At 34.1% G+C, this 57,671-nt stretch carries 51 protein-coding genes, 2 pseudogenes and 2 riboswitches (1 of these 55 only partly in view); of the genes and pseudogenes, 14 read left to right on the top strand and 39 right to left on the bottom strand.

Annotation, left to right across the window (positions count from 1 at the left end; all coding sequences use genetic code 11):
• A protein-coding gene (gene xerS, locus C0966_RS17505) for a tyrosine recombinase XerS (RefSeq protein WP_274856900.1) crosses the window boundary here: on the top strand, positions 1-1,077 show its 3' portion. Its footprint begins 57 nt before the window's first position; the window shows 1,077 of its 1,134 coding nt (coding positions 58-1,134); its start codon lies beyond the left edge, outside the window; the stop codon is at positions 1,075-1,077.
• Positions 1,078-1,277: 200 nt separating this feature from the next.
• On the opposite strand, the pseudogene C0966_RS17500 reads toward xerS, so the two are convergent.
• The 3 genes and pseudogenes from C0966_RS17500 to C0966_RS17490 all read right to left on the bottom strand — a co-directional run.
• Positions 1,278-1,508: pseudogene (locus C0966_RS17500) on the bottom strand (YkvA family protein); the annotation flags it as partial.
• A gap of 469 nt (positions 1,509-1,977) precedes the next feature.
• Entirely contained in the window at positions 1,978-2,370 is a 393-nt protein-coding gene (locus tag C0966_RS17495; protein WP_274856899.1) for a hypothetical protein, read from the bottom strand.
• A 975-nt stretch (positions 2,371-3,345) separates the two neighbouring features.
• Complete coding sequence (locus C0966_RS17490; RefSeq protein WP_274856898.1) at positions 3,346-5,061, bottom strand: methyl-accepting chemotaxis protein; 1,716 nt, start codon at positions 5,059-5,061, stop codon at positions 3,346-3,348.
• A 657-nt stretch (positions 5,062-5,718) separates the two neighbouring features.
• Positions 5,719-5,801, top strand: a riboswitch (cyclic di-GMP riboswitch).
• 88 nt (positions 5,802-5,889) lie between these two features.
• Here C0966_RS17490 and C0966_RS17485 point away from each other — a divergent pair.
• Positions 5,890-6,594 (top strand): EAL domain-containing protein, encoded by a 705-nt coding sequence (locus C0966_RS17485; RefSeq protein WP_274856897.1) that lies wholly within the window; start codon positions 5,890-5,892, stop codon positions 6,592-6,594.
• Between the two features lie 1,279 nt (positions 6,595-7,873).
• Here the strand turns inward: C0966_RS17485 and C0966_RS17480 are convergent.
• The 11 genes from C0966_RS17480 to folE all read right to left on the bottom strand — a co-directional run bounded on the left by C0966_RS17480 (position 7,874) and on the right by folE (position 17,292).
• Positions 7,874-8,185: an STAS domain-containing protein gene (locus C0966_RS17480; protein WP_274856896.1), complete on the bottom strand. Its 312-nt coding sequence runs from the start codon at positions 8,183-8,185 to the stop codon at positions 7,874-7,876.
• Positions 8,186-8,202: 17 nt separating this feature from the next.
• The gene (locus C0966_RS17475) at positions 8,203-9,843 is read right to left on the bottom strand and encodes a DUF342 domain-containing protein (RefSeq protein WP_274856895.1); all 1,641 of its coding nucleotides are present in this window, start codon (positions 9,841-9,843) and stop codon (positions 8,203-8,205) included.
• A gap of 20 nt (positions 9,844-9,863) precedes the next feature.
• The gene (locus C0966_RS17470) at positions 9,864-10,292 is read right to left on the bottom strand and encodes a Jag N-terminal domain-containing protein (protein ID WP_274856894.1); all 429 of its coding nucleotides are present in this window, start codon (positions 10,290-10,292) and stop codon (positions 9,864-9,866) included.
• On the bottom strand, positions 10,292-11,149 hold the full coding sequence (locus C0966_RS17465) for a PP2C family protein-serine/threonine phosphatase (protein ID WP_274856893.1): 858 nt from the start codon (positions 11,147-11,149) through the stop codon (positions 10,292-10,294). Before C0966_RS17465 ends, C0966_RS17470 begins: the two co-directional genes overlap by 1 nt.
• Positions 11,149-11,469, bottom strand: coding sequence for an STAS domain-containing protein (locus tag C0966_RS17460; protein ID WP_274856892.1), 321 nt, complete (start codon positions 11,467-11,469; stop codon positions 11,149-11,151). Before C0966_RS17460 ends, C0966_RS17465 begins: the two co-directional genes overlap by 1 nt.
• Before the next feature lie 13 nt (positions 11,470-11,482).
• On the bottom strand, positions 11,483-13,054 hold the full coding sequence (locus C0966_RS17455) for a methyl-accepting chemotaxis protein (protein ID WP_274856891.1): 1,572 nt from the start codon (positions 13,052-13,054) through the stop codon (positions 11,483-11,485).
• 1 nt (position 13,055) lies between these two features.
• A complete protein-coding gene (locus C0966_RS17450) occupies positions 13,056-14,132 on the bottom strand; it encodes an alpha/beta hydrolase (RefSeq protein ID WP_274856890.1) in 1,077 nt (358 codons plus the stop codon).
• A 90-nt stretch (positions 14,133-14,222) separates the two neighbouring features.
• Positions 14,223-15,167 (bottom strand): ATP-binding protein, encoded by a 945-nt coding sequence (locus C0966_RS17445; protein WP_274856889.1) that lies wholly within the window; start codon positions 15,165-15,167, stop codon positions 14,223-14,225.
• A 14-nt stretch (positions 15,168-15,181) separates the two neighbouring features.
• Positions 15,182-15,883: an SDR family oxidoreductase gene (locus tag C0966_RS17440; RefSeq protein WP_274856888.1), complete on the bottom strand. Its 702-nt coding sequence runs from the start codon at positions 15,881-15,883 to the stop codon at positions 15,182-15,184.
• Between the two features lie 5 nt (positions 15,884-15,888).
• Positions 15,889-16,707: a 6-carboxytetrahydropterin synthase gene (locus C0966_RS17435; RefSeq protein ID WP_274856887.1), complete on the bottom strand. Its 819-nt coding sequence runs from the start codon at positions 16,705-16,707 to the stop codon at positions 15,889-15,891.
• A gap of 15 nt (positions 16,708-16,722) precedes the next feature.
• Positions 16,723-17,292, bottom strand: coding sequence for a GTP cyclohydrolase I FolE (folE, locus tag C0966_RS17430; protein ID WP_274856886.1), 570 nt, complete (start codon positions 17,290-17,292; stop codon positions 16,723-16,725).
• A gap of 136 nt (positions 17,293-17,428) precedes the next feature.
• Positions 17,429-17,514, bottom strand: a riboswitch (cyclic di-GMP riboswitch).
• 1,000 nt (positions 17,515-18,514) lie between these two features.
• Here folE and C0966_RS17425 point away from each other — a divergent pair.
• Complete coding sequence (locus C0966_RS17425) at positions 18,515-18,847, top strand: YolD-like family protein (protein ID WP_274856885.1); 333 nt, start codon at positions 18,515-18,517, stop codon at positions 18,845-18,847.
• Positions 18,848-19,064: 217 nt separating this feature from the next.
• Here the strand turns inward: C0966_RS17425 and C0966_RS17420 are convergent, their stop codons facing one another.
• The 3 genes from C0966_RS17420 to C0966_RS17410 all read right to left on the bottom strand — a co-directional run bounded on the left by C0966_RS17420 (position 19,065) and on the right by C0966_RS17410 (position 22,005).
• Complete coding sequence (locus tag C0966_RS17420; protein WP_274856884.1) at positions 19,065-19,691, bottom strand: hypothetical protein; 627 nt, start codon at positions 19,689-19,691, stop codon at positions 19,065-19,067.
• On the bottom strand, positions 19,675-20,145 hold the full coding sequence (locus C0966_RS17415; protein ID WP_274856883.1) for a hypothetical protein: 471 nt from the start codon (positions 20,143-20,145) through the stop codon (positions 19,675-19,677). The genes C0966_RS17420 and C0966_RS17415 overlap by 17 nt, the downstream gene beginning before the upstream one ends.
• 747 nt (positions 20,146-20,892) lie before the next feature.
• Positions 20,893-22,005, bottom strand: coding sequence for a hypothetical protein (locus C0966_RS17410; protein WP_274856882.1), 1,113 nt, complete (start codon positions 22,003-22,005; stop codon positions 20,893-20,895).
• 776 nt (positions 22,006-22,781) lie between these two features.
• Here C0966_RS17410 and C0966_RS17405 point away from each other — a divergent pair.
• The gene (locus C0966_RS17405; RefSeq protein WP_274856881.1) at positions 22,782-24,440 is read left to right on the top strand and encodes a helix-turn-helix domain-containing protein; all 1,659 of its coding nucleotides are present in this window, start codon (positions 22,782-22,784) and stop codon (positions 24,438-24,440) included.
• A gap of 49 nt (positions 24,441-24,489) precedes the next feature.
• On the opposite strand, the gene C0966_RS17400 is transcribed toward C0966_RS17405, so the two are convergent.
• Positions 24,490-25,392, bottom strand: coding sequence for a hypothetical protein (locus tag C0966_RS17400; protein ID WP_274856880.1), 903 nt, complete (start codon positions 25,390-25,392; stop codon positions 24,490-24,492).
• A gap of 165 nt (positions 25,393-25,557) precedes the next feature.
• Between C0966_RS17400 and C0966_RS17395 the strand changes: the two genes are divergently transcribed.
• The 3 genes from C0966_RS17395 to C0966_RS17385 all read left to right on the top strand — a co-directional run bounded on the left by C0966_RS17395 (position 25,558) and on the right by C0966_RS17385 (position 29,134).
• On the top strand, positions 25,558-26,541 hold the full coding sequence (locus C0966_RS17395) for a hypothetical protein (RefSeq protein ID WP_274856879.1): 984 nt from the start codon (positions 25,558-25,560) through the stop codon (positions 26,539-26,541).
• Between the two features lie 11 nt (positions 26,542-26,552).
• On the top strand, positions 26,553-27,296 hold the full coding sequence (locus C0966_RS17390) for a homing endonuclease associated repeat-containing protein (RefSeq protein WP_274856878.1): 744 nt from the start codon (positions 26,553-26,555) through the stop codon (positions 27,294-27,296).
• Positions 27,297-27,853: 557 nt separating this feature from the next.
• Positions 27,854-29,134, top strand: coding sequence for an IS110 family transposase (locus C0966_RS17385; RefSeq protein WP_274854009.1), 1,281 nt, complete (start codon positions 27,854-27,856; stop codon positions 29,132-29,134).
• A gap of 396 nt (positions 29,135-29,530) precedes the next feature.
• Here C0966_RS17385 and C0966_RS17380 read toward each other — a convergent pair whose 3' ends face one another.
• The 15 genes and pseudogenes from C0966_RS17380 to C0966_RS17310 form a co-directional block, all read right to left on the bottom strand.
• Complete coding sequence (locus C0966_RS17380; protein ID WP_274856877.1) at positions 29,531-29,875, bottom strand: hypothetical protein; 345 nt, start codon at positions 29,873-29,875, stop codon at positions 29,531-29,533.
• A gap of 360 nt (positions 29,876-30,235) precedes the next feature.
• Positions 30,236-30,874, bottom strand: coding sequence for a hypothetical protein (locus tag C0966_RS17375; RefSeq protein WP_274856876.1), 639 nt, complete (start codon positions 30,872-30,874; stop codon positions 30,236-30,238).
• Positions 30,874-31,410: a hypothetical protein gene (locus C0966_RS17370; RefSeq protein WP_274856875.1), complete on the bottom strand. Its 537-nt coding sequence runs from the start codon at positions 31,408-31,410 to the stop codon at positions 30,874-30,876. Before C0966_RS17370 ends, C0966_RS17375 begins: the two co-directional genes overlap by 1 nt.
• 43 nt (positions 31,411-31,453) lie before the next feature.
• Positions 31,454-33,352: a peptidoglycan DD-metalloendopeptidase family protein gene (locus C0966_RS17365; protein WP_274856874.1), complete on the bottom strand. Its 1,899-nt coding sequence runs from the start codon at positions 33,350-33,352 to the stop codon at positions 31,454-31,456.
• 6 nt (positions 33,353-33,358) lie between these two features.
• Entirely contained in the window at positions 33,359-36,640 is a 3,282-nt protein-coding gene (locus C0966_RS17360) for a type IV secretion system protein (RefSeq protein ID WP_274856873.1), read from the bottom strand.
• 21 nt (positions 36,641-36,661) lie between these two features.
• On the bottom strand, positions 36,662-38,755 hold the full coding sequence (locus tag C0966_RS17355; protein ID WP_425535963.1) for a VirB4 family type IV secretion system protein: 2,094 nt from the start codon (positions 38,753-38,755) through the stop codon (positions 36,662-36,664).
• Positions 38,715-39,614, bottom strand: a complete 900-nt coding sequence (locus tag C0966_RS17350; protein WP_274856872.1) for a hypothetical protein — start codon at positions 39,612-39,614, stop codon at positions 38,715-38,717. Before C0966_RS17350 ends, C0966_RS17355 begins: the two co-directional genes overlap by 41 nt.
• A complete protein-coding gene (locus C0966_RS17345; protein WP_274856871.1) occupies positions 39,614-39,955 on the bottom strand; it encodes a PrgI family mobile element protein in 342 nt (113 codons plus the stop codon). Before C0966_RS17345 ends, C0966_RS17350 begins: the two co-directional genes overlap by 1 nt.
• Before the next feature lie 105 nt (positions 39,956-40,060).
• Complete coding sequence (locus C0966_RS17340; protein ID WP_274856870.1) at positions 40,061-40,432, bottom strand: hypothetical protein; 372 nt, start codon at positions 40,430-40,432, stop codon at positions 40,061-40,063.
• A 198-nt stretch (positions 40,433-40,630) separates the two neighbouring features.
• Positions 40,631-41,047, bottom strand: coding sequence for a GNAT family N-acetyltransferase (locus tag C0966_RS17335; protein WP_274856869.1), 417 nt, complete (start codon positions 41,045-41,047; stop codon positions 40,631-40,633).
• A 247-nt stretch (positions 41,048-41,294) separates the two neighbouring features.
• Positions 41,295-41,634: pseudogene (locus tag C0966_RS17330) on the bottom strand (cupin domain-containing protein).
• Between the two features lie 278 nt (positions 41,635-41,912).
• Positions 41,913-43,169 carry a DUF3854 domain-containing protein gene (locus C0966_RS17325; protein ID WP_274856868.1) on the bottom strand — a complete coding sequence of 419 codons (1,257 nt, stop codon included), beginning with the start codon at positions 43,167-43,169 and terminating at the stop codon, positions 41,913-41,915.
• Positions 43,170-43,201: 32 nt separating this feature from the next.
• Positions 43,202-43,495, bottom strand: a complete 294-nt coding sequence (locus C0966_RS17320) for a DUF4258 domain-containing protein (RefSeq protein ID WP_274856867.1) — start codon at positions 43,493-43,495, stop codon at positions 43,202-43,204.
• Positions 43,496-43,675: 180 nt separating this feature from the next.
• Positions 43,676-45,100 (bottom strand): hypothetical protein, encoded by a 1,425-nt coding sequence (locus C0966_RS17315; RefSeq protein ID WP_274856866.1) that lies wholly within the window; start codon positions 45,098-45,100, stop codon positions 43,676-43,678.
• Positions 45,072-45,311, bottom strand: a complete 240-nt coding sequence (locus C0966_RS17310) for a helix-turn-helix domain-containing protein (protein WP_274856865.1) — start codon at positions 45,309-45,311, stop codon at positions 45,072-45,074. Before C0966_RS17310 ends, C0966_RS17315 begins: the two co-directional genes overlap by 29 nt.
• A 491-nt stretch (positions 45,312-45,802) precedes the next feature.
• On the opposite strand from C0966_RS17310, the gene C0966_RS17305 reads away from it, so the two are divergent.
• From C0966_RS17305 to C0966_RS17275, 7 genes are all read left to right on the top strand, one after another.
• Entirely contained in the window at positions 45,803-46,804 is a 1,002-nt protein-coding gene (locus C0966_RS17305) for a Rad52/Rad22 family DNA repair protein (protein WP_274856995.1), read from the top strand.
• A gap of 74 nt (positions 46,805-46,878) precedes the next feature.
• Entirely contained in the window at positions 46,879-48,006 is a 1,128-nt protein-coding gene (gene dnaN, locus C0966_RS17300; protein ID WP_274856994.1) for a DNA polymerase III subunit beta, read from the top strand.
• A 42-nt stretch (positions 48,007-48,048) separates the two neighbouring features.
• On the top strand, positions 48,049-48,381 hold the full coding sequence (locus tag C0966_RS17295; RefSeq protein ID WP_274856993.1) for a hypothetical protein: 333 nt from the start codon (positions 48,049-48,051) through the stop codon (positions 48,379-48,381).
• A gap of 11 nt (positions 48,382-48,392) precedes the next feature.
• On the top strand, positions 48,393-48,884 hold the full coding sequence (locus C0966_RS17290) for a hypothetical protein (protein WP_274856992.1): 492 nt from the start codon (positions 48,393-48,395) through the stop codon (positions 48,882-48,884).
• A 16-nt stretch (positions 48,885-48,900) separates the two neighbouring features.
• Positions 48,901-49,617: a hypothetical protein gene (locus tag C0966_RS17285; protein ID WP_274856991.1), complete on the top strand. Its 717-nt coding sequence runs from the start codon at positions 48,901-48,903 to the stop codon at positions 49,615-49,617.
• A 20-nt stretch (positions 49,618-49,637) separates the two neighbouring features.
• Complete coding sequence (locus tag C0966_RS17280; protein ID WP_274856990.1) at positions 49,638-50,597, top strand: hypothetical protein; 960 nt, start codon at positions 49,638-49,640, stop codon at positions 50,595-50,597.
• Positions 50,594-51,478: a ThiF family adenylyltransferase gene (locus tag C0966_RS17275; protein WP_274856989.1), complete on the top strand. Its 885-nt coding sequence runs from the start codon at positions 50,594-50,596 to the stop codon at positions 51,476-51,478. Before C0966_RS17280 ends, C0966_RS17275 begins: the two co-directional genes overlap by 4 nt.
• A 72-nt stretch (positions 51,479-51,550) precedes the next feature.
• Here C0966_RS17275 and C0966_RS17270 read toward each other — a convergent pair whose 3' ends face one another.
• From C0966_RS17270 to C0966_RS17245, 6 genes are all read right to left on the bottom strand, one after another.
• Entirely contained in the window at positions 51,551-52,414 is an 864-nt protein-coding gene (locus C0966_RS17270) for a hypothetical protein (protein ID WP_274856988.1), read from the bottom strand.
• 22 nt (positions 52,415-52,436) lie between these two features.
• A complete protein-coding gene (locus C0966_RS17265) occupies positions 52,437-53,114 on the bottom strand; it encodes a hypothetical protein (RefSeq protein ID WP_274856987.1) in 678 nt (225 codons plus the stop codon).
• Positions 53,111-53,695, bottom strand: coding sequence for a hypothetical protein (locus C0966_RS17260; protein WP_274856986.1), 585 nt, complete (start codon positions 53,693-53,695; stop codon positions 53,111-53,113). Before C0966_RS17260 ends, C0966_RS17265 begins: the two co-directional genes overlap by 4 nt.
• Before the next feature lie 127 nt (positions 53,696-53,822).
• Positions 53,823-54,683 carry a tyrosine-type recombinase/integrase gene (locus tag C0966_RS17255; RefSeq protein ID WP_274856985.1) on the bottom strand — a complete coding sequence of 287 codons (861 nt, stop codon included), beginning with the start codon at positions 54,681-54,683 and terminating at the stop codon, positions 53,823-53,825.
• Between the two features lie 479 nt (positions 54,684-55,162).
• On the bottom strand, positions 55,163-55,723 hold the full coding sequence (locus tag C0966_RS17250; RefSeq protein ID WP_274856984.1) for a hypothetical protein: 561 nt from the start codon (positions 55,721-55,723) through the stop codon (positions 55,163-55,165).
• Positions 55,724-56,472: 749 nt separating this feature from the next.
• Entirely contained in the window at positions 56,473-57,384 is a 912-nt protein-coding gene (locus tag C0966_RS17245) for a hypothetical protein (protein WP_274856983.1), read from the bottom strand.
• Positions 57,385-57,671 lie beyond the last annotated feature (287 nt).

The following is a 57,671-nucleotide window of genomic DNA, read 5'->3' as shown; positions in this document are numbered from 1 at the left end:
GACATGCCTCACTATGTTGCAGAATATGTGGATGATAAGCTTGATAGCCGCTCTCCCTCCACCCTTCTTAACTATGTACACGATTTTAAAATTTTTTTTGAATGGCTCATCGATCAAAAAATTGCTAATTGCCAGGAGATAAAAGATATCCCTTACTCTGTACTGGAAAACTTAAAATTAGAACAAGCAAAGAAATTTGTAAAGTACCTTCAAAGACGCGAGATAAAAGTAACGAAAGATGAGACAAAGAAACCTGAGAAAGTATCAGTAAACAGGAAAATATCCGCTCTCCGCTCCCTCTTTAAATATCTGACGACTCAGACTGAAAATGAAAATGGTGAGCCTTACTTTTACCGGAATGTCATGTTAAAAATAGAAGTAAACAAAGTAAAGGAAACATTAGGAGCTCGTGCATCCAAAATTTCAACACAAATCTTCCAAAACAACGAAGATACTTATTTCTTATATTGGGTCCAAAATGAATATGAAAACGAGCTGCCAAAGAACTCTCGAAAAAGGATCTACTTTAAAAGAGATCGTGAAAGAGATGTTGCGATCTTGTCCCTATTCTTGGGAAGTGGGATTCGAGTAAATGAGCTGGCTAACTTAAGATTAAAGGATTTGGATTTTGAAAAAAATCGTATTACTGTCATTAGAAAAGGTGGAAAAAAAGATACTATCTCGGTAATTCCAGAGTCCATGCTTGATGTGAAGAAGTATTTAGAGGTACGGCCTCAGAGGTATAATGCTTCCAATGAAGATAATGAGTATGTATTTGTAACAAAAACCAATAACGTCCCTACTCCCCTTTCCAATCGTTCAATTGAGACCATTGTAAAGAAATATACAAAAGCCTATAAAACCAATAAAGCTATGTCACCACATAAATTAAGACATACCTATGCAACAAATTTAATGGAAGAAACGGGTGATATCCACCTGCTAATGAGACAGTTGGGACATTCTTCTACGACTACAGCAGCATTGTATTCTAACCCAGAAGAACAAAAGGCAGCAGAAGCAGCTGAACAACTGGGTAAGCGGAGAAAACAAGCTATTGCGGAATATAAAAGATGATTCAAATATCGTAACACAAAAAACCCATCTTTGGATTCTATCTAGAGATGGGCTTTCATAATTATTGGTTTTAAATAAAGTTTAATCAAAAATATCCTATGAACCTGCTTTTTACTGAAAATGATACAAAGAAAAATGTGATTTGAGGAAATTAAAAATTTGTGAGAGCCAGTCTTGTAATTAAAAATCTACTTCTTAATTTAACCAATTTTCGCATCGATATCTGATGTATCTACGCTTTCTCCGAACCAATCTTTTAGCTTTTCTTTTGCTTTCTTTTTAATATCTTCATCGATATAAATAGCCACTTGTAATAAGGCAATTCCTAAAGATCCGAGATCGTCGGTATATCCTACTCCAACCATTATGTCAGGGATTAAGTCTGCAAGCAAAATGAAATACCCTAATGCACCGATATTGGTAGCTTTCGCCGTAAGTAGCTTATTCTTTCCCGGAACAATTTAACTGTCCTTTGTTTGGTGTGGATTACGCTAAACAGATTGAGAATCCAGAAACCGTAGATGGATTTATGCGATATATGGAGCGGGCAATTGAGTATGTAGGTAAGAAAGTAGTCGATGAAGGATTATATTAAACTTAAGAAAGTGTAGGGAAATATCTTTCCTCTACACTTTTTGTTTTTTAGTTTGCTGGAATATCCTCTGATAAAACTGTTTTATAATTATCTAGCATTTGTTGATGGAAAGTCATCATTTAAAAAGAACCGTGTTTGTGCTGCAAAGTCTGTTGCCGGTAAATATAAGCCATGTGTTTATTCAAGAATAGGGCGTGATCATTTAAGAGCAACGAAAGGCTGCTTGACATATTTAGTTATGTGTTATATGTCAAACAGCCCTATGTTTTTAATTTTTCAAATTTAGTTTTTGATAAGGTGCATCCTTATACTTGATAAAATCGATATTCTTCTTTATTTCGAATGAAGTGAGAAACCAATAAATAACCAGCTCCCAGCGAAAACATCATATTAGAAACAAATGAGTTTTCTACAAAGTAGTTCAGGTTTACAAGTGATGCAACAATAAGAGTTTCCATCAAAGAATACACATAGTTCTCGATTTTCTGAGCATGTTTAAATTCCTTGAAATGCCTTAGCCCCAATTGATTTGCTCTCGTGTAATTTATTCGAGAAGTCAAAATATGTGAGATATATCCTCCTGAGATCATACACATCATAGCAAATCCCACAAAATTAAGTTGGAGTTGCTGCAAAGCAAAATGGGTCGTAAGAAAAATGACGCTTCCTCCTACTCGTCGAAAATACATATACATCAACGGAAAACTCTCCTTCGGTGTCACTTTTTAATGAACGACTTTTACATGCTCCAGGAATGGAGAAATATCGACAGGTTTATCTTTGTTTCCTATTCGGCAACTTAAAGATAGACTTTGTTCCCCCGTCAAAATATTAACTTGAGGAATCCCCACCAGAAATCCTATCACCTTAAAGGTAGATGGAACTCCTAATAAAAAACGTATTACTCTTTGAGGTGCGACCACCAATAAAGACCCCTTTCATTTTAACTTATCTATGCAACACTAGATATCCCTCTTAATCATAAAAAAGCCAATATCCCTTAAAGGATATTGGCGGTTCTTCCGACGCAATAATTGTAAAGATATTTGATTTATCTTTATCGTATCATTTTTTTTCCACTACCTCAATTGTTTTCTCGAATTTCTCCATTTTTTGTATAATACAGAAAAACTGAAAAACCTTTTTCTTATATTACACAAAAGGACAACACACTAGCTGTAACTGGCCATTCTCCCTAAAATTTGCTGTATGATCAATTTATTTTTTGGAAAAACTTTATCAGAGCAAGGCAACTATCCCATGTCAAAATTACTTCCATGTCATTGCCTTGCTCGCCCATGAAACTTATTTACTCTTGTATTTCTTTAATTTTTTTTAAGATTCTCCATTCAAAGTGTCGAATTTTTGTAAATTGAATTGGGGAGAATCAATGAAAGAACTTTTTACGAATAGAATACTGCCTTGGGCAGGAATTTTTTATCTGTCTATCTTGTTTACTATGCAGCAATCTTTAGAGAAACAGCTATAAAATGTTTATCTGCCTATGTTTGTTAAATTGGAACCATATCTATATAAAAAGATAGACCTTGAGTCAGCCCTTTTTTTCTAAACCATGCCATGTGGAAGGTAATTTTCTTTAGACAAAAGCAGCGCATAAATGCTCAAAATTGACAAATTAAGCAGTTTAATATTGGAAGGAATACCATCTTATGTCACTCGATTTTAAATTGGCTGACAAGGGATTCCAGTTCTTCTGCCATTTGGGCAAGGGATTTTGCCGAAGCATGAATTTCCTCCATGGAAGCAAGCTGTTCCTCTGTTGACGATGCAATTTCTTCAAAACTAGCAGAATTTTTTTGGACAAGTAATGCAATTTCAGAGGCGGATGTGGATACTTCTTCCACACTCGCTGAAATTTGCTGAACGGTTGCCGTTATTTCTTCAATTTGCGGAGTGATATTTCGGGTTTTGTCTAAAATCTGCATAAACTTATTCGATGTTTCAACCGAGATTTTAACACCTTTCTCTGCATTATTCATAATTTCACTCATCGTCTGAACAGATTCTTCTGTATCTTCTTGAATACTGTTAATTAAATCTGCAATCAATTTCGTTGAAGTTTGCGATTGTTCAGCTAATTTTCTTACTTCGTCAGCGACTACTGCAAACCCTTTTCCGTGCTCCCCTGCTCTAGCTGCTTCGATAGCTGCATTTAAAGCTAAAAGATTGGTTTGATCAGCAATCCCGCTAATGACATCCAGTATTTTCCCTATTTCTTGAGAGCGGTGTGAAAGGGATTGAATAACTTCATTGGATTTACGAATGGATTCATGGATCGACCTCATTTGAGTTAAGTTGTTTTCTACAAATTGGCCTCCTTCTTCTGCTTCTTTTTCGCTTTCTCTCGCTAATTCTGAAACAATCGTTGATTTTTCTGCTATTCGTAAAACTCCTTCAAGAGCTTCCTTCAGCGCATCTGCATTTTGCTCGAGTTTGGTTTTTGAATTTTCGGATGCGCTTGCTATTTCTTGAATGGCAGATGCTACATGTTTTGAAGCTGTTGTTGTTTGATCAGCACTTGCAGTCAGCTCTTCTGATGCCGTTGCCACTTGATGTGAGTTTTCATTTACAGTAAGAAGAATTCCTCGCAAACTATTGATCATGTTATTAAAAGAAGCTGTCAGTGCACCAATTTCATCCTTTGATTGATATGTCCCTTTTACGGTAAGGTCTCCTTTCTCCGCTTTAGAGAGCAAGTTATTCAGTTCTTCCGTTGGTTTTACAATCATTTTTGTAATCAGAATCCCAACTACAATTGAAAAGATAAGGGCTGCTGCAATGACTGTACATAAAATGATGGTTGCATTTCTAAAATCTTGCTTATTTTGAGAATTCGTTTGTCCGGCGATCTTTTCATTTAGCTCCCCTAATTCAGCAAGAGTATTATTTGCAAGAGTGCGTTGTGGTGCAACTTTTTCTAAATAAAGCTTGTAGGCTTCATCATTTCGATTTTGTGAAGCCAATTGAATGACTTCTTCTCTCGACTTCCGAAGCTGTTTCATGATTTGTTTATAGTAGTCGAACTTTTTTATAGCTTCAGCCGGCATATGTGTATTCTCGTATTTCTTAATCATTGAATCAATTTCTTCAATCTTAGAGTCAATCATTTCTTTCAGTTCAAATTTCCGTGTAGAATCCGTGGTAATCAAAAGCTCTAAAGTATAAGAATCGAGAGTGCGGTTATTAATTCTAATTTGGCCTAACCATTGAATTGGCATTAAGTTTTCTTTATATGTATATTCTGATTTCTGAGCCATTTCTCTTACATAATTTAATCCAACTGCCCCTACTGCTCCTAATGAAAGGGCGGTAATGATTAGCAAGATTAACAATTTTTGATAGATTCTTAGATTTCGCAACATCTTCATATAAAATATTTCTCCTTTCATTTTTCAATGATTATTATCTGGCTACATCAAATTCGATTGGAATTTACTGTATGAAAATGCGGAAATTGTCATATATTGTTGAATTATACCATAATAGGGCGAAACCAGGGACACCGGGAACATATCTCTTGCACAGCGAAAGATGTTGGGGTTGTTTATGATTTGAAAAAACAACAAAGAAAGCGCCGTTAAAAAAATAATGATTACGAAGAAGAATTGCCAGTTTGGTTAGGAGATCATTTGTTCGTGACGATCTATCTAGATAGCAGCTAGCCTATCAAGTTACTCTTGCATTACGAAAAATCAACGTTCTCTACACTGATTAAGAGCCAAAAGTACCGACTCCATTATTTCTAGGAACTTTTTGATACGGTTGTCATCGAGGATGTAACAACGACAGACAAAAAAACTCATTGAACACTTTATACGTATTGCTATAGATGGAGCTCACCACACTAATATTTAACCAAGTCTCGCCCTTAAAAAAATCGATTAAAAATCATAAATATCTATAAATTTATTTCTATATATAAAAAATTGTCAAATTTTGTTTGAATTTGTTATACTTTTATCATGTTATATGTTATAAATATTGTTATAAATAATTTAAGATAATCTCATCAATAACTCACTTAAAAACGATAAAGGCAAACTTATCGAAAGGTAAGGACGCAAAGCTACAGACCTAAAGCAAAAGCTATGGTGGCTGAGCTACCGAAGGAAGTGGGGGCTTTTAAACAAAGCGCATAATCCCATTTTCTGGTATTGTGCGCTTTTTATTTTTACACAAGGAGGTAGGATAGATATTTGTTTATCGACAGTATAATTAGTAATGATGAATTTTTTCATCATTATCAGCCAATTTATGATATTCAAAATTGGAAAGTAGTAGGGTATGAGAGTCTTTTTCGAACAAAGACACTCCCTACACCTGAAATTCCGTTTGATATTGCCAAAAAGAAAAAGAAGCTTTATGAATTAGATTCGCGGTCTATCCATAAAGCTTCCCTAACCTACATAAAAGCAGGTTATTCAGAAAGGTATCGGTATTTGTTTTTAAATGTCTTCCCATCGACAATTATAAACCCAAAATTCCGTACCTTTATAAATCAAATTATTAATATGAACGGAATCAAAAGTCAACAACTAATATTTGAAATTAACGAAAATGAAGACGTTAATCTTAACATGTTAAAAAAATCAATTTCTTATCTTAAGAATCTTGGTTTCCTAATTGCCATCGATGATTTTGGAGAAGGGTCATCTTCCATAAAATCAATGATTGAATTACAACCTGATTTCATAAAGCTGGACAGATATTTTATGGAAGATTTGAGAAACTCTGAGCAAAAAAAAGATCTTATACGCTACCTTCTCCACTTTTGTCGCGAATTCAACTCCGAATTAATTGTTGAAGGGGTTGAAGACAACGATAGTTTAGCTGATTTAAAAAGTCTTGGCGTTCAGTATGCACAAGGTTACTTTCTTGGGAGACCTACATTACTCTCTTAAGCGGGTAAAGTTGGATAGTATCTTAATCGAATCATTAATACATGGTATAAGTTTGACTTCTCCTCCGGCTTTATCTTTCTAAATAAGAAAAAAAGAAAAAAGCAGAAAAAGTTTCAATGAAAATTAATAAAGTGACGGTTGATCCAGTTGTTAACGAGATTGAAAGTTGAAAAAGCCAAAGGTGGAAATAACCTACTAAGAGATACCACAATACTAGAAAAGGTTCTGTCTAATGATACCTACTCCAAACTTTGAAAAGCTATTTTCTTATGGGCAACAAAAGAATTAAAAAACAGCTTATCGTTAAGACCTTGTTGAAATAAAGCTCAATAATTGAAGCATATTTGGAAGATAAAGAGGCTACTTACTTGAATACTTTTATAAAACTGTTTTTAAAGGAAATGAATATGTACAACCATGCCGCATGGAGATGAATATAGTGGTCTGATTCAAGTAAAATCTATCCTTCATTATCTAAGGGCTATAACCTTAAAATTATTTACCAGTGAATATCAACCATTAACGTTAATAATATCCATTAGTAGGACTATTGTATAAGATCTTTACTTAAGAAAATATCCTATTCAACAGATTGCGAAGGATCTTGGTATAGAGGAAAATTCATGCTTCTAATACTTGAAGTATATAACCAAAGATACATTAGTCCGAAAAACACTTGAAGGGAAAATATTGGACAATATATAATTTGATTTAGCCAATTAATAACTTATGGGAAAAATCCAGGACAAACATATCTTTAAATAGGTATGTTTGTCTTAGTTTTTTCGTAAAGGAGGAGTCGGAATGTAGAGGATAAAAAAGTATCCAAAAACCAAAATAATTTGACCATTGCTTCGCTCATTAGTGAAGCCAAATTTGATATTTTTTTGTTAAAGACTATAACGAAAGTACCATTTGACCTGAAAATTATTAACTTTCACACTAGATATACTTTTATCTCCGTAATTACTTCTTTTTTAATATCCCAAGCATTGGTATACCCATATAGTGACTTAAGTTATTCGATAGTTTCTACAATCAGACTATATTCCTTTACGATTTCTACAATCTCTTTTGAATGTTTCTTCTTTCCACTGAAATAAAAAACAGCCCACAAATAGGATAGCATGAAAACATCCATACTTTGGGCTGTCCAGTTAAATTAAGCTATGCTATTACCCACATCTCATGAAACCATTATATAAACAGCTTTTAACTATTTAATAAAGGTAACTGTCATCCCCTTACAAAAAATAGTGAAGGAGAGATTACAAATAAATTAAACAAAAACACCTTCTCCAACTATTTCAGGAATTTCAAGAAGCTCAAAAATATCAAATATCTCTTGTCTTACGTTAGAAATTGTGACCTTTACTCCCTTTTCATTAAGAGATTGTATAACATTTAATAATAAACCCACTCCAGTCGAATCTACAAACGGAACATTTGCAAAATTAATATTTACAGCTTTATATTTTTCCATAGTGGGAATCAGTTGTTCTTCTATTACTTCTGTTCCGTCTATATCTAAATCGCCCTCTAATTTTACGTCAAGATTCCCATCAACTTCATTCAGTGAAAAACTAATCATTTTATTTCCCCCATTCATTATTCAAAAACAATTCGTTCATCTTCATTAAGGCGTGCAATGACATGATATCTAGTTTCTTTGAAGGTATGTTTTACATTACCTATCTTTATCGTAGTACCTTCCATTGCTTTATTAATTTGGATCTTTTGATCATTTGGAACGGCAATCATGGTTAAAGTTCCACTTTCCGAACCTGCCTCATTTATTTCAACACCTAATCTTCCGTATACTTCTCCACCACGTAATATGCCGCTAACTTTTAAAGTACCGCCAGAGTGAATTTTGGTATTTATGCAGCCTTGTCCTAAAATCAGTATATTCCCACTACAATAAAGGCGACTATTTATAGCACTTGATATTGTTATATAAGAATCTGGTTCGACAGGTGTTTTACTCATTTCATGAAGCTCTTTCATTTTTTGAGATAATTGAATAATCCGTTCTAGCGAAGTAACTTCGTTTGATAAAGATAAAAACAGGTGTGTTAAAGAAACTGCTACTTCTCTCCATCCATCATCAGATAAATATTCTTCTCCTCTTCTTACAACCTCTACATACTTTTTAGCTAAAGGAGAAAAATTTTTGAATTTCTTCTCTAGCAATATACGAATTAATGGTCTAAATCCACCACGGGAAAAATCATCCGATTTAAATCCAGGAGATACAGTAAGCTGTTTGATTAATTCAATTATTTTTTCTACGTCTTGATTAATGATCCCCAATAAATGACCTAATTCAGTAACTAGCATATTATTTTTTCCTGCTGAAATCTCTGAACCAATTATGTTTCCAAAAGTGACAATTGCTCCTGAAGCTATAAGTTTGGCCATATTTACTGTTTTATGAACGATAATATCCCCTTCAGCTTCAACTATCATTCTTTCCTCAACTTCACCTAATATCTCAACATCTCCTTTAAAACGAATATTTCCTGAAGACAAATCTACATTTCCTGGATGAGTAAGCTTTGGCATGATAGAGACTTTTACGAGCTGTCCTCTTTGCTCAAGTTGAGGACGACCCGATTCAATCGCAACAATTTTGTCATCTACAACCATAACCCCGTTTCCTCCTTTGACTACGATTGGGAATGTCTGTTTCGGAGCAATAGGCTCATTCGTTACGGTATACCCTATTTGACCAGGAGTTGGCGGGTGTATAACTGCAATAACCTTTCCTTTTTCAACTGTTGGTATAGTTCTGATTTCCCGATAGTCTATACGGCCATCCTTTGTAACTTTTGGACCTATATTAGTTTCCATATTAACTTTTAATTCTAACCAACCATCCTTACCTGGCTTCGGTTCTATTCCAGTTGCAATTTCAAATGTACTTGGTTCAGTTGCTTCCATTGCTCTAATAATCTCATCTTGGTTAAAACCATGTTTCACCCTTAATGATTCCAACTTTTGCATGATTTCGTTATAGCTAAGGGTATTATGAATTTCTTTCTTTTCTTCAACTTTTAATTCAATGTGGTGGTCCGGATCAATATCCGGGATTGTACGAATAATTTTATATCCAGGCTCAACATGTAATTGAACTTTTAATTTGTGTTGATCCATTGTGACTTTCCATCTTGTCTCTTTTTCTTCGTTTTCTACTTTGATCTCATACAAATCTTTCTCAGATATAATTGTTGTTTTTTCTTTAATCAATTGATTGTTTCTATAGAACTTTATACTATCAGGAATAGATACCATTGGAAAATGGGTAGGGAAGATTTGCAATAAATTTGTCCATTCTTTACCCAGACCTTCCCTGTAAGAGAGTCTGATTCTTTATTAATCAAGTCAGCGTCATTTATGATGCCTTTAGTATAAGCAGTCTCTAATTGTTTTTGTTCTAGTTGTTCGTCTGGTTTTTGGGAAACAAGTTGTTCAACTAATTCAAATGGGTCTGCCTTATTTTCCTTTTCAAATTGAGAAGATCTAGCTTCACGTTTGGTAAGTTCCACAATAGCGTCTTTACTCCCAATTCCCAAAAAGCCTTTTGTTTCATGCTGAATAATTTTAATATTTACTTCTTCTTTTGTAGTTTCCAATAATTCCAATCCTACTTTTATTGCTTCTTTTATATTTTTCCCTTTAGAGACAATACTTTGCATTACAACATTCCCCCTAACTTTACCAGAGAATTTAAACTGGTATTATCTACTTTTTGTTTGTACACCTTTAACAAAACCATTGTTATATCGTCTTTTTGAGGAACACCTTCTGTAAAATTGATTATTGATTCCATCACACTCTTCTTAATCTCTCCAACGTCTTTTTCAACATTATCTAATAACGCCTGAATAAGCCGTTCCAATTTATATTGTTCACAGTCTTTATTTTGAGCCTCTATAATTCCATCTGTATAAAAGAATATGGTGTCCAGTTCATTTAAATAAATACTATTCTCTTTATACACTTGATTTGGAAGTCCACCTATCATGATACCACTTACTTTCGGCAGTTCCTCTACCACTTTCTCTTTACCTTTGATATAAAGCGGCAGGTTATGCCCTGCATTTGCATAAGTAAGAATCCTTGTTTTTGGGTCCCAATCAGCGCAAAAAAGAGTTACAAATGATTTCAATGTTCGTAAGTCTTCATAAAGTGCTTGATTAATAGAATATAAAGTTTCTCCTGGACTTTTTGTATTTTCAGCTGCACTACGAAATGCGCCTCTTGTTAAAATCATTAACATAGCGGCAGGAATACCTTTACCCATTACATCACCAATAACAATGCGAATCTTCCCATTTACTAAAGGGTAAAAATCGTAATAATCTCCACCAATTAATCTAGCAGGAAGGGAAAAACCGGATACTTCCCCACCTTCGAAAGCAGGAGTTTTTCCATTTAAGAGTTGGATTTGGATATTTCTGGCTAAGTCAATTTCTCGTTGTAATGTTTTATCCATCATTTTTTGTTCATTAGAGGAGTCTTCATGGGCATAAATTTGATTGTCTTTATACATTAATGAATCTCCCCTTGTATTGTTTCTAGAATCTGATATAGCCCAACTGTCTCAAAAACATGGTGAGTTAATTCATTAACACCTTGAAGTTTAAGTTGAATATTTTTCTCCTGTGATAAATAGATGGCATTCATAATGGATCCAATACCAGTAGAATCAATAAACTCTAATTCAGTTAAATCCAGTATTAATATCTTGATATCATTATCAATTTTTTCTAAGTAAGGCTCTATTACATGGGAAGTTGTAATATCTAAAACACCTTTTATTTTAAGGATTATGGTTGACGCTTGTTCTTCTTGTTTAACAGTTAAAGACATAATACTCTCTCCCTTAAAGTTTAAATTTGCTCATGTATGTAAGTAAGGTGTTGGATATGTCAGATAACTCTCTAGATTGTCCATGTAATGAATGAAGTAAATCTGAAAGGGTGATAGTCATGTCTGTCGTTGCAGCTGTGCGTTCATTCGCAACTTGTCTTATTACCTCTACTTTATCCATGATTTTAGCAACATTATCATTTTCTTTATATGGATTTAACACTTCAATAATTTCATCTAAAAACTCTGTAATTTCATATAAATAATCTCTAGATTTAATCGTATTTTCCGTTGATAACTCATACATCTTCTCAACAGATTGAGAGGCTTCCGCTTCTAAAAGCAATGAAAGTCGTTGTGTTTTAACAGCTTGTTCTTGTATATCCTTTACAAGTTTATTTAATTTATCTACCATTCGGTTTGTACTTTGAGATAATTTTTCTAGCTCACTACCATCCATAATTTCACTTTTTCCAGTTAATTTTCCCTCTTCCAGTAACTGAATCTGACTTTTGATTTTTTGAATATTTTCATAGATTCTGTTAAAGAACCTTGCAGTTAACAGGAATAATGCAATAAGGGAAATAAGTCCGGATATGATTAATATGATTGAATGACGGTAGAGAGGCCCGCTCATTTTTCCATAATCTAACGCCAAATATATAACTTTATTTTCATCTAGTGGTAGAAACATTTTATATACTTTTTTTCCATTTACTCGTTCTATATATGATCTTTTTTTAATATTAGATTTAGTCAGAAACTCATTGTCTTTCTTCGTTTGCAATTTAAAGCTTCCAGCTTCAACCTTTTTTAGTGGTGGATATAACTGCTTTTCAAGTGAAGGATCGGCAAACACTTTAGGGTTTAGAACAGCAATTTCTTGGACAATTTTATTTTTTTGAACTAATTCTTGTATCGTTGCGTTTGGTCCTACTGCTTTAATATAGTTGTGTACTTCATTTGCTTCGATATAAGGATTGATAATGTATTTAGTATCGGGAACATGATAATAAGCATACTTAAAAAAAGTTGGTTTATCTTTATGTGAGGCAGATTGTGCTGTTGGTAAAACAACAATATTTTTGTCCGTAAATGTAGCACCTGAAAGAGTAGGTTTTTCTTTATGGAGTAAAACTTGTCCAATCTCAAAGAAACCTGCTTCCTTGAAACTAAATCCCACTTCTTCTTTTTCTGTTGCTGCAAAACCCACAATATCATCCTTAGATTCTGTTTCTGAAAAAATAGTAATTCCTGCTAATCCTAACTGATCTCGAATTTTTATAAGTTCCGTATTTGTAATTTCATTTTTTTCTTTATCTTTAATTAAGTCGGCAATATGTTTGGAATAAGAAACTAATTTTAAATCAATTTGATGTTCAATCGTGGTTGTTGCTAATTCTGTTCCTTGTATTGCTCTTAGCACATTATTTGCTATTGCTTCTGCTTGGTTATTGGTTTGATTAACAATCTGTCCTTTCATTAAATAAATTTGAACTGTGCCAGACACAAGAGCGATCATGAGTAAAATTGAAAGGATTCTTATTAGAAATTGCCTGCGTAGAGTTAAATTTTTACCTTGCATATCAATTTACCTCACTTAAACACTTATCAGAAAACCACATCAATGATAATTTACGAATCTCATCTAACTTGTTATTACAACAATGTCCCTCATCTTTATATTCTATTAATTGTTTTCCAGTTGGAAGTTTTTCAAATAATTTATACATTTCCTCATTAGGTACCATCATATCTTTATTTCCATGGAACACTAGAATAGGACATTGATAATTGATCTCGCTAAAGTTTGGTATCGTCTTTTGATCTGGAGCTAAATTGCACGCAATGTTCATTCTTTCCTGAAAATAACTAGGCATATTCATTTTTTCTAGTTCCACCGCAGGACTGACCGCTACCGATTTTCTAACTTCAGGATGACTGCTTCCAAGCAATACCCAAGTTGCCCCTAAGCTGGTTCCGAATAAATAAATAGGAAGATTAGGAAAAATGTTTCGGGCATAATTAATCAAATTGGTTGTGAAAAGCTCCCATCTTGTTCCAGAACCAATTAATCCATTCATGGTGAAAGTCTCTCCTTGTCCTGGTCCATCAAAACTTACCGTAGCATATCCATTTTCCAAAAATTCCATTTCATATTTAAACAATTCTTCTTTAGATGAATCAATCGGATTAATGATGACAATACATCCTTTTGGGGTAGAAGGAATCCGAATTCTTCCAGAGCATGGAATACCATCTGTGTAAATAGATGTATATTTTACTTTAAACTCAGATAGTGAATCCGCCTTATATGTGTAGGCTAAACATTTGTTATACCAAAATTGTTTTTCCTTTGTTCGTTCCGGATAAATCCAATAATTCAGGTTAAAACAAAGAGCTGCTTGGCGATACAAATATTCAGATTCATAATAAAGACTGTTTTTCTCTAGAATGGAAGCTTTTTTTATTTTTTCTTCAGCTAGTTCTTCCCAGGATTGAATCCATCCTTTGAGAGTTTTTATGTGTGGCTTAACTCGATTTAAATCATCAGAGTCAATTCCATGAACTAGCCACCTTTCCCAAAATGGATCAATCAGTTGAGCTGTTCTCAATGTTCTTTCAATCGTTTTGGAGATTGTATTTTTCATATGTAATTGCAATTTTGTCATCTCCATTCATAGTTAATTTACAATGTTAGAGGAATTCCTATTCTTTGTGCTAATGCTATACAAATTTTTAGTATTTGCATTTCATTTCGTTGTATTCTCTTTTTTTAAATCAAAAATTAAAATAATGATGGACCCTTCTGAAGAAGTAAACAGAGAAATCGTTTTAGCCATCTTCATCATTAAAGTAAATCCTTGACCTAAAGAATTTTTTGTTGAATATCCAGCTAAAAGAGTCATTTTAGGCAAATTTTTTAAAGCGAATCCAGGACCTTTATCCTCGATAACAAATCTTATTTCCTGGTTCTTTTCATCTTTTATTAATGTCATTTTTCCTTCTTCAGCATGCTTAACGATATTCGTAATAGCTTCTGACAAAACCAATAACCAACTCATTATAGTTGTTTTATTAAAACCCTCTAACTCTAGACTTTCTCTTGCAAGGGTACGGCAAATTGGAATATCAGAGCGGTTTTTTATCGTTCCTTCACATAATACGATTCCTTCTTTATATTTGTTCACTTCTTCTTTCTTAATCAGCAAAAACTTTCCTTGAGTTACTGCGAAAATGACATCTCGATAAACTTCCCATTTATCGTTACTTGTTAGGTTAGTTGAAACTGTTTTCTCTTTCTCTGCTGGTATGTTAAATAAGTCGCTTTTGTATATTTCGTAAGCCTTTAACATAGCATTTTGAATGTCGACTCTAATATCTAAACTTTTTATTTGTTGTGGAACATCTTGATTTTGATCGCTCCATTTCAATAGTTGTTCACTTAAATAGAGAATAAATTCACTTTGATTTTCTTTATTTGGATTCGCAAAAGAAGATTTAGATAATGAGAGAAAAAACAATGAATCCCCTTCATCTGTATGTAAGCCAAGATAGTGACCTAGCTTTTTCGCAAGAAAACCCCTCTTAGTCATATAGGCTAGTTCCGTAAAAGTTAAATTAGAAGGGAGAGACGGAGTTCCAATTTGAGTTTCTTTAGAAGAAGGTTTCAAAATTTTATCTAATAACCGCCTCAAGAAAGTAACCCCCTCTATAAGATTCCTAGAGGTGGCATAATTGTTATCTCATCAACAAATGCCCCAGACGGTTGAGTAATTAAATATAGTAAATGCTTTGCAACTGTAACTGCAGGAATCATTTTCGATATATCTGGTTTTGGTTCAATATTTTCCCAAAAGCTACTGCTAACCGCTCCAGGAATAACCCCTGTGACTTGGACTCCTTTTTGTCGAAGTTCTAGTTGTAACACTTTGGTTAAGCCTAGAACACCAAATTTTGATGCGGAATAGCCTCCACATCCTGGCAGTGCAGTTGTTCCAGCGATTGATACTAAGTTTATAATTTGCCCTATCCCTTGTTCAGCCATATGTTTGCCAAAATATTTACATGTAAGGTATGTTCCTCGTAAATTAACAGAAATCATTTGGTCAAAATCATCTGTTGATAAATCAATGGTGTTTGCAAACATACCTACACCTGCACAATTAATCAAAACATCAATAGTTCCAAAATGTTTAACAGCTCGTTCATAAAACTCTTTTACTGATTGTTCGCTTTTCACATCTAATGGTAATTCGAGAAGGTTTTCACTAACTTTTTCTATATTGCTGCGGCTGCCTAATACAAGGTTTGCACCTCTGTCTTTTAGTAATAACGCAGTTTCTTTTCCTATACCTTTACTGGAACCAGTAATAACAATTGTTTTTCCTTTTAGCTGTTCCTTATTTTCCATAGTCTCTACTCCTTATTAGGCCCATAATATTCAAAGTAATTTTTTTCCGTTTCATATAAGCCTATTTTGTAGAGATTTGAAAGCTTCTTCGATAGTAAATCCCAAACTACAATCGCTAAATTTTCAGAAGTAGGATTTAAATTCTTGAATTCCTCTGTATCTAAATTGAGATTTTTATGGTCAAATTTCTGTAGAATGACCTCGTCTACAATATGGTCCATATTAGCAATGTCAACAATCATTCCAGTAACAGGGTCAGGCTTTCCACTTACTGTAACTTCTAAATAATAATTATGTCCATGCCCGTATGGATTATTGCATTTCCCGAAGAGAGCCATATTCTCTTCCTCACTTAATAATTCACTATGTAATCGGTGGGCTGTGCAAAAATGATATTTTCGTGTTAATCGAACCATTTGTTCTTTCTCCTTCTCTGAATATAAGAAATCATTCTCACGTAATCGGATTTTATGAAGAATACAGTTCTCAATTTTTCCATCTAATGAATTCCACAAATAGGTCACTATATTTTCTGTGGTTGGAATATTTTCTTTAAAATAAGGAATTTCTTTATTCAAAAATTTCCCATCTAATTCAGTTTGAACAAATGATTTAACAACTCTATCAATATCGGCAATATTTACAACAATGCCAGATTTATTGTTCAACTCTCCTTTAACCATAACTTCTAAAGTATAATCATGTCCGTGACCGTTTGGATTACTGCATGGACCGAAAACCTTTTTATTATCCTCTTCACTCCATTCCTCAATACGATAAGAATGAGCGGCAGAGAAATACAATTTTCTTGAAAGGTAGAGCAATTAAATCACCCCCTATTAATCTTTTAAAAGAACCCGTTCAAACTCTTCTGCTAACGAGACATTCTCTTTAAATACACCCTTTTTTATGGTCGTAACAGTTGAGCTGCCAGGTTTTTTGACTCCTCTAGCGCACATACAAAGATGTTGTCCTTCAACATTTACAATAACTCCTTCAGGTTGGAGTACATTCATAACAGCATCGGCAATTTGTTGTGTCATTCTTTCTTGAACTTGTGGCCGTTTTGAAACAAGGTCAACTAGACGAGCAAATTTACTTAAACCAACAACCTTACCGTTCGGAATATATCCAATGTGAACTCTACCAAAAAAAGGAATTAGGTGATGTTCGCAGAAAGTGTAATAATTAATATCCTTTACAACAACTAACCCTTCATAAACCTCTTCAAAAGTAGTTGTTAAAGCTGTTTCGGGATTAACGCCTATTCCGGCAAATACTTCTTCGAACATGTTAGCTACACGTTTTGGTGTATCTAACAAGCCTTCACGATTTGGATCTTCGCCAATTAATTCTAAAATTGCACGAATATGTCCCTCTAATAATTCCTTTTGTAAATCATTTCTCATATGTGTTCCTCCAGTTAGTAGATTTATAGTAAAACAAAAAAGTCCACCAAAAAGGATGGTGGACAATTAATGAGACAGTGCAATGTTTCTAAAAACATTTACACATGACATATTAACTATGCTTGCTCCAATCCTTTTCGGTAACCCGGCGACCATAGATAAATTTTCCTTAGGCCCGTAGCTTTGCGTCTCCACCTTTCGATGGATTTGCCATTATCGAAGGAATTATCCATTTGTTATTAAATTTACATTGACAATATTCACCTGATTCAAATGGTTTTTATTTCTATTTTAGGTATATAAAATAACTTCTTTCTTACACATTAGTATTTTCGTTTACTTTTTTACAACCTTTATGCTTGCCTATTTATCCTGGAGCATTCTTGTCTTTTTCCAAAAAACTTCTATATTTATATTTCGATAGATCCTTCATCAAACTTTTTTACCTTTTTAGTCTCAACTCATCAAATAGTAATATATTCCTATTACAAATGTAATGAATTCATCTAGATTATACCAATTCATATAATTTTTTCAACTTTATTCGACTTTATTAAACAAAAACTTTATTTTGTGTTTTAACCCTTTTCAATATTTAGATAATTAAATAGTAAAATATACCCAATAAATAATGTTTTCTTATGATATATTATTTGTTTAAATAAACGAGAAAGAATGAGAGGAAAAAAGTACATTAAGAGGTATGACTCTATAGAAGCATGCATTATTAACGAAAGACACCTCATAAGCGAACGAGAAGGCGTTGAAAAGAAGCGTTCAAATGAGACTGTATTAAGGATATAAATGCTTTAAAATCTTTATTTAACTACTTGACACAAGAGACAGAAAACGATGATGGTGAGTACTATTTTTATCGGAATGTTTTCAGCAAGATAAAGGTAAGTAAAACTAAAGAAATGGCCAATCGCCGGGCCAAAAAAATTATTTCCGTTATTTATTCTGATCAAGAGGAGATAAATGAATTTCTAGATTTTTTAAATTTTGAATATGAAAAGCATTTTAACAATCGACAAAAGGCAGCTTTTTTAAGGGATAAGGAATCGGTAGCGATTTTGTAAAGGGTTAGCCATTTCGTATCTTATTAGATTAATTTGCATTTTTTCTTTTCAAATATTCAAGAAATATCACAAGGTATTCCTTGTGATTTATGAATCAAGAGGGTAAAATAAGAACAAACGTTCTTTTAAAGAAGGGATTAAAAATGACACTTCGAGACAGAGGACTCAAAAAATTTCCTACAGTAGCACTACAACCAGAATTCGTTTCAAGCCTTAGACAGTTACATAAAGAACAAGAATATATAGAAAAACCTTTTTTAGATGAACAGCTGTTAGAATATTTTAACCAAATTATCTCCGATAGCATGGAATTTCCAAAAGAACTTACGGTTACATATTATAATAATCACCGGTATGAAATTATTATCGGGAGAATACATTATTTCGATGAAAAAAAGAGAGTTATTCGGATTGTTGATAAATTTGGCGACTGGCAAGAAATAAGAATCGATTGTATTATTGATATTCAAGAATAAGAACCCCACTTTTGTGGGGTATCGATTTAATTCTTATAAGAGTTACTTTAATTGTTGCTTTATGTCTTTATTTCTCATTTGATCTCTTCCCTTCAAAATAGGTTAAGGAATTATTTTCAACCATATAAACGTTTGAAGGGGAGAATTCCAGCAAAAAAATTTAGCGAAACCGCTTTTACAATAAAATACAACAAATAAAAGCTGGTTATTAAAAACATTAAAATCTCTTTAAATGAGCTAGGATTGACTTTTGTACTTTTAGTGAATTCCCTTCACTTTTTACATTTTCGATAAAATCTAAATAAACAATGCTAATTAGCTGTTCAATAGTTACATTTATGCCTTTCATAAAGGGCTCCAAATCATAAATTAGGACTTCCCCTCTCAATACCTCTGACTCACGTATTCTAAGCTCTAAGTAAGCTATTTTACTTTCTTGCGACTCAAAATATTCATCTTCCTCTTCTACTGTTTCAAACTCAAATATATGTTTTGTGAGAGCCTTCATAACCCGCTTCTGCTTTTTCTTCTTAAAATGCTTCTCTTTTCCTCTTATTAAGTATAGAGCAATTTCTTCATTTTTTGCTCCTTTTTTGATTTGGGCAAGAAAATCATCGTAAAGCATGTGAAGCAAAACCCCCATATCAAAGTTATAAGGAACATCTTCTCCAAAGTTGTCACGTAGATCCTCTATAAAGATTTTCCCTCTTATATAATCGTAGTATGGCATTGTAATTGTTAGATATTTCCTATTAGATAGTAATGATTTGAACAGACCTTTTGTCTCCGTTAATCCTAATAAACGCTCTTGGAGAAGATTTAAACTACTATAAGATTTTCTCAAGAGTTCCCCCACCTTCCAGCCATTGCAATACAGAAAGCATTATTTGGTAAACAACTTTTCGGTCTGATAAGTTTTTCCGTATGGCTAAACCATGAGGACCACCTATCTCTGTATATTCCGTTTCTAAAATGTTTGTATGCATGTACACTTTTGTATCGTTATAATCATGCGTCCATTTAAGAATTTCTTCATGTTGCAGCCCAAATCGAAGTAAAAGCGTGTTAAATTTTGTTTGGCTAAGCGGTTCTTTCCCTTGTTTTTTATAAATCCTTCCAGCTTGTTTACAATAGCTTTTTAATTTCATTTGAATTATTGGTGACACAGGAAACTTTATGTTATGAGTTTTGTCTTTTCGAACTGCGCGATTTTTAACAGCTTTTGTTAATGTTTTTTCTTTCAGTTTTATTTCGTTTATTATTGTAGGTTTATTAAATAAAGGATTAATGTACCCCACTCTCTTCCCTTCTTTCCTTATTTTTTTTCTTAAACACATGGTCATTTTTCCACTTTTCCATTCTTTAATAGATGTATAGATGGAAAGGACAAGATTTAGAACTTATATTTGTATATTTTTAGTTTTATCTGTCAATACTTTGGATAGTAAAAAGCGGTTAGTAAGGAAAGGGGTGTAATAAAGATGTTAAATATAAAGCGGAATGACAAACAATTAATAAAGAAGCTCCAAAAGGCTACAAAAAAAGCTGAAAAAGCAGGGGTTAAATTAGTTAGTGTTAAAGTTAAATAAGCTTTATTTAAAGGTGCCTCTTTTTATAAAGAGCACTATTTTTTTGATAAAAAACATATAAAGATAAAGAAAACATAAAATATTAAAAGTAAAGATTTATTAAAAAAAACAAAATTAATAAGCCTCTTTTCACAGGAGACACCCTTCCCTTTTCTGACAAGGGATTGAACGTTTGTCCAAGAATCTTGTTATCAAATTTTTAAGAAATTAACAGAAAACCTAAAGATGGTTTCACATTTCAACAAGAATGTTATTTATAAACTCATATATTCATAGGTATATAAATGAAATTACCACAAATCCACAAGTATACATTCGTAATCGTTTTTAACATAAAAATGAGGACATGATGATCATGTCCTTTTTTTTATGTCCTTTTTTATGTATGGTCTGGGAACAATAAACTTAAACCAATGCAAATAGCCTTGTAAATTCTTAATTTTTTTACAAGGCTGCTTAGATATTAAATTTTGCAAAATCTGGAATGGTTCCAGTTTTTACATACTGTTCTACCTTTGCATCGTGAATTAATTCGTATGGGATTTTCTTAAGGAAAGTAACAAAGTTGTTCCGAAACGCTTTCCTAAAAAGAGCTCCGAGAGAATAAATTCTAAAGGTTTTATTTTGTTTTCTTTTTTGGTAAATATAGGCGCCTATATCATCCATACATTGGAGAAAATATCTTTTTACAGCACGTTCTAAATTAAAGTTTTCGTTGTCTTTAATGAATTTGACCTTATCATAGACTTCTTGTTTAAAGGAAATCATTATATCAAACTGATCCCGCGGTTTGTACTTCAATTTATTACCATCTAAGAAATAGGTTAATTCATGAGATAAAATTGCAGTAAGATGATCTACCTTAAATTCTTCAGAGTTTTGTTCCTTCACACAATTCTCTTTTAAAGTAATCCATACTTTTCTCACCCATATCTGATGTCCACGATATTCCAAGCCATCATATTCTATAGTAAATAATGGTTCAAGAAGGCTTAGGATTTCCCGTACCTTTTTAGCGTTTTTATTCAACTGTTTTTTTAATGTTGACATATTTCTTGATTGGCGCAGCTTATGTAATTCGATAACTTCTTTTTTAGACATAGCTGTACGGAATTGATTAAATAAGGACAAAATCAATTCAATACCCTCTGGGTTAGAAGTTCGAACCAATTCAGCTAATATATTTGTTTCAAAAAGAGCATGAGGAATTAGAAGGTAGTTTAACTTCCCTTCTTCCAGTCCAGGATTATTTAATTTTTCAATATCTTTTAAAACTAAGACCGGCAAACCATTATGTATTTCCTCTCTAACAAAATGATATTTCTCTAAGTACAATTTACCGGAGTATAAAGAAGAATAAGGGATTTTAAGTTTTTTTGCCCAATAGGCAAGATTATACTCCTTTAAGATTCCTCTCTGGTTTTTCTCACGGTCTAATTGCTTTAGCATCGTTAAATAAACCACATAGGCAGAAGCAGGAGGGCGTTCGAATGATTGATCTCGAATGGTATGAAATTCTTTTAAAATAGCATGGTGCATTCTAAATCCGTCTATTTTGATTTTTTTCATATTCCCTCACTCCTTTCTTACCTAGTAATTCTGTTATGGATTATAACAAAAGCCATTTTTAGCAAAATAATTCCTTTAATTAAAGAACTTGCACTTTTGTGCATAGCCCTCTACCCCTTGTCCCATAAGGGTTAGAAAAAACATTAAAATTTTTTATGTGATAGCAAGCGTCATAAAAAATAACTAAATTTACCCTATTGTGAGAGCAAACGTCAAAGCAGATAAGATTTGTGCGTAGAGAAAACTAATGAAAAATCAAGCTTTCTAGCGTTTTTCTAGGTTTTAATATTGTATATTTTATATCTGGATGCACAAAAGTTTGTGCATGTGCTTGTGAAGGGAAACGTCAATTTTTTAGTAGATTTGTGGAATCTATACTTTTTTGTGCATGTCTGTGAAAGCAAACGTCAAAAAATGTACATTATGTGCATGGATAAAATCTTACAAATTTAAGGTAGAGAAACTCTTTATTTTTGTGCATATCAAAAAAGTAATGTTATTTTGTGCATGTCTGTGAAGGCAAGCGTCTTGAAAGATATACATGCACAAAAAAATTTTGTGCATCATTGTGAAGGGAAACGTCAATATTGTTTATTTTTGTGCATCTATAAAGCCTAACCAATAAAGGCATTCCACTACTTTCTGTGATAGGAAACGTCATATTATTTTATAAATCGAGTATTTTGTGCATCGTGAGCTTGTTGACAACAGGTATAGTTCGTATAAATATTGTTATATAGTAGATTGATATGTATGAAGGCTTAGGGGGATCATTAATGATCGAACAAAATGATATTCAAAAAAAGTTCATTCAGTTTGCAAATGATACCTTCCCGGAATATCCAGAGATAATTGCAAAATGGAAAACAGATTTGAGGAAATTAGCAGAATATAATAATGAGGACTTTCAGCCATGTCAGTCTCTTAAAGCATTTTTGGCTATTATCAATCGGTTATCTAGTGAACATGTATTAAATATGCAAGAAATTGAAGATTGGATACATAACTACAAAAATCAAATCCGGGAATTTGTAATTCCCTATATTAATATCGAAAAAAAAACTTCGTCTACAGTAAGCCCTAATCAGGACATTGTGACGCAATTATTAGATCAAAGATTTATTGAATCGGGCTCCGCTCTTTTATTTCATAAATTAAGGGAAACCATCAGTAAAAATGAATTTCAGATTAATAAAGATAATAAAGATTTTCCAACTGCTCTCATTAACGAGAAAACCATACAAGCAACAGCCCAATTAAGAGCTAATGAAAATGCACCACAATTATCAGCTGAAGAAATTGAGCAATGGAAAAATTTAACCGCCCAGGCTATAACCTCTATGGATGATCTAACAGCTGATATTTTTGATATTATTTCAATTTTATGGATGAAACAGGCTACCCATAAGGAGCAAATGATCAATTTCCATACAGATGATGCCCTTAATTTAAGACAAGTACAGGGAAGATCTGAAATTGATGGATACCAAACTGGTTATCGAAAAAAAGAACGTGATGAGATAATGAAACGGCTTGCCGCCTTAACAACGATATGGATACGAATAGAGCGCGACAATTTGAGATTTGTCGATGCAGATAGCAATGAAATTGAGGAGCTAGAACAGGTGCAGTTTAATCCTCTCTTCATATTGGACAGTGTGACGGTTGCGTATCGAAATTCACAGCCAGTAGGAATTTATGAGTGTAAAATACGGCCTGGGGAATTATTGGCCAACTTCTTGTATGGATCGAAACGTAGCAGCGGTTTACTAGCCTTGAAAACACTACAATATAATCCGGTGAAACAAAAATACCATAAACGTCTTGCGCGCTATTTATCTTGGCAATGGAGAATCCGTCAGAAAGGTGCGGATTACTTAAGGCCATATAGTATAGGCGGTGAAAAAGGACTTTTAAATGTTATGGGTATTCAGGAAAATGCCCGCTATGGTTCCAGAATAAAAGACCAATTTGAAAGTATCATGGATACGCTGCAGCAGGACGGAATTATCAAAGAATGGAACTACTTTAATGAATTTGATGAAACTCTTATAGAAAAGGATAGGAATTGGTTTCGGGACCATTGGATAAATGCTAAGGTTCAAATTGTCCCACCTAAAGAAATTATTGACCAATATAGAGAAAAAGAGCTGTTAGGACTTGAAGTGGTAGAACAAACGTATGAACAAATGAGCTTCGCGGCATTGTTAAAAAATATGACTGAAAGCGAAACAGCCAGTACCAATGAAACAGAGTTAGAAGTCACTCCGGAAAATATGAAAAAAGTCCGGCTTATGCGGAAGAAAAAATTAGCTGAGGCTGCAAAGGAAATCGGTATTTCTCATACTACCCTTTCACGATATGAAAATGGAAAGATACAAACTCCTACAAAAGAAAACATGATTAAAATGAAAAATTGGTTGAATCAGAAATAAAAGTAAGCCGGGCCTGCTTACTTTTATTTATTTAAGTATCCTATAAGAACTATAAGATAAAATCAACAAAGATGGGTGTAATTAGGTATCCATTATCCGAAAATCCACGCCCTTTTAATTTACAACGAATTACCGGTTCAAGATAAACAAAATTTTTATCTTCACCAATTATTAGTTGCGTACTAACCCTGTAAAATGCCTTTTTTTGCTCAGGAGACATACCAAATTCAACAATTCCAAGGGGGCGTGCTTCCCCACTCCATTCATCTATTCTAGATGTTAGCAATCCAAACTTTTTTTTTCGATAGCCCATAATATATGCTTCATCTACAATCGTCCAATTGATAATTTTTAACCATTCCCTATTAGAAGCTCTTTTTGCAACTAAATAAGGCGAATTTAGGCGTTTAGATACTATACCTTCCCTTTCATACTCTTTAACCTTTTTAAACAGCGAAATACCGTTATATAAGCAGTATTGAATTAGCTTAACGTAATCCGTTTCTATAAACTCACTACTTAAAAGTCTTTTTCTTTCTAATAGTGTTTTCTTTACCATTGGGACTGAGTTCCATTTTAATACGTCAAATACCATGTAGGTTGCAGGAAAAGTTAAGACAGCATTTTCGATTTTTACACTGTTACTTAATCTAAATCTTTGCATGATCCGAGAAAAATTTTCTGTATAAATACCTTTTGTTGTCTTTTGAAAACAAACAAGCTCACCATCTAAAACAGAGTCGTTTGGTACAGGTAATTGTAAGATTTCAATGAACTTTGATGTTATTTCCGTACGATGTCTGGTATACAGCTTTTCGTTTCCTTTAATATCTTTAGTGTAAATCAAACGAATTCCATTAAGTTTTACTTCATGGAGATAGTCGGGGCTATCAAAGGGCTCATTGTGTGTCTGAAGCAACATAGGATATAGAAAAATTGTCATCAACTCCATACAGAAAAAGTCCTGTTAAACCCTTATTTTTATTGACATTACCATATTTAGGAATTATAATAACTATAATTCAGTGTAGTATTTGGTTCGTTTATTATAAAATTGGTGGTGAGATACGTTAACACTTTACTTAGTATTGCAAATGGGGCGTTACAATATTATAGAATGAAGCAAGCGGGTTTAGCGGGTCTTTTGGGAATTGTTGTAGCAACCCTAGTGGCTTGGCAATGGGAACATGTTCTGCCGGCTTTAGAAGCTGTTGGGATTGTTGGATTTTTCGATAGAATAGGCTTGATTCATGAAGGAGAAGCAGGAATAACTGGACTAAATATTCTTATGTTTTTTCTGAAGTTATACTTTTTAACAGTTATTGGTGGGATAATTTTACTCGGTTTAATATGGATTATTGGGGGATTTTTTTCTACTAGTATTGGTGAAAAAGTAGCACTTGGTATCGTTTTTTTGATTGGATATCCAATCCTAATTATTTGGGGTTTGTGTATGGCTATCAAAGGTAATAAGGATTCCGATGTTTCAAAGGAAAAGGAAGCTACTCCAATGGAAAGATTACTTGATGAATATTCTGAAAAAATTTCTAAAGAACAAGCTCTTATTCGCCTGAATCGCCTTCCGACAGTAGGAGATAATTTGTTTCTTTTAGGGGTAACAGCAAATAATGAATTATATATGTTCTTACCTCGGCCAATCAATTTAGAAACGGCTGAATATGACGCAGGTGATTTAGTTGGAGTACAGTATACGGTTGAAAAGTATAATGAAGTTAAACACAAACCTAAGTCTATGTTTGAGTATATCCCGAAGCAATTCTTCATTAAAGCAGTAAAAAAAGAAAGTAAAACACCACTGGAGATAGTTCCTAACGAAAAGATTGAGGCGTTTTATCTAACTAACAGTGAAGATATGCTGAGCAAATTCAGAGCATTTAGCAATCATCCTGTGTATGAGAATTTCGTAAATGAAATTCAATCTTCATATTTTACAATCAAGAATGCTATCCTTAATAGAATAAGCAATGCAACAGACAAAGAAGAGTTTGATAAGTTAGTGGAAAGAGCAACTCTTCTTAATGCTACAAATGAAGATATTGTTAGGATGATGCGTGAATCTGAAAAACAGATAGAGGCTTAAAGGAGTATTCGATGAATCAAGAAGAATTAATTAAGATTATTAAGCCACATATAGAGTATCTTACAACCGTTAAGAAGTGGGATGTCTATGCTAAAGAGCATGGTCTTCCTGCTTCTGTTAATTTAATATATCATTTTGGTTCTTGGAATAATGTTAAAAAAGCTTTATCTTTACCAGTATTGAAGAGATCATATACATTGAGCCAATTACAAGAGATTGCTTTAAAACATAAGGAACATTTCTTGCGCAAAGCTACTTGGGATGAATTTGCAAAAGAGAATGGTTTACCATCAGGAGGTACTTATATAAATGCCTTTGGCAGCTGGCAAAAAGCAAAAGAACAAATTGGCTTAGGAACAGAAAAAAGAAAAAACGACATATATTCAAAAGAGGCTATACGAAAAATTCTTTTACGACATGGAGAAAATTTTGTTAATCGAAAACAATGGGATGAGTATGCAAAAGAACACAGGTTGCCTACCTATAAGACAATTAAGAAACACTTCGATTATGATGAAATTTTATCAATCATTAACAAACCAAAGAAGTCGCATTTTACAAAGCAGGATCTAATTGAAATTGCTCTTAATCACAAAGAAAAGTTTCTTTATTTTAGCATGACCAAATGGGATGAATATGCAAAGAAAAACTTTTTACCTTCCAGTCAAACTTATTTTAAGACGTTTGGTTCCTGGAAAAAGGCTAAAGCCGAAGTTAAGGATTTAGTATCTTCTAAAACCACTAAATTAGAATGACTATTTTGTAAACAGTATTGTATTCCGAAAACCAAAAAAAAAACAGCGCTTATCTAAGTGTAACGGGTTCTCTTCAGGGGGACAAAAGTTAAAAAAACATACAAAATAACAATAATTTAACACCTAAAAAAGCATCGGTTTTAGCACCGATGCTTTACTGTTTTTATTTGTTTTTCATCAAATTAAATAGCACAATTTTAACTATTCCTTTTTTAAGTTAAAACGAGTTATTTCTTTACCATCTAAAGTTACTATTAGAGAAGCATCTAAAGCATTTTCCTTAAGTTTATATAGCTTTTCTTTTGATGGAACTCTTAAAGGAACTTGTGGGTTTTCTTCGCTTACACCCAAATCGAAAGTTAAAATGTATTTCCCGTTTTTATTAGGAAGGATTTCCCCATCAAAAGAAGCTCCGTATCCTACACCCGTTTCATTATATGAAGAGCATTCCTGTAATGAAGAAATTTGAGGTTTGAAACAAAAAGAGCCCTCTTGGTATAGTACAGGGTGTCAATGCATTGACCCCGAATTAATAAGTTACCAAGGAGGACTCAATAATGAATTATACTCAAAATCGAAAAATCTCGCAAATCACACCATCAACATTAATAATCGGCATTGATATTGCCAAAGACAAACACGTGGCACGGGCACAAGACGATCGAGGAATTGAATTTGGAAAACGCTTGATCTTTGAAAATCGCATACATGGTTTCCAAATGCTTTTAGATTGGGTGAATCGACACCAAAAAGAAAATGATAAGAACCATGTGATTTTTGGGGTTGAACCAACCGGGCCCTACTGGTTAAATCTCGCTTATTTCCTTACCGCAAAGGGCTATGACTTTGTGCTAGTCAATCCGATGCATGTAAAGAAAAGCAAAGAGCTTGATGACAACTCTCCAACAAAAAACGATACAAAAGACGCCAGAGTGATTGCACAGCTGATTAAAGACGGCCGATACTCCGTACCAAATCTCTTAGACGGCATTTACGCGGAACTAAGAGAAGGCGTCAAAATAAGAGATCAGCTCACTCAACAGCTTGCCATCACAGAAGGACGTATTCAAAATTTGATTCAACGTTATTTTCCGGAGTTTTTCGATGTTTTCGGGGATTGGGAAGGAAAAGCAGCTCTTTGCACGCTAAAACTGTTTCCATTTCCTTCTCAAATTAAAGAAATGACACCTGAAGAGATTCTCTCAAAGTGGAAGCCATTTGTACAACGAGGAGTTGGAATGAAGCGAGCAACGAAACTAGTGGAAACGGCCAAAAAGAGCATTGGAATTCAAATCGGGATTCAGTTTGCCAAACGTGAAATGGAATATCTGATTGACCAATATGAGCTTTATCAAACGCAGTTGGAAGAGTTGGATCAGGAGCTAGAAGCTCTTGTAGAAACGATCCCAGGTGCTAAGCAAATGATGAATATTTCTGGGTTAGGTGTTACAACAGTCGCTCTATTCTTCGCTGAAGTGGGTGATCTCACAAAGTACAGTCACCCTCAGCAATTAGTTAATCTGGCAGGCCTTTCATTACGTGAGCATAGTTCTGGAAAATTTAAAGGACAAACCAGAATAACGAAACGGGGACGAAGCAGGCTGCGTAAAGCTCTGTACCTAGCGATTCGGCCACTCGTTGCCCATAATCCAACTTTTAAAGCTTTACATCAATACTATACAAAACGATCTGAAAGGCCTTTAAAAAAGCAACAGTCTCTCATCGCTTTGTGTTGTAAGCTATTACGTGTCTTATTTGTCATTGGTCAAAAACAGTGTGAATTTGATGGTTCAAAATTATTGCAAGGCTTGCCTCAAATTACATTACAAGTTGCTTAAACCGATTTATTAACCAATTTGTTAATCAAATTACTATCGAATACTTCAAGTATTTCTAAAGACAAACACCAATAGTGCCGAGTCGGAGTTTATTTTTACCATACGGGCTTATGACCCAGCTGAGGAGCTTATCCGACCTCCACCTCATGGATACGCAGGACGAAGGAATGTATGGATCCCAATCCGGTGATACATGGGAGGGTTAGCGACCGTGAGATGAGTGGAGATTTTGCGCACGGTCATAACTGTTATTACCAAACAATACCAGTTTGGTTGGTAGGATGGCCCCCCATCTGTAAGAAATTTAAATAAATTCAATTTATAACCATGATTTTCGGTGGATCAACTATTAGGTGTTAATGAAATTTAGAGAAAACGTGAGTATTCGGGAGAATTTTAAAGTATATAGAGGGAGGGTTTAAAAATATTAAAACCAACTGTTTCTTTGGAGATAGCAGCTAATTTATCATTTGGTTCAATTTTTACTTGTAACCGCTTATCACCAATTCCTCCTATTTTTTTATTACCATTATTTTTGATTTCAAATTCATAATATAATGCCGTTGGTATAAGTTCCTGCCCTTTCTTATCACCTTCTGTTATACCTATTGCACCAACTTTGCTTTTATCATTAACAATATCAACTTTTGATTTTACAAGTTCTAAAGATGAGTTAGACGAGCAAGCTGTTAAAAGAGTAAAAAGCAATATTAAGCCTGAGAGCATTAATAATCGTTTCATTTTGCATCCCCTTTTTATCCAACCTGTACATATATTTTATCATAACACTTCCATATTTTTGGAAAATGTTTATTTCCTTAACTTCCTTTGGCTGCATTTATCGCAAAATAAACTTTCTCTAACTAAGTAAATACAGCATACCTTTTGGACTGTAAAATCGTAAACAAAATCACACGAAATACCACTGTACAATAGCTATTGTACAAGTATTTTTTTGTGCTAAAATTTGTGTTATTTTTGCTGCTAAAATTGTGTAAATGGCTACATATCAATAAAAAATGACCTATCCGATTTTGCGAATAGGTCTGCGATTTTAAGTGCTATTTGATTATTTTGTCCCCATCAAGAGAACCCGTTAATCTAAGTGCTGTTTTCTATTTGTTCTATGATAAGCCATGCGGATGTAGTGATAACGAAAATATTTTCTTCGTGTTCATGATGTGAATCTTGTACAGGCAGTACATGTAATGTAACTTTAGCCTGCTTATTATCATTGTAAATAAATGTAAGGGAAAGTTTATCTGTTTTAGAATTGAAAATCCCTTTTCTATCAGCATATTGGATTTCCTTTAACCGGCCAGATCGTGTAATTTGGTTCATTATATCCTCTGCAACTTTAGTTTTATCCTGTACTTTACTCTTAAATAAATCTTCAGAAATTGTCTGTGGATAAAAACTGGATAAGAAAATGTCTACATCATTTGTCATTAAACCAGCAATGAAGTATTTTACAACGTCTTTTTTTTGATCTCGATTGCTATTTTCATCGTGGGGAGGATTATAATAACCTATATCTGATTCTCCGGTATCTGCTTCCATCCATTCTGAAGTTTTTTTAACATATTCTTTTGTCTTGTTGATTTCGGTTAATACTTCCTCTTTTGTCGATTTTAATTCAATAATTTCCTTATTTTCTTTTTCAGGAGCAATAATTAAATAAATAAGAAGACCAAATAAAACAAAGAGTGTAACTATGACCGATACGGTTTTTTTAATCATTATTTCTTTTTTCCTTCCTCAGCTGCTTGTAGCTCTTCCCTTAAAATTTTCCATTGATTCGCGATGTTTGCTTGCTCCTTTTTAATTTCAAGATAGGTATTTCGTAAAACGTCTTTTTCGATTTCACTATCCTCTTGATTAGCCATATCAATAGCATCTAATAAGAGTTGATGAGAACGATTAACAAGAACAATAAGATTTTGGTGAGCTTCAAACAATTCTGGTTTCACGTCATATGCTTCTACCTCAGTAACAAGTTTATTTGATTTTTCGATACTTGCTGTTAGGGCTGTTGTGAATTGACTTCTACTATATTTCTGTGTATATATCCCGTCTAAAGCATTATTAAAGGTTTTTAGGATATTTGTCATTTCATTAATATATCCTTGTAAAGCTTTGTCGTATTCCTCTAAATAGGACTTATTCTCACCAGTAACTTTAACATCACCAAAAGTCGATTTTTTTTCTTTTGATGAACATGCACCCATCATAAAAATCATAGTCATTATCAATAGTAATATTAACCATTTTTTCACAATGGCTCCTCCTTTTTAAATAGGGGGAATTCCCCCTATATTTTTAGAATGGAACAACTAAAGCAGGATTAATGGCATTATTTTTTTCTTTTGTCCACTCATTTTTGTGAACTTCAAAGTGTAAATGTACTCCGTATGCCCAACCGGTAGCACCCATATAGCCAAGGAATTGACCCTGTTTTACAGTTGCACCAGGAGCAACTGCCCTATTTTGCATATGAGCATAGATTGTTTCATATTGTTGTCCATTAATTTTATGTTTAATAAATACAACATTCCCATAGGACTCTGAAAAGTAAGAACGATGGACCACTCCATCGGCTGCTGCAACAATAGGTACATTTGATTTTCCGCCTGAGCCAATGTCTATACCAAAATGGATTTCTCCATCACGATATCCAAATGGAGAAGTAACTGGTCCCAGTGTCGGACGCATAAAACTTCCCGGTTTTAATGGAGGAATCTCCCCACCGCTTTCATATTTAGCAGCATTTTTAAAAGTCTCAGCAGTTGATAAAACTTCATTTATATACCATTCGGCGTGATTATAATGCCAAAGTGCCTTGCGGACATCTTTCGAATACCCCACACTTGAAAGATAATGTGCAGCAGAATGAATACTATCTTCAATATTCCATGGATCTGCTTTGCCATCATTATTGGCATCTACCCCATATCCACCCCCAGACGCAATTACAGCGAGACTAGTTATATCAAGATTGGGTGAAACCAATCCTCCGCCAATATCGTATTTCCATCCAACCCATGTGGCTGGCATAAATTGTATATGGCCGATAGCGCCTTTCGAAGAGACCATGTTTGGATTTGTTGAGAAGGTGGTCTCGATACAATGCATTGCAGCCAAAACATACCAATGAACCCCATACTTTTTTTCAGCAGCGAGATAATACGGCATGAATTGTGGAGGAACACCAGCCCCAGGGATAATGTTTCCGTCAAAGAAAATCCCACTAAAATTTCCTATACCCATTGACTTTAACCAATCAGTATAAGCAATGGTTCCTCCCATAAACAGATAGTTAGATTCAACCAATGCTTTATCATTAATTCCTAATCCATAAGAATTTAATATAGCATCAAATGTTGAATAATCAGTAGTTGTGCTTTGAGTTGAAGTGTAATACTGTCGTCGTGTTTTCGTTATTTTTTTAACTTCGATTTCTCTGTCTTCCATAACAATGACAAACCCTGCTGGTGTTGTTTTGTCTTTCTTTTGTACCGGAACCTTAATCGTTTTATAAGTAATTTCGACTGTTTCTTCCCAATCTGTTACGTGAGGGGTATATTTGAAAGTAGTAGAGCCGTTCCAATAATCAACATGGTTAAGTTTGGTTACCATATTTTGAGTTTTTTGGATTCCTCCTGTTGTACATATACCATCTTCACAAATTGTTACTTGATTTTCTATCCATTCATCATACTTTCCGTAATCAAAAGTAGGGGCTAATGCTTTTGCCATCTTTTTGATAACTTCTTTTATATCATCATTTTTTTGAAAAACCTCTAATTGAATAGTTGCAGCTATGAGTTTCTCCGGAACTCTATATGGACGTTCAATTGGGTTGTCCATATCTACAGTGCTATAGGCCTGCTCAACTATATATTCATGTATTTCTTTATCATAACCTTGTAGACCCTCACCTGTACCGTAAAGATACGACCATGCCAAAGAGATAACAAGGAGAGCAATTAATATTAAAAATCCAATACCGATACCTGGTAATCCAATGATACTCGCTAGCCAGGCAAGAAGTTTAGCAAGAAGGGCAACAAATTTCATTGCTGCCGCTTTTATCAATTTAAAAGCTGCTTTTGCGCCCTTCTTAGCTAATTTCTTAGCTAATTTGCTTCCTTGTTGTTTGATTTTTTTTTCTGCATAATTTCTAATAGCGGAATCCTGTTCGTTCTGCAAAGGTAACATAAGTTATCACCTTATAGACTCTGTAAAAGATTTATTTCGAAATTTTTCATTTTGTTTTCTAATTAAATTCCGCTTATTAGGTGGATATTGTGGAACCAAATCGCTAGGTTGAATAGAGTTATAGTATTCAGTAGCTTCGCTATCTAAAGAACCTCTATGAGAAGTAGTTGTAATTAACTTTCTGTTTTGTACTTCGCATTTTCTATAAATAACTTCTTCAGTATTAAGTCTTGCATCTCCCGGACCATAAGGAGAAATTCTGTATTCTTTTCCGTCTTTACTTCCTACTAAGTAACTTCTATTACGATCAACAACCATATGGATATTAGACATTTCGTTCATAGAATCTTTCAAATAATATTGGCCACTATCTACCAGTTGGTTATAACTCTGAACTTCTTGCACAACTCTAGGATTATTAGGCGTATTACGATTTCCAACCAGTTGGTTTGGATTTACATTTACATTTCTGTTAAGAGTAATTTTTCCTCCTCCGCTATCTTCTATATACGCATTGGAACTTGGAACTAATTGGCCATTTTGAATAGTCAGATCTTGATAAACAGTTTGACCCTTCTGTAGACTAGAGTCCCCAGATCCAATTCGAGATACTGTTTGAATCTGTCCTGTTTTATCTCTTACTTGAATTACGGTTTGTCCGGCTGTTGTAACCATTCGAACTGCACCACTAGCTAGCATTGTTTGTCCGTTTGGCCCCACAATTGTTTCAGCCATATGAGCAATATCCGCGACTTCAGATATTTGGATATTTACAGCATTGTTGTATGGATTGAACCCTTTTTTGCTAATGTTTGTTGTAGCAGCTGATGCAAAATGAGCTCCTGCTTTATATCCTTTTACACCACCAATAATACCAGCACCATAGGCTACAGCATTTTTAAAACCTGCTTGTTTCCCAATTACGTCACTGGCAATGTGGTTTTTGAAATTGGATACAGCTGTAACACTTGCATTTTTAATTCCTGAACTTAATCCGGAAGTAACTCCGCTAATAACCCCTTGAGAAAAATCAAATTTAGTTCCTTCTTTAAAACCTGTTGCAAGTCCGTAGGCTGCTTGACCGAGTTTTGTATCAGCAACAAATTGACCAATTTCTTTTACTCCGGAACTAGCGACAAATCCAGATGTTACTGCTCCTGCGACTGCACCACCGACCCTTAAAGCTTTATTTTCAATTATTACATGATCTAAAGGAATATGTTTTGGCATACTTTGTGCCACTTGCCTGAGATTGTTTTGGTAAGCTTTTGGTTCCTCAACCTGTTCCCATTGCTGAATAGCTTCTTGTTTACTAATACCAGAATCCATAGCATTATTAATAAACTGTTTTCTAGCTTCAGCAGTTTTTACTCCTGCAAGCTGGCTAGCAAGATATTGAGTGTCTACAGATTTACCAGAATAGATAGAAGCGTTCTTTACTGAGCTTGTTGCTCCTTTAACTGCCATGACACTTTCTCTTGCGCCTTTTCCTATTTCTGTACTTACTTGATTACCGACTTCATTTACGAAATCTTCTTTATTAATAAAGGATTGATCAGCTGAAATACCGTTACCTAATTTGTCAGCAGCTTTTGAAGCAATACTGCTGATTGCCTGCCTTTTTCCTTCTACAGCTTTTTGCCATGCTGCTTCTTTGTTTTGATTATGTTTTAATATATCAGCTTCCGTTGCATTAGCTGGAAGTGGATTACTAGAATCATAATCTTTCATAAACTGTTCCTTGTTGGTTTTCGCCCAATCATTTGTAAGGTTATTAACTGTTGAATCTACCAATTCCGAAGCTCTTGCATGTTGACCGTTAGTCTTTTTCAATTGTCCAACGGTATTTCTGGCTTTTTCAAGGAATTCTCCCCGTTTTAAAGCAACCTCTTTATCCCATAATTTATTTAGAGATGATTCATGAGCATCCGGGAATCGTTCTTTAAGATCTTCCATGAAGCTATCTTTATTTTGATTTGCCCACTGAGTTGTTTCATCGTCAGCGATGGCGTTTGCTAATTTCTCATCCGCAAGGGCTTCAGCATTATGAATCCCTTTGAATTTATTGGCTCCAGCTTTAACTCCTGCTGCTAAGCGTCTTCCTGCACCCTCAGCTACTGCCATTCCTGCTCTACCAGAAACTCCACCTACAGCACCCCCAACACCTGCACCAATAGTTGAACCTACAATCGCGCCTATAGGCCCCATAGGTGCCCCGGCGATCGCACCAGCCATACCAAATACAGCTTTCCCACTTTTTGACATTATTTCTCCTGATTTAAGCATTCTTTCAGCTCGGGAAGTTGACCCAATATCTGTACCGGCATTTGAGAGCAAGCCCTTAGAACCTTCTCCTTCTTCTCCTTCTCCTTCTTTTTCTTCTCCACCTTTATCGGAATCTTTTTTCTTGTCTTTACCAAAAGCTCCCTTAATGGCACCATACATACCGGCTATAGCAGCACCACCGAACATTGCCGCTGATTTGCTTAGACGGTCATTCATTTGTCCTCCGAGCCCTAATAAAGCACGAAGTGATTCTGCCACCGGGATAAAGATGATGTAAAGGATAATTCCTTCAATTCCCGATGTAGAAGCTGACATCAGAGCAATCATCCAATAAAGCGCTGCATGAACAGCTTGAACAAATACGGTACCGATTAACTCTTTTAACCAACCTATTGTTATACCTTTTGTTTGCGGGATTAAGTATAAAGCAATCATTAGTGGCCCCATTATCATAAGTAACAATAAGGTTAGTCGTCGCATCATATAATAAAAATTCGCCCAAATTGCTAATCCTAATAAAGCTAGTTGTATGATTAATTCTCCAAGAACACCTTTTGATGTGTCCAATTCATCTTTCATATCTATCAATTCCTTATCAGTACCAGCAAATAGTTCCACAATGGTATAGTTAACACCGAAAATTATGTGATAAAGTGTTGATAGATTGAAAAAGACCAGGGCGACTATTACGAGATCCTTAAAAAACTCAATTACATAGGTACGATTAGAGGGATTTATACCTGATGATGCAATTTTCATTCCTGCAAAGACAATTCCTACTAATATTGCTGTAACTGCAATCGCCACAAATGCATTCATTCCAGGAACATAAATATTATTAATCTCATCCAATGTGAAAATTCCGTATGCTAAATCTGTGTCTCCATCTTTGCCATAGATAAGTTCTCTAAATCCCCTCAAGTCTTTAAATGGACCCAGAAGCCATTCCCATATCTTGCCGAATAGCGTTTGGAATAAGTCCATTATTTTATCATTTAACAAAAAGTTTCCTCCTTTCTATCTTTATTTTTGTTGCATAAATTTTTTCTGTTTCAATTTTTCTTCATATACCGCTTGGTTTGATTCAATAAAGAATAATTCTTCTTCACTTGGATTTGTTTGTAACCATACAGAGCTTTTTCCAATTCGGAGGATTCCTTCGCCCTTATCTGGCATTCCGAAAAGAATATCGATTTCCCCGGAACTTAGGTCAAAGTTTTCTCTAATCGCTTTTAAATCGATCTTGTTTTGCTGTAGGAATAAGTATGAATGGGTATTTTGTAAAATTCCCCGGGCCTTTTCATTCGTAACAAATCGTACAAAGTCTTGAGAAGCTAATCGCAAACCAGCATTCCGTTTACGAGCACGTCTAGCCATCTTTTCTAGGAAGCTTACCGTTTGATCACTGTCGATTAGTGCCCAAGCTTCATCTGCGTAAACAAATTTCTTCTTCGTAGCATTATCAAGGTTCTTAACAAAATGTTCCCATAAGTAATTAAGGATAACGTGATAAGCAATAGGGCGTAAAAAACCTTCCTCCATTTGACTAATGTTGAAATTCACAAGCCTTGCATTGTGTAAGGATTGGGTAACTCCTTTTCCTAAGTATGTTTGTCCATCGAATATCGGCTTTGAGCCATCTTTTAAAAATGGCCGAATAGCTGCGATAAGCCGTAAAGCCTTAGGTTCTTTTTCGAAGTGTGCTTTAAGATATTCGAATACGTCTGATATAGTGGGTTCAGGCTTTCTTACTCTGGATTGAATCAGCTGGTTATCTATTTGAACTACTTTATTCTCAAACAGGGAATCAGGATGGGTAGTAAGTTTTAGTTTTTCGTTGAAAATGTATTGAACAGCTTCTTCCAAATAGTTACGTTCGAATACATCTAATCCTCGATCTTCGGAATTTTTACCCCGGCAGATTATATCAAAGAAGTCCAAGATATCATTCATTTTTTCTCTTAGAGGAACAAAGCGGATATATTTCTTTCCATCTTTATAAACAATTTCTCGTTCATCTGAGTCTTCAAGAAGTTCTAATTCTTCATCCTCTTCTTCAAGGGGAATATCCGTGAAATTAATAGCAAGCGGATTAATACAAATGTCCTCTTCTTCGCTGATATTTAGATTGATACCGCCTAATCGTTTCGTGATTCGAACAAACTCTCCCTCTGGGTCTATTAATCTTGCATAAATGTTTGCTCCTGTAAGTTCCCTGGAAATTAGAAGTTTTAATGTTACGGATTTACCACTTCCTGAAGTTCCAACAACAAACATGTTATAGTTTTGAGGACGGTAATCTTCATTTCCAAAACTATTAATAAATTCTAATTGGCCAGTAATTTTATTTATACCGATAGGAACACCACCTATGTATTTACCGCTACCGCTGATAAACGGAGAAAAGGTAGAAAGAGCACGGCGGTCAATATTTCTTAAAGAATCAGAGATTTCATTCTTTCCGAATGGTAATACACTCCGAAAGCCTTTTTTAATTCTTCCCCATGCAGAAACTAGGGAGAAAAACATACTGGCCATTTCATCTTCCAAAGCTTCACTGTATCGATTAAGTTCTTTTTCACTTTGGGCGTATAAGATTGCCATTGTTCCGACGTTGTACATATCATTCTCAGAAAATTGTATTTCTGACATTAATTGGTCAGTATCACGTATTTTGATGGTTAAGTCGTTAATTTGGTCAATATTCCCTCTTCTAGTTTGAAAGGAGAGGTTAGATTCAAGCATTGTAATTTGTCTTTGTAAGGTTCGAACCGCATCTGATTTTCCTACCTTGTGCACATCAATGAAAATGTCAATTTCTCCACTTGAAGTTAGACTGGAAAGCCAGTTAGTCTGCATTTTTCGTGGATATCCGTCTCTTGGGATAAAAACTGGCCGGAAATAAGTTTTTGATCCCAGGGATTGTTTAATTATTCCATGATCTTCGGAGTTTATTTTTATTCCCTCCGGAGAGATTATGTCCCACATAGTAGGTTTAGTATCCATTTGATAATCCGGTTCTTGTGAGGAATTTGTCTGTTTAGATAGTTCTTTAACTTTAGTTTTCTTAAATTTTTTAGCTTGCTCTTTCTTCATGTCCTTCTGCTTTGCCTTCATTTTCTTCTAAAACCTCCTTAACAGCTTCTATTCTTTCATCTGATTGATCAGAGGTAACATAAAGAGCGTTTTTTTCGTTTTCGACCATGTCCTTAAATCGCTGCTTAACTGCTTTCCGTCGATTGAATGTGTAATAAAGCAATTCGTAGATACCTTCAGTTGGTAACAGTGAAATATTAATTTCTGCTTTTCTGAGTTGTGACTTTGCGGTATTTAGTCGTCTCATTAATTCAGAAAATGCTTTTTCGATAATCTTTTCTTCTAATTCTTCTTTTGAGTCAGCATTTATTTCATTAACATTTACTTTATGGGTAAAAACTAGATATCTTTTTGTTTCGTATCTAGGGGTTTCTGTTTGCCACTTGATGAGGTCATCGATCATTGATTGACCAAAACTTATTGCAGCTTCGTTAAGGTCTTCTGATTTTTTCATGTTTTTTCTCATGTTTTCAATAGGTTCTGATATATCTATGAAACGATTTTGTAAATAAAATCCAACAGGATAGTTTATTGTTGCTAACCAACTTTCAAATACAACATCAATGGCTTCCTGTTCCTCCTGGCTCTTTAGGAAGTAGTTTACAGGTTCAACTTCACCAATTAAGGTGAAGGAATTATCATGAAACCGAATCATGTGATTCGATATATCTTTCACATTTTCAAATAGCTCTTCAAACAACTGAGGTTCCTGTTCCATTTGTACTTCATGTTTTTTCTTTTTACTTTTCCGTTTAACATTCATCGGAGCAGAATCAGTGGTTTGTTTTTCCTTCCAGGGTAAAATAGGCTCTTTCATCATGATCTTATAAAACACATAAAGAATGAGTGCGAAGGTCCCCATGATAATAAGGTCTTTCATTATTTATTCACCATCCAGTCTTTAGGTTTACTCCCTTTTCTCCATATCCCAATTTGATTTTTATATCCGATTTTAATTAGAAAATATTTATCGTAATTCAAATGCAATTTTTGCTTTTTTAAAAATCCTAAAATAAAGACTGCTGCTAAAATTGGTATTGCTGAAATGACGCTTAAAATAAAACCTACAAAAAGATTAGAGAAAAATTGGAAAACAGTAGGGATATAGGCATAAAGAATTGCTCCCCCAGTAACCAGATAGATCAATTGTCTTTTAGAAAAAATCCCAAGAATAGTCTTTTGTTCTGAAGCCATATCAATCGGAACAGTTACTTTCCTCATAAATAACACCTTCTTTTAGCTAGTTTGAAACAACCCCTCTAAAATAGAGGGGTATTTAAGGGGGAATTATGAAATAAAGTCTTATGATATTTTAAAAGAACTATTTTAATCTCCAAATCCTGCAACCCATCCAGCAATATCGTAGGCTTTTACGATGATAAATAATCCTAGCGCACTCATTGCTAATCCGATGAAACCTTGAGTACGAGCTTGGGGATTTCCTTGAGCAGCCGATAATCGCATACCGGCAAAGATTAAGCAAGCAATTACCCAGAAACCACCGATAGCCATGATAAAGTAGATAATATTATCAAGATCTGTGTAGATGCCACTGTCTTTAAGGTCTCCTGATGGAGTGATCCCCGCTTTTTTCCAGGCAGCTGCCGCTTCATCTGGTGAGAAAATGAAAAATGTGAAAGCAAAGACAGCTGTTAAGGTAAGAAGGGAGATAATCATTTTTGAAGACACCTTTTTCATGTGTTCACCTCCTTTTTAAGCAACACAAAAAGACCCCGAGGTAACTATGAAGCAAGAATACTTTTAAAAGAGCATTCTTTTTCTCATAGTTTCCTCGGGGCCTTCCCGTTAGCTATTTATTTGTATGTTTTTATATTAATAGAATAAATATATACGGTCAATAGATTTATGGAAATATTTACTCCTTTGAGATTCTAACTAATTTCTTACCTTTCTCATGAAATGTAGCTCACCTAAATCCTCTGTGAATCCCCACTTCCTGTAAAATGGCAACATCTCTGGGCGACAGTATAATTCAAAATGTTTCACACCTATTAGAGAAGGATGTTCAAAGACAGTATCCATCAATATTCGCCCTAAATCCTTACCACGATAAGATTTCTTCACAATTACATCAAGAATCAATGCTTTATAGACATAATCTGTTAAAACCCTCGTAAAACCAATAAGTTCTTTAGTTTTAGACTCACATAAACCAACAATTACATCGGAATTTTCAACCATTCGCTGAACATCTGATAAATCACGCCCTTTAGTCCACCATTCTGATTGGAATAAAGTATGTAAATCTTTAATCTGTTCATTCGTAAGTTTCTCTATTATTTCATAACCCATTTAGAATTCCCTCCAATATAAAATATTGTATTTCCTTATTCTACCATTTTATAAATATCTTGAATAACCTTTTAGTATTTAAAAGGTTACAGCAATTGCGTTATTTGATCCGTTTGTTGAAAAGCTAACAACATAATTTTTAACTCCAATTCCTTCTCACCAATACCTTCTTTTATTCCATAATCTGGCTCAAGTCAAAAAGGACGCCTTCTTATTTAAGAAAGGCGCCCGATAGTTCAATAAAAATTTAGTCCACAAAAACCCTATCACCTTTACTTGTTGGTTGAGAAATCACCAAAAACTCAACTTCATTATTTGACTTGTTAAACATTTGGTGTGCCACCAAAGAAGGAACTTCTACTCCCTCTTTCGGCTTTAAAGTAATCTCTTTACCTTCTATTTCAATAGTTGCTATACCTGATAAGATAAAGAAAAATTGTTTTGCGTTGATGATAATGTTTTATTTCAGAAGTATTAGCTGGCATACGTTCATGAATAATACTTAAATCTTGATTTTTCACTAAATGCCATCCATCACAATTCTCTCCCCATTTGTAATGTTCAGCATTGTGTTTACTTATTTTCATTTCTATATCCCCCCATCAATTAAAACCTGAGCTTTTCTCAGACATCATAACACTTGAATTATACTGTAATTTTATTACGCTATCCTTCCTTCTCATTTTAATTGAATCACTTTCTAATAAATCCTTCTCTTATTCCGCAATTTGGCCCTTTTATGGAAATAAGGAAAGATAAAATTGACCCAAAACAAAAAAGTCATCTAAAGTAAAAATACTCTAGATGACTTTAAAAAAACTTTTTTAAAAGGAAAGAACTTTCTTTCATTATAAAACAAAAAATGTCAAAATAACTTTTTAATGTGCGGAATTTTTCTTTGAAGAAACAAATCATCTATGCCTTTAGCCTCTTGTTCATTCCAAAGAATTAGATTAGCTCTAAATCCTTCTTGTTTTAATTCTTTTGCACATTCCATTAAATGCTTTTTCACATGGGGATTTGAAACGGCATCTGCATCAAAACAAAGATTCACTTGCTCAACACCCATTTCTTTCATGACAGGAATAGCTAATCGCCAAGCGCCAGCGCCTGGAAGAGCTAAAAAGGTTGTTCCGATGTTTTCAAATTCAAGCGGATCATAAAGTTTCTCAATACAATCAGAAGCAATGTCACATTTTAAAGGACCTTCAGAAAGCCAGACTGTTCTCGCTTTGTATAACGTACCACTCTGCCAATTCTGAAGTTTAGAGGTAGGAATCGCTATATGAATCGGTGCAGGATCACCAGAACCTGTCCCTTGTGGTTTATTGGCCGAACTTAACCAATAATAACGATTTCCTTTGACTACCCTTACCCATCCTTTAATATCACCATCATGTATAATGGTTGTCCACGTTTTGCCAAGTTTAATGTTCTTTTCTAAGATAATTTCTCCATCGAAAGCAACCTGAACTAGATTAGGCTGTTCTTTCACCCGGGCCTTTAAACCAGGTCGATTAATTTTTATTTCAACAACATTAGGAGGATTATCAATGCGGTATTGGAAACCGACTATTTGATTGTAGTGATTTCGGAATGGAATTAAGATTCCTTTAGTGCCAGCTACAGTCCAATATTGATTATCCTTCACATAGAAACCTGGTATTCCAGTAAAATCATCAATTTCTAATTCTTCTTCCATCATTTTAACCACTTCCCACGGTCTTTCTGGAAAACTACGATACTGTCTTATCATAACTTGTTTATCCGAAAGCCCTCTGGAAGGAGATGTTAAATGATGATAATGATCGTCCTCTAACTCAAGATAATCCAAGAAAGTTCGAAACACTTCGTTTAAAGTTGAAACATCTTTTTTCGGATTTCCTTGATATTCTTCTACTTCACTTTTGTTAATTTTTTGTTTTTTGTTTCCGTTTAGATAATGTAAATAGCTTGGTAAAGCTGAATTCTTAGAAAAGCTTCTTTCACTTTCGACTCGTATACAAGCTACTACGTTACCTTCTTCATGAGTCATACAACCGCCAGTATGACCGCAAATAGGGCATGGTGTTCGATAATATTCATACCAGCCTTTTATTTTTGTTTTCCTCATGAGTTTCATACTTAAAATCAGCCCCTCTTAAGTTATTCGTGTTAAATACAATCTTTAAAACGATGGTGATCAATAGGTGGCATAACCGTGACCACTTTAAAAGACAAATTGGATTGTTTTGCAATGACGACAACAATAGGATTTTCGTCTTTATCCCGGCCGGATATAGCTACTTTGTTTACTCCTTGACGTTCAATAATTTCACCATCAAAGATTGCTGCAACAATGTCCCCTTTGGAGTACCCACGTTTCATTAAACGCTTTTTCGTATGGGATCCAATGATAATTTTTCCCTTTCCTGTCATTAAAATTTTTTTGATTTCTTTTAAGTTCATGGTTCTAACCTCCATTAGATAAATAAAAAAAGCGGCCAATGGAAAGTAGTGATGAGCAAATAAAACAAGCTCTTCCTACGATCCAAAGACCGCTATGTTTGAAAGAATCCCGCTTATCCATAACAGATAGCACAAAAACAAAAAACAAAAAATAGATTACTATCATCATAGCATTTCAAATTAAACAGAATCAACCATAGGTATTAATTTTTTCATTCTTTTCCAAAAACTAGGTCTATATTTTTCATAATGTGAACCCAGTAAATGCTCCGCAATTTTTTCGAATGATGGTGATAGTCGACGTTTGATATTTATGTGATCAATCAAGGGTTTGTTTTCGGATTCGTTGATTTGAATTTCCAAATCAAGTGAAGGAAGTGTAGTTAACAAAGAGAATCCTAACTCTTCTGCTATTCTTTCTGCTCGTTCAAATGAATAGCATCGAGTGACAATAAGTTTTGCCTCTAAATTAAAATTACCCAGTGTTTCGTAGATATGATTTATCCATTCTGACGTTTGATCGTATCTGTTATCAACGATGATCCATAATTCATCAAGATGTTCCAATGTTTGGAGAGTGTATGTCTGCATTACTTCTGATGGCAGGTCCACGAGTCCAACATTACATTTTTTTAACACTTGCATGTATCTTGAAATATCTTCTGAGGTCCATTTTTTACCCTTCAAATCATTGTTACCGAGCGGCAACCAATCAACGCCTCTATAAACCCATTTTACTTTTTCTGGTTTATAGTCTTTTGTATATAGAGCTTCAAAAAAAGAGATCCATCCTTCGGGAGCAGACTTAAATTTGGTAAGCTTGCTTTTCAACACTGGCCTTGTTTTTATTGTTTCAAGAACTGCAATATTTAAGTCGTATTTATTTAGAAAGATTGCTAAATTAATAATAAAAGTAGAAACACCATTAGCTGGAAGAGGTGACCAAACACCAATTATTTTATTTCCGTCCCATCTATCATAATTATAATTCTTTTGTATAATTTCCTCTGTTCTTTCTAATGGTCCAAGAACAACCTCTTTTTTTACCTTTGTTTCTTTATGTGGATAGCCTTCTAAGTTGACCGGTTTGCTTGTATTCCCCTCCTCTTGAGAACTATTTTTATCATCTATAACGATGCTTGTTTCGTTTTTGGGAGTGCTCTCAGTTTTTGTTTCAGTTATTTTTGATTCCTGAGGTTTAGGAGTTAAATCATTTTTCTGAGTATTTTGGTTCTCTATTTTTTGTTTGGTTAAGGATTTATTTTTGTTTTTCTGGAGGTTTCCATTTTCTAAATCCTTTGTAAGAATATCTATCCGAAATCTATCTAAATTATCATAGATAAATAATCGATCACCTTCTACAGAAGAACCGCTTTTTGAAGGATCCAAAATAATAATTGTTCCATCCGGTTTGATTGATTCTACTGTTCCTATATCAATCCAGTCGATGGGTGAAATAATCATCTGGAAGGAGGATTTAATAGCTTCTAATACTCTTTCTTTAGATTCTAGAAATAACACTTCGCTTTCAGGAAACTTCTTTTTTAAGATATTATCTATTCCTGATGATTCCTTTTCAGATATTGCTAAATATATCTTTTTCATATATTTCTTTCTCCCGCTTCAAAAAATCATTTATCCTTGCCTTTAAGTGAGGACTAAATGAGAGTTCTCCCCTTTCAACTTGTCCTAAATAACTTGAACTAATCCCCAATTCCTTAGCTAACTGAAACTGGCTTAAATTTAGCCGCTTTCGAAGAATGATGAGTCGTTCTGCATCGTTCAAGAGTTGGATTTCATTAAACTTTGATACCATTCATATCTCCTTTCTCACTAATAAACAAAAAAACCGCAAAACTACCCTTTGTTTATAAGAGTGGTCTAGCGGTCGTCGCTTTAAGTATTTTAAATTTAAATTAATTATAGCATAGTTAAAAGAAATGGTATTCTAGATTTTTATAAAACTCTTCATTTTATGTTAAATTTTCCTATAAATCCCGCAAGTGAAATGCAAAACTCTTTCATCATAATAATAAAGGAAAAGAGGAAAATATTGAATAAAGGTTGTCACTTTGTGGATTGAATTGTATAATTTTCCTATAATCTTTTTCCTTTTTAATTTTTTTGCAATCCAACATGGATTAGCGGATACCTAACAAACACTACAACCTTTGAGGTTGATGGGAGATAGATAAGCATAATAATGTTTATCTCTATCTTACTATCAAATCCTCAAAGGTTTTTTTGTGTTTATAGGCAAAAAATTGGAGAGGTAGAGGTTATAAAAAACTTTAAGGGGCTGTTGTTATGAAGAAAAAAGATTGTAGTATGGAGGAAGTAATGAATTTACTTAAAGCGCCATTTCCTTCAAAAGATATCGAATGGCGTGTTAGTCGCTGCGGAATAACAAACGGAAAGCCTTGGGCTATGGTACTAGCATACGTGACGAATAGGGCTATTCAAAATCGTTTAGATGAAGTTTTTGGACCTGCAGGCTGGAAAAATGACTTTAGAGATTTTATGCAAGGCATTCTTTGTACGATTTCTTGCTATGTAGACGGAGAATGGGTTAGTAAATCAGATGGAGCCGAGCAAACACTATTTGAATCGCTAAAGGGTGGATTATCTAGTGCAATGAAGCGAGCAGCTGTTCAGTGGGGTATTGGTCGATATCTATATAATCTAGAAGAAACTTTTGTTGAGGTTTTTTCAGAGCGTCGCCCGGGTGCTATTCGTATTAAAGACGATAAGCAAAAGGTTTATGGATATTGGATTCCACCACAGTTACCAGATTGGGCTTTACCTGAGAATGAGCGTACTGGAATGCAATCTTCTTCCAGTTCTCAATCTCAAAATTTAAATGGTAGAGCTCAAAATCAACAGCAGCAAAGAGGAAATCAAAATAAACAGTCACAAGGGTTTAATCGCCCGGGTGCTGTAAAAGCAATTCAGGAATATTTGAAGAATACAGGATTGGCAGAGCATCCAGGATGGATTATGTCTTTGTTCAAGAAAATCAATCCTACTATTAAACAAAATTCCCTTGCAGAGGTTTTTGAAAAAGCGACTGAAGAAGAAATGAAGATTTATTATAGTGTTCTTCGTCCGGTTAATGACTTAATAGTAGTCGCTAACAATTACAAAGTTTCATTGGATGATGTACTTCATTATGTACAAATCTTGTGTCCAACTGTTAAGGTTGAGAATTTATTCTCTTGTTTTACGCATGTAACCACAGACCACGTGAGAGAAATTGTTCAAATGGTAAAAGGTGACCTTAAAAACGGACATATTCAACAAATTGCTTAATGAAGCGGGAGCAAAGCACAAAGGAGTTTTTCTTCTTTGTGTTTTTTTATTAAAAACATTAAGGAGGCATATTCATGCATTTTAAAATTGACAGCCAATTATTATCGGATTCATTAAAAAAGGTAGAGAAAGTGGTAAACGCTAAACACAGTGTTCCAATTTTTCAAGGGATTTTCATGGAAGTTACACAAGACGAAATCATATTAATTGGTTCTGATGGTACAGAATCATTCCGTTACCATATACCGGTTGATGGAGAAAATGTCGATGTGGTTAAGCCTGGTAAAACGGTCCTTCCAAAGCAAGTATCCGAAATTGCGAAAAAGCTGAAAAAAGAACTGGAAATAAAGCTTACCGATTTTAATTTGACTATAAAATACGGAAAGAAATCTGAATTCAGCTTGAACACTTTCGATCCAGAAGAATATCCGAAATTGCCAACATTTGATATTGAAAAACCTACTCTAAACTTAAAGGGAACGGATTTCAATGCGTTTATAAAGAAAACAGTGTTTGCTGCTGCTGATTCAGAGCTTCGACCAATATTAACTGGGGTTTACCTGTCATTAGAAGGAGATTGTATGACGCTTGTCAGTACGGATTCTCACAGATTGGGACAAGTTAAAACAAAAACCACTAATGAAAAATCATTAAAACTTGTGATTCCTGCTAAAGCATTGGATAAATTAGTCAAAACCTTTGATTTACAAGAAGATGTCTGTGTTTATTGTGAATCAGATAATCAAGTGATTTTTAAGAATGGTGCGCTATTCTTTTATAGTCGCTTGTTAGATGGCAATTACCCTGATACTTCACGCTTGATTCCAAACAATTTTAAAGCGGAAATGAAAATTAAGCGCAAAGAATTGTTAGACAGTTTAGACCGTATCAGTGGATTGGCCAATGGAGCGGAAAATGGCAAAGGTGGCGTAGTGAACCTTCATGTCAATGGAGTTGCAACGATTTCTACTCACCAATCACAAATTGGTAAAGGAGTCGAAGTGGTAGATTATGAAGAATTAACTGGTGAAGATGATTTTACGATTTCCTTTTCTGCTAAGTACATGATCGATGCGTTAAAAGCAATCGATGATGATTTAGTAAACTTTAAATATCAAGGGAATATGAGACCTTTTTTAATAACCCCTTGTCAATCGGATTTTGAGGAAATCCAACTTGTCTTACCAGTTAGAACAGTTTAAACGGGAAGTATCTTCCCGTTTTTTCTCTAGGAGGTAATCTATATGAAAGATAAATTTAGTTTTTCTACTTTTTGCGAGATGATCGATGAAAAAAAAGAGAGGATTGTTGAAGATCAATATGGTCAGAATTACGTGCTCATGGTGATTCAGAATCAGATAAGTACAGGAAGTATAGACTTTTCGAAGTTTTTATTCGAAGACATCGTAAATGTATACCATGAGTTGGATAATGTGCTTTCCGGAGAAGATACGGATGGAAACATAGCTATTGATCCGAATCACTCTTACACTCGTATCCTGGCACTTTCAGAAAAAATATACAAAATGGGGAAGCTACCGAAACAAAGGCCTACTTCCCCTTTTCTATTTTTGTAGGAGGAAAAATCGTGGAGACTCATGAGGATTATTATTCACTAAAAGGAACCGTTCAGAACTTAATGTTACTGAAGTTAGCATACGACAATGGTGTAGATGTAAAGCAATTTCCTGACTACGTTACAAATTTCGATTTTGGAGCGGAGTATGACTGGGATATTTTTTTACGTACTGTGGAGTCCTTATTCACCATTGTGGAGTGCTGGGGTCCATATAGTGGGGAAGATGATGTTGAGGACAAAGCTTATTGGTGTCATGCAGCTGACTTTAAATTAATCGATGAAAGTCAATTGGATAGTTGGGGCATTCTCGTCTTACTGGATGATCGGATTGAACATTCAAAGGTACCAGCAGGTTCTTTAGGTGGAGGCATTGACTTTTATAGCGGCTTTGCAGAAATCATGCCTCTTGAAAAAGGAGTGGTTGTTATCTGGGATGAGGACGATGGTCCAGTAAATCTTGTAGAGATTTTATATGTGTTAATCGAGATTCTACAAACATGAAAAGGAGAAGAACAAGATGAGGTGGCAATTTGAACTAACAGATGTACCAAAAAATGCTGAATATCCCATTGAAGCCTTTCAAATAGGGGATAATGGTGTACGTCGAGGCCCTTTTTATTATCGAGTGGAGGACATTATCACAGCATTGCAACAAACTCCGGAAAATGCTCATGACGCGGATGCCTTGCGGGACGAAGAACATAGTACTCCTGTCCTTCCGAGGGGAACCATACGATATTCTCGAAACAATTCAGGTACCAAGCAGCGTGTGACTATGGTACTTGATAAAAAAATGTGGGAAATCCGATATGGTGAAGAGGATGAATTTTTCACAATTGGATTCCCGCGTATGATACTTCAGTATCTTGTTGTGCCGGCGAATGAAAATGGTTTCCGCATTTCTGAAATGCGAATCTATTCCATTCAGGATAATGGACAACCGGTTACAGAAGATACTCCCCTGTTTACATTCCCTTATCCAAATGTTAGTAAAAGTAACGGGATTGTCTGTTGGGGGCAAAATGAGAGACTTCATATTCATTCTCTTGTTGAGTTAGAGCGAGCTTTCCGATGGTTTGTGGCGGCTCCATTCAACGAAGATCATGGAGTTAGAACAACCCACGGAATCAATAGATTCCGAACACTAATAGAAAAAATTAGAGAACAATCTTTTGAAGATGATTGGCTAATGCCAAGTAATAAAGTTTTCGGGGATTTGTTTAATAATAAATAACTATTAAGGAGAGGATTTTAATGACTAAAAACGCTATTCAAGGACAACAAGATATTTTTTCAATGTTTGATATTGTGGATGAATACGCAGAACAAAAGAAGCGAGAGGAAGAAGAACGAGTTCGTAAAGCAGAGGCACTTCGAAAACAAGTGGAGAGCCAAAGGGCTGCCAATTCAGAGTCGAATAAAAAAGATAAAAAGGAAAATGAAAAGGATGTCTTCGATATTAACGAAAATACTATCATTCGTTATTTTGGTGAATCCATTGAAATACAAACTTATTTTTCTGCTGAGGAATTGGCTGAAGGTCTATTAGTTAAGAAAAAAGATGGGGGAACTAAACGTAAGCCGTTGGATGGCGAGTTGCTTCGCAAGCGCATGGAAAAAGACTATCCAGAGCTTGTCAAGGATATGACGGATATGGTTTATATAAAAGATAAAAATATCGTCATTCCTTTTATGAAAGCAAAAAAGAAAGGAAATTGTACAGAAACGTCTTCAATTTTTGAAGACGTTTCTTTTCCTATTCCATTCAGCCTTTTACGAGATTTTATAGCTCTTGCACGTCTATATGCTGAACAATATTTAGAAATTCATGCGGACGTATATATTGATACAAAAGGTCGTTTCTTTTTAGATGTGCCTCAGCAAAGAGTACACCGTTATTGGTGTGAAGTTGATGAAGATTCATTTAACATGGCCATACGGATTGGTGGAAATTCTAAAAAGATATTAGAAATCCATTCTCATCATATGATGCCTCCCCTCCCTTCATTGCAAGATAATGCTTCGGAGCGTGTGCCAGGATTGACTTATGCCATTGTAGGTTGCTTGCATAAGCCATTTCCAGAAATCTTTGTACGCCGTTTTATATCAGAAGAAGTTGGTCATGTTTCTGTTCCTTATCACCTAGTGTTTGAGGACCCGTTTTCCTCTCTTCCGGATTTTGATATGAATAAAATCCAGGTGGTGATAGAATGAACAGCGTGAACATTTTAACAGCGGCTAAAGATAACTGGTATGATTACAAGGGAATATTCCCTTTTATTGTTCAAATTGGGGTTGGAGGTACAGGAGGATACCTAGTCCAACATATAGCGCAACTTTTAGGTACCTCTAGAACAAAGGCTGCTTATGTAATTGCAGACCCTGATGTTATAGAGATAAAGAATTTAGGGAATCAATTATTTCTTCCGCAAGAAGTGGGATTGAAAAAAGCAGATGTACTGGCAAGTCGTTATTCAGCTGCATACGACATTGATATAGGTTCTTATAGCGACTCTTATATTGAATCTACGGAGCATTTACGCTCACTCTTTTCGATGGAATACATGTCTATGTATGATGATAACGAGCGGCTTAATAAGCTGTTTCTTCCAATTATTATTGGGTGTGTCGATAATAATTACACACGACGAATTATTCATGCTTTATTTATGCAGATGAAAACAGTCGTGTATATCGATGCTGGAAATGAAGCAACAAAGGTTCCTCATGACTGGAGAACTCGACCAAAAGAAAGATGGACAGAGGAGGAATTAACGTCCTACCATCAAAGTGGATGGAGCGGTCAGGTTGTGACGGGTGTACGTTTAAATTTATTTAAACAGGCCCCTGTTGCAGAAGTGTTTCCGGACATTCTTGAAGATTATGATGAAATTAGGCCAAGTGAACTGTCATGTTCGGAATTATCTGCTTCGGAACCACAAAGATTGATTGTCAATAAATTTGCGGCTTTGTCAATAGCAAATATACTGACACATATTGTTGAAGAGTATAAAATTTATTCACATATCACCTTTTTTCATGCGAAAAAGGGATATATGCGCTCGACTGAGGTTCAATTACAGGAACAACAATAAATGAAAATCGCCGATTTTTCCGAGCATAGGAAAAATCGGCTTTTTTGTTATCTATGTTTCGTTAATAGGTAATCAATCAGTATTGTTATTAATTTCATAAAATGCCTCTACGGAAGCAGCAGCGAGTATAATTTGATTTCTTTCAAGATTCTGCGTAACCATTAGTTTAGCGGCTAGATGATCAACTAGGTTTTGTTGCTCGGTAAGCGATAAGCTATTTTTCATATTAACATTCATATAATATCTTTCTACTTTTTCGTTACTTGGTACTTTTATTAAGGTGACTTCTGCTATTTTATCTAATCCGTTATATTTTGAGGTAATTACTGTCCAAAGTTCACTAGACTCATTGGTTATATCGCAGCTTAAATAAGTTTGAGGGTTAATAAATACAACATCATCGACATTAGCTAGGATTCCTGGGAATTGAGGTTGATATGGTGTAACTCCTCTTTTCTTTGCTTCATCGATAAATGACCATTTTGCTCCCATACATGCCGTATTTAAAGAGATATCTCTTAGTAAAGGGTAAACTCCTTCATATTTAATAACAAGCCAGCTAGTAAGCTCCTTTAGTGGTTCAAGAGTAATAATTTCGTCGATATTATCATTTGTTGCTATTCTAAGCATTTCAGGTAGTTGTTGGGCAATCATACCTTCCGATTGCTGGAACCACTGATCCTCAAATTGTGTTTCTTTACTATTAAGCAATTCTTGGGCCATAAAATACCCATTAAAAATTTGAGATTTGATACTTTGAAATAAATCTCTTTCAAGGCGGTCTTTATCAGAGTCGCTGACCCTTTCAAAAAGCATTGTTTTATAAAACTCAAACATTGTGATTAGTTCTCGGTTGAAGTCTTCGTTATTTTGTAGATGAGCTTTTAGTTTTTTGTCGGTATATTCAAATATATTATTTTGTAATGCAGTTTGCAATATTCTTACAACTCCTTTTGATTTAATTAGAAAATGATTGTTCAGTTTGTTCGATTTCTTCAAAAGGTGGAGAAGGACTATCATCTTCATATTTCCAACCTTCATCTTCCTTAACTATTGTTGTAATGTAGTATTCTTCTCCGTTTGTGGTTAACACCTTTCTATAAAACCACCCCTCCCTTTTAAAACGGTTATATGTAACTTCTGTTAGAACGTAGTTCTCTCCATTCATGTTTTGCTTTTTGTACATATTCTGTAAATTAGTTAAGATATTTAAGGCATCTTCCTTTGATGGGAGATCCTTCTTTACACTTTCACTTCCGTATTTCACCAAAAATTCATAGTATTGATCCGGCGATATTTGAAGTGTATAAAACTGATAAAGAATCTGGGCAGCATACTTTGCAAATTCTTTTCCATCTTGAAAATGATCTTGTTGGGTTGCCTTTATAGAATCCATTATTTTAACAGTATCAAAGTCATTTTCTTGTATCACTTCGTCTAAAGGCTTCTCTAAATCTTCATAAAATTCTTTTAGTTCTTTATTATCAACTGCTTCTTTTTCTTTTTGCGTTTTTTTTATTTCTTGATTTTTAGCCTCTGTTTTTTTAACTTCTTCTGTAAATTTATCGCCAGAGCAACCACTTAAAAATACACACACAGCAAGAAAAGATAACATAGCCTTGAATCTTAAATTCATAATGAAGCACCTTCCATAATCCTTTTTTTCTCTTTTTCAGTTAAAAAATTGATTAATTCAGCACTATGGATGGCCGGTATTTCATCAATGGCTGCTACAATAAAGCGAGGAATATTTGTAATCTTAATTTGATTGGGGCTTGGTATCACCGGAACATTTAAATGCTGTTCAATACAATAAGATATTGCTTTGATGTGTTCCTTTTCTATATTTGTTGGAATGGATATGCTCTCTAATTTTCGGCTTCCAAATAAATTAATACACATCACTATCGATTGAAGAGTTATTAAATCAGGATCTAATTTCATGCTAAATATCTTCGTATTATCTTTATACCATTGTTGCCTTAACCTTTTTAAAACGGAATGTGAATGGATTGTAAACTGGCCCTTTCTTAAGTCAAAATCAATAAATGCCTTAAGATTGCAATCTTTAATAACTTCCGCTAAATAAAAGGATTTTTTTTGGTCAAATGGTACTTTTAATATTGGTTCCACAGAAAAAATGTCATATTCGGCCTCGCTTATGAGTGCAGCAATAGCTAAATTATTTAGGTTTCTAAATACCTTTATATCTTCCACATTCCGACTCCTCCTTAACACAAAAAACCCAGAACTAACATACCTAATTAGAGATATGTTTGTCCTGGGTTTTTCCCATTAGTTTTATTTTGATGAATCAAATTATACAATAACCAATATTTCCCCTTCAAGTATCTTTTTGGACTAACGTTCCTTCGGTTAAATGCTTTAAGTAGTTAGAAGCTGAATTTTCCTTTATTCCAAGATCATTCGCAATCTGTTGAATAGGAACCTTTTTTAAGTATAGATCATATGCAATAGCTCTTCTAATGGATATTAACGTTAATGGTTGAGATTCAGCCGGTAAGTAATCTTGAGATATAGCCCTTAGATGATTAAGGATAGACATTACTTGAATTGGTCCACCATATTCCTCTCCATGAGGTTTAGTTGTAAATACATATTCACTTCCGTTAAAAACAGTTTCATAAAAGTATTCCAGAAAGTAAGTGGCCTCTTCATCTTTCAAAAGTATGCTGCGATTCTTAAGCTTTATTTCAACAATGTCTTTTTCTACAAAATCAACTACATCATCTTTTTTAAAACGAAAATCGGACGTTTTTAGTCCTTTTGTCGCCAATAAAAAAATGGCTTTTCTAAGTTTGGAATAGGCATCATTAGAGAGGACTTTTTTTAGTATTTGTTTTATCTGTTCAATAGTTACTTCCACTTTAGGCTTTTCATTGACTTTCAATCTCTTTATTTTAACAGCTGGATCAACCGGCACTTTATCAATTTCCCAAAAATAATGAAACATAGTTTTAAGTATTGCTAGTTCTTTATTAATCGTTGAAATGCTTTTATCTTTTTCCTTTTGTTCTTCAAGGTAATTTTTTATATCAGATGGGGAAATTTGAAATGGTTCCTTATGTTTTTTATAGATCCCACCTAAATATGCGAAAAATTGATTTACAACTTTTTCATAACTCCGAACAGTTTCAGAACTATATCCTTTATTTTCGATATATCTTATAAATCCATAAGGCATTTCCTACTCCCCTCCTTTAAAAAATTATATAACACCTATTCGATTGTATGTTCGTATTCTCCTTTTCTTCACAACGATAATTTTTTATATAATTATTGCTTTTATTTATTCCCTGGCTTAGAATCACCTTAGTGTTTGGAAATAATAATGTTGTTTTATTCTAACGCCCCACCCCCATATAGCTGAGTTAGAGCATTCGAGATAATAACAACAAATAGTCGTTTAATTTTTCCTTTTTATCAGATTTTAGCGGACAACAAGTGATAATAATGTCGTTTAAAAAATCGGCTAAGAACCTATGTATTAATAGGGTTCCCACAAATTAAAGCAACTTTTATATCTCAACAATAAGTAAAGGAAACTTGCAAATATAGCAAGTTTTCTTATTTTCATTTTTTATTTCTCAACTAAATTATTTTTTCTATGTTCCAAACAGCTCTCCTCAATGGAAATCTCTAGCACCACACTTTTTAAATATATTATTCTTTCATACTTAGCATCAAAAAAATACTTAAAATTGATTTAAGTGCCATCCCTGTGTTTAGTGCTACAACAGTAAAAATAAGAGCATAAAACATAACAATATATAATCCTTCTGGATGTTCTCTTACTATGAGTATTACTACTGCACTCCAAATAGGTGTAAAAAGTGTGACTAGAGTATTTAAATTGTATGTCAATTTCTTTTTATCGGCTTCAATTTGTAATAAATTAGCAAACTCTTTATATTGACTAGAATGGTTGAACCCTTGATTATTCTTAATCCAATATCTTATGTCCTCCTTAGTCTTACGGTGATATGTTTTGTTTGCTTCGTTAATTTTTAGATCAATTTTTTTATTTACTCTATACAGTAAATAAAAAACTATGGGGGTGAACAAGATAGATATAATATTTTCGAAGTAGGTAGAAGATATCATTAATGCGATGAGTATAACTAGTAGAAGAAAACCATAAATAAATCTACCTTTTCCGATTATTTGATATCCTTTTTTCCCACTTTTTTTTTTAAGAAATTCATTTAAAAACTCTGTTACCACAATCTTCAGGCTCCTTTCTTATTATGAATTCAAAAAAATAGTACTTGAGCTGTCTAATAAGACTCTCAAGCACATAATTTTATAATTATTTTTTAAACGACTTTTTTAATTGAAACAACTTTTTTATTGTATTTGGCAATTAAAAAATGTAGTAAATGGCAAATAAGTGTATCATCAAACTGTATATATTTTCACTGCTTCAATGTTTGACATGGATCCTCTGCGGACATGAATTCTTGCAAAGGACGGCCCTTAAAAGCTTTGCAGGCACTAGAGCCTATCATGCCCGCCACTCCATGTAAAGCAGTGATTATGCAGTATTTTTTGCATACTCTTAATTGCCAAACGATCCATTTTTTAATTGCTATCAACATTTTTTTATTACTTAACACTTAGCTACTAGAGTTTTTTTGAATTGATTCTTTTATTTTTTTAGGGTATAAATGTACCCTAAAATCTTTTTGTTTTGAAGTAAGAAGCTGTTAAGGAATTCTACCTTTCAAAGGCACATATTTGCAAGCCTTTTGCAATAAAAAAGTCCTTCCTCCGTATGGAGAAGGACCTTTTATAGATGATTTATGATAGTAATTCCCACCGCAGCAAGTAAAGCTATGGTTGTTAGAGTTACAACAATATTATTAAGTGTTCTTTCTGTTTTTTCTTTCATTAAAAGGAACATATATTCACCTCATTCATTGAACTATTTTAGACCATTATAAAATAAGTTTTCTGAATTTTCAAACTATATTTTAAGAGGGGTTACTAATTAATTTTGTATCAGGAGAATTTGTAGATTCCAGTTGAATTCTAGAGAATTTTTCTTTCTCTTCTAATAAAGAGGTATTTATCTTTTCTTTCTCAGCCTTCAATTTTTCAATTTCATCTTGATGTTCCTTAATCTTCGATTGTACTTCCCTATCGAATTTCTCCTTTAAATTATCTTCTATCTGCTTCGAAATCTGTTGTACATCAATTTCTTCCGTTTTTTTAAACAACCCGAAAAAAGAAGGTTTTTGAATAGTCTTTTTAAGAGAATTCGTAAGCAACTGAGATTGCTTCTCTTCCAGGTATCTCATATGAAATTCAGATTTTATTTGATTAATGGCAGATTCCCTATTTTCTATTTTTCGTTCAATGTCTGCAAGATCCTTTTCATACTTAAGAATGTTCAGCATTAAACTTTGGATGTTCATAGCATGTTCTAAATTTTTTAATCTGTCCTCTATTAAGTCTTGGTCTTCTTCTTTTTGCTGATTCCATTCCTGCAATTCTCGACTATTGGAACGAGGAATTCTTTTGATATTCCCGCCTATTTGAATAGATGGTTGCATACCTAATTCAGCCAGCAAATCTACTGTTGTTTTTGATGCTTTCTCCATTAACAAAAAAATTAGATGCAGACGAAAGACACTTTTATAATTTAACCGATAGTATTTTCCGAATTTCTCAGGTGCTATGTATTCTATTAAATCAGATCGAAAATGATTTCTAATTGTTGAATCAGAGCGTTCAATTATTCTTCCTGCTTCTACCGTACTATATGAGATTTCTTTGTGCATTGACAGTATGTTTTCAGTAAATAAACTATCCTCTAAACCATTAAGAATAGCAAGCCGATAAATGGGATCATTCTCAAATTCTTCTTTAAGTAACTTTTTCATATCAGTGTTCTCCAAAGAATTCACCCCCCTACTGTAGATTTCTACAGTCTTTATTGAAAATCTTACACTTTAAAAAGTAATAAATCAACCAAAAAATGTTGATTTAACAGGCGCTACCCCCTTCCGGACGATTCGTAGCGGTAACGCTACTCTACCAGGACGATGTACAGCGATTGCAATTAATATCGAAATTCAACCATTCAATTTCGAAAATGAATAATTCGTCTGTATTTGAATCAATCAAAATCATAATGAATTCATTCGAATGCAATAAAACGTTAAGAAGA

The organism is Bacillus methanolicus (assembly GCF_028888695.1).
Classification (GTDB): Bacteria; Bacillota; Bacilli; order Bacillales; family Cytobacillaceae; genus Bacillus_Z; species Bacillus_Z methanolicus_B.
Note: the sequence above shows the minus strand (reverse complement) of the source record. Positions and strands in the feature narration are given on the sequence as shown.

Coding starts and splice junctions, on each gene's coding strand:
- C0966_RS17490 (WP_274856898.1), bottom strand. CDS start 5,061: ATGAAGATGTTGCGAAATCTAAGAATCTATCAAAAATTGTTAATCTTG.
- C0966_RS17480 (WP_274856896.1), bottom strand. CDS start 8,185: ATGATTAGTTTTTCACTGAATGAAGTTGATGGGAATCTTGACGTAAAA.
- C0966_RS17470 (WP_274856894.1), bottom strand. CDS start 10,292: ATGCAAAGTATTGTCTCTAAAGGGAAAAATATAAAAGAAGCAATAAAA.
- C0966_RS17465 (WP_274856893.1), bottom strand. CDS start 11,149: ATGTATAAAGACAATCAAATTTATGCCCATGAAGACTCCTCTAATGAA.
- C0966_RS17460 (WP_274856892.1), bottom strand. CDS start 11,469: ATGTCTTTAACTGTTAAACAAGAAGAACAAGCGTCAACCATAATCCTT.
- C0966_RS17455 (WP_274856891.1), bottom strand. CDS start 13,054: ATGCAAGGTAAAAATTTAACTCTACGCAGGCAATTTCTAATAAGAATC.
- C0966_RS17440 (WP_274856888.1), bottom strand. CDS start 15,883: ATGGAAAATAAGGAACAGCTAAAAGGAAAAACAATTGTTATTACTGGT.
- folE (WP_274856886.1), bottom strand. CDS start 17,292: ATGAGAAATGATTTACAAAAGGAATTATTAGAGGGACATATTCGTGCA.
- C0966_RS17425 (WP_274856885.1), top strand. CDS start 18,515: ATGACACTTCGAGACAGAGGACTCAAAAAATTTCCTACAGTAGCACTA.
- C0966_RS17410 (WP_274856882.1), bottom strand. CDS start 22,005: ATGAAAAAAATCAAAATAGACGGATTTAGAATGCACCATGCTATTTTA.
- C0966_RS17405 (WP_274856881.1), top strand. CDS start 22,782: ATGATCGAACAAAATGATATTCAAAAAAAGTTCATTCAGTTTGCAAAT.
- C0966_RS17400 (WP_274856880.1), bottom strand. CDS start 25,392: ATGGAGTTGATGACAATTTTTCTATATCCTATGTTGCTTCAGACACAC.
- C0966_RS17395 (WP_274856879.1), top strand. CDS start 25,558: ATGAAGCAAGCGGGTTTAGCGGGTCTTTTGGGAATTGTTGTAGCAACC.
- C0966_RS17390 (WP_274856878.1), top strand. CDS start 26,553: ATGAATCAAGAAGAATTAATTAAGATTATTAAGCCACATATAGAGTAT.
- C0966_RS17385 (WP_274854009.1), top strand. CDS start 27,854: ATGAATTATACTCAAAATCGAAAAATCTCGCAAATCACACCATCAACA.
- C0966_RS17380 (WP_274856877.1), bottom strand. CDS start 29,875: ATGAAACGATTATTAATGCTCTCAGGCTTAATATTGCTTTTTACTCTT.
- C0966_RS17375 (WP_274856876.1), bottom strand. CDS start 30,874: ATGATTAAAAAAACCGTATCGGTCATAGTTACACTCTTTGTTTTATTT.
- C0966_RS17365 (WP_274856874.1), bottom strand. CDS start 33,352: ATGTTACCTTTGCAGAACGAACAGGATTCCGCTATTAGAAATTATGCA.
- C0966_RS17355 (WP_425535963.1), bottom strand. CDS start 38,755: ATGAAGGCAAAGCAGAAGGACATGAAGAAAGAGCAAGCTAAAAAATTT.
- C0966_RS17350 (WP_274856872.1), bottom strand. CDS start 39,614: ATGAAAGACCTTATTATCATGGGGACCTTCGCACTCATTCTTTATGTG.
- C0966_RS17345 (WP_274856871.1), bottom strand. CDS start 39,955: ATGAGGAAAGTAACTGTTCCGATTGATATGGCTTCAGAACAAAAGACT.
- C0966_RS17340 (WP_274856870.1), bottom strand. CDS start 40,432: ATGAAAAAGGTGTCTTCAAAAATGATTATCTCCCTTCTTACCTTAACA.
- C0966_RS17335 (WP_274856869.1), bottom strand. CDS start 41,047: ATGGGTTATGAAATAATAGAGAAACTTACGAATGAACAGATTAAAGAT.
- C0966_RS17325 (WP_274856868.1), bottom strand. CDS start 43,169: ATGAAACTCATGAGGAAAACAAAAATAAAAGGCTGGTATGAATATTAT.
- C0966_RS17320 (WP_274856867.1), bottom strand. CDS start 43,495: ATGAACTTAAAAGAAATCAAAAAAATTTTAATGACAGGAAAGGGAAAA.
- C0966_RS17315 (WP_274856866.1), bottom strand. CDS start 45,100: ATGAAAAAGATATATTTAGCAATATCTGAAAAGGAATCATCAGGAATA.
- C0966_RS17310 (WP_274856865.1), bottom strand. CDS start 45,311: ATGGTATCAAAGTTTAATGAAATCCAACTCTTGAACGATGCAGAACGA.
- C0966_RS17305 (WP_274856995.1), top strand. CDS start 45,803: ATGAAGAAAAAAGATTGTAGTATGGAGGAAGTAATGAATTTACTTAAA.
- dnaN (WP_274856994.1), top strand. CDS start 46,879: ATGCATTTTAAAATTGACAGCCAATTATTATCGGATTCATTAAAAAAG.
- C0966_RS17295 (WP_274856993.1), top strand. CDS start 48,049: ATGAAAGATAAATTTAGTTTTTCTACTTTTTGCGAGATGATCGATGAA.
- C0966_RS17285 (WP_274856991.1), top strand. CDS start 48,901: ATGAGGTGGCAATTTGAACTAACAGATGTACCAAAAAATGCTGAATAT.
- C0966_RS17280 (WP_274856990.1), top strand. CDS start 49,638: ATGACTAAAAACGCTATTCAAGGACAACAAGATATTTTTTCAATGTTT.
- C0966_RS17275 (WP_274856989.1), top strand. CDS start 50,594: ATGAACAGCGTGAACATTTTAACAGCGGCTAAAGATAACTGGTATGAT.
- C0966_RS17265 (WP_274856987.1), bottom strand. CDS start 53,114: ATGAATTTAAGATTCAAGGCTATGTTATCTTTTCTTGCTGTGTGTGTA.
- C0966_RS17255 (WP_274856985.1), bottom strand. CDS start 54,683: ATGCCTTATGGATTTATAAGATATATCGAAAATAAAGGATATAGTTCT.
- C0966_RS17245 (WP_274856983.1), bottom strand. CDS start 57,384: ATGAAAAAGTTACTTAAAGAAGAATTTGAGAATGATCCCATTTATCGG.